At 39.1% G+C, this 57,671-nt stretch carries 54 protein-coding genes, 1 pseudogene and 1 riboswitch (2 of these 56 cut by a window edge); of the genes and pseudogenes, 40 read left to right on the forward strand and 15 right to left on the reverse strand.

Going from position 1 to position 57,671, the window contains the following annotated elements:
- Window positions 1–160, forward strand: partial view of an MFS transporter gene (locus H7992_RS24970; protein ID WP_304627126.1) — the end only. It extends 389 nt beyond the left edge of the window; 160 of the gene's 549 nt are visible here — the last part of the coding sequence; its start codon lies beyond the left edge, outside the window; its stop codon occupies window positions 158–160.
- Window positions 161–269: 109 nt separating this feature from the next.
- Window positions 270–917: pseudogene (locus H7992_RS11880) on the forward strand (ATP-binding cassette domain-containing protein); the annotation flags it as partial.
- Between the two features lie 580 nt (window positions 918–1,497).
- On the opposite strand, the gene H7992_RS11885 reads toward H7992_RS11880, so the two are convergent.
- A complete protein-coding gene (locus tag H7992_RS11885; protein WP_067208887.1) occupies window positions 1,498–2,049 on the reverse strand; it encodes a helix-turn-helix domain-containing protein in 552 nt (183 codons plus the stop codon).
- A gap of 115 nt (window positions 2,050–2,164) precedes the next feature.
- Here H7992_RS11885 and H7992_RS11890 point away from each other — a divergent pair, with 115 nt between their 5' ends.
- Window positions 2,165–2,746: a LysE family transporter gene (locus H7992_RS11890; RefSeq protein ID WP_067208889.1), complete on the forward strand. Its 582-nt coding sequence runs from the start codon at window positions 2,165–2,167 to the stop codon at window positions 2,744–2,746.
- A gap of 242 nt (window positions 2,747–2,988) precedes the next feature.
- Here the strand turns inward: H7992_RS11890 and guaC are convergent, their stop codons facing one another.
- The 3 genes from guaC to H7992_RS11905 all read right to left on the reverse strand — a co-directional run bounded on the left by guaC (window position 2,989) and on the right by H7992_RS11905 (window position 6,397).
- Complete coding sequence (guaC, locus tag H7992_RS11895; protein WP_187047692.1) at window positions 2,989–3,972, reverse strand: GMP reductase; 984 nt, start codon at window positions 3,970–3,972, stop codon at window positions 2,989–2,991.
- A gap of 356 nt (window positions 3,973–4,328) precedes the next feature.
- Window positions 4,329–5,663: a type I glutamate--ammonia ligase gene (glnA, locus tag H7992_RS11900; protein ID WP_067208894.1), complete on the reverse strand. Its 1,335-nt coding sequence runs from the start codon at window positions 5,661–5,663 to the stop codon at window positions 4,329–4,331.
- A 437-nt stretch (window positions 5,664–6,100) separates the two neighbouring features.
- Window positions 6,101–6,397: a DUF3817 domain-containing protein gene (locus tag H7992_RS11905; protein ID WP_187047693.1), complete on the reverse strand. Its 297-nt coding sequence runs from the start codon at window positions 6,395–6,397 to the stop codon at window positions 6,101–6,103.
- Between the two features lie 588 nt (window positions 6,398–6,985).
- On the opposite strand from H7992_RS11905, the gene H7992_RS11910 reads away from it, so the two are divergent.
- Both H7992_RS11910 and H7992_RS11915 read left to right on the forward strand, forming a co-directional pair.
- Window positions 6,986–7,189, forward strand: a complete 204-nt coding sequence (locus H7992_RS11910; RefSeq protein ID WP_067208898.1) for a hypothetical protein — start codon at window positions 6,986–6,988, stop codon at window positions 7,187–7,189.
- 487 nt (window positions 7,190–7,676) lie between these two features.
- Window positions 7,677–8,702, forward strand: coding sequence for a nitric oxide synthase oxygenase (locus H7992_RS11915; RefSeq protein ID WP_067213935.1), 1,026 nt, complete (start codon window positions 7,677–7,679; stop codon window positions 8,700–8,702).
- A gap of 238 nt (window positions 8,703–8,940) precedes the next feature.
- Here H7992_RS11915 and H7992_RS11920 read toward each other — a convergent pair whose 3' ends face one another.
- Window positions 8,941–9,618 (reverse strand): ABC transporter ATP-binding protein, encoded by a 678-nt coding sequence (locus tag H7992_RS11920; protein ID WP_067208901.1) that lies wholly within the window; start codon window positions 9,616–9,618, stop codon window positions 8,941–8,943.
- Window position 9,619: 1 nt separating this feature from the next.
- Window positions 9,620–10,654: an ABC transporter permease gene (locus H7992_RS11925; protein ID WP_187047694.1), complete on the reverse strand. Its 1,035-nt coding sequence runs from the start codon at window positions 10,652–10,654 to the stop codon at window positions 9,620–9,622.
- A 218-nt stretch (window positions 10,655–10,872) separates the two neighbouring features.
- On the opposite strand from H7992_RS11925, the gene H7992_RS11930 reads away from it, so the two are divergent.
- The 28 genes from H7992_RS11930 (at window position 10,873) to cyoE (ending at window position 39,715) form a co-directional block, all read left to right on the forward strand.
- A complete protein-coding gene (locus tag H7992_RS11930; protein WP_187047873.1) occupies window positions 10,873–11,289 on the forward strand; it encodes a HEAT repeat domain-containing protein in 417 nt (138 codons plus the stop codon).
- A gap of 146 nt (window positions 11,290–11,435) precedes the next feature.
- Complete coding sequence (locus H7992_RS11935) at window positions 11,436–12,083, forward strand: GGDEF domain-containing protein (RefSeq protein ID WP_187047874.1); 648 nt, start codon at window positions 11,436–11,438, stop codon at window positions 12,081–12,083.
- Between the two features lie 736 nt (window positions 12,084–12,819).
- Window positions 12,820–13,632, forward strand: coding sequence for a transporter substrate-binding domain-containing protein (locus tag H7992_RS11940; protein ID WP_187047695.1), 813 nt, complete (start codon window positions 12,820–12,822; stop codon window positions 13,630–13,632).
- 86 nt (window positions 13,633–13,718) lie between these two features.
- On the forward strand, window positions 13,719–14,873 hold the full coding sequence (locus tag H7992_RS11945) for a saccharopine dehydrogenase family protein (protein WP_187047875.1): 1,155 nt from the start codon (window positions 13,719–13,721) through the stop codon (window positions 14,871–14,873).
- A 43-nt stretch (window positions 14,874–14,916) separates the two neighbouring features.
- A complete protein-coding gene (locus H7992_RS11950) occupies window positions 14,917–15,573 on the forward strand; it encodes an amino acid ABC transporter permease (RefSeq protein ID WP_067208918.1) in 657 nt (218 codons plus the stop codon).
- A 43-nt stretch (window positions 15,574–15,616) separates the two neighbouring features.
- Window positions 15,617–16,360 (forward strand): amino acid ABC transporter ATP-binding protein, encoded by a 744-nt coding sequence (locus tag H7992_RS11955; RefSeq protein ID WP_187047876.1) that lies wholly within the window; start codon window positions 15,617–15,619, stop codon window positions 16,358–16,360.
- A 547-nt stretch (window positions 16,361–16,907) separates the two neighbouring features.
- On the forward strand, window positions 16,908–18,086 hold the full coding sequence (locus tag H7992_RS11960; RefSeq protein WP_370569988.1) for an acyl-CoA dehydrogenase family protein: 1,179 nt from the start codon (window positions 16,908–16,910) through the stop codon (window positions 18,084–18,086).
- Between the two features lie 32 nt (window positions 18,087–18,118).
- Entirely contained in the window at window positions 18,119–18,976 is an 858-nt protein-coding gene (locus tag H7992_RS11965; protein ID WP_255428658.1) for a transporter substrate-binding domain-containing protein, read from the forward strand.
- 94 nt (window positions 18,977–19,070) lie between these two features.
- Entirely contained in the window at window positions 19,071–19,778 is a 708-nt protein-coding gene (locus tag H7992_RS11970; protein ID WP_187047696.1) for an amino acid ABC transporter permease, read from the forward strand.
- Window positions 19,779–19,790: 12 nt separating this feature from the next.
- The gene (locus H7992_RS11975; RefSeq protein WP_067208928.1) at window positions 19,791–20,504 is read left to right on the forward strand and encodes an amino acid ABC transporter permease; all 714 of its coding nucleotides are present in this window, start codon (window positions 19,791–19,793) and stop codon (window positions 20,502–20,504) included.
- A 24-nt stretch (window positions 20,505–20,528) separates the two neighbouring features.
- Complete coding sequence (locus H7992_RS11980) at window positions 20,529–21,284, forward strand: amino acid ABC transporter ATP-binding protein (RefSeq protein ID WP_187047697.1); 756 nt, start codon at window positions 20,529–20,531, stop codon at window positions 21,282–21,284.
- A gap of 156 nt (window positions 21,285–21,440) precedes the next feature.
- Window positions 21,441–22,610 carry a TraB/GumN family protein gene (locus tag H7992_RS11985; RefSeq protein ID WP_067208930.1) on the forward strand — a complete coding sequence of 390 codons (1,170 nt, stop codon included), beginning with the start codon at window positions 21,441–21,443 and terminating at the stop codon, window positions 22,608–22,610.
- 59 nt (window positions 22,611–22,669) lie between these two features.
- A complete protein-coding gene (locus H7992_RS11990; protein WP_187047698.1) occupies window positions 22,670–23,578 on the forward strand; it encodes a DMT family transporter in 909 nt (302 codons plus the stop codon).
- A gap of 166 nt (window positions 23,579–23,744) precedes the next feature.
- A riboswitch (SAM riboswitch) is annotated at window positions 23,745–23,845 on the forward strand.
- Between the two features lie 223 nt (window positions 23,846–24,068).
- The gene (gene cysC, locus H7992_RS11995; RefSeq protein WP_187047699.1) at window positions 24,069–24,668 is read left to right on the forward strand and encodes an adenylyl-sulfate kinase; all 600 of its coding nucleotides are present in this window, start codon (window positions 24,069–24,071) and stop codon (window positions 24,666–24,668) included.
- Window positions 24,669–24,926: 258 nt separating this feature from the next.
- Window positions 24,927–25,655: a phosphoadenylyl-sulfate reductase gene (locus H7992_RS12000; protein WP_187047700.1), complete on the forward strand. Its 729-nt coding sequence runs from the start codon at window positions 24,927–24,929 to the stop codon at window positions 25,653–25,655.
- A complete protein-coding gene (gene sat / locus H7992_RS12005) occupies window positions 25,656–26,804 on the forward strand; it encodes a sulfate adenylyltransferase (RefSeq protein ID WP_187047701.1) in 1,149 nt (382 codons plus the stop codon).
- Window positions 26,805–26,848: 44 nt separating this feature from the next.
- A complete protein-coding gene (gene cobA, locus H7992_RS12010; protein WP_067208943.1) occupies window positions 26,849–27,631 on the forward strand; it encodes a uroporphyrinogen-III C-methyltransferase in 783 nt (260 codons plus the stop codon).
- 99 nt (window positions 27,632–27,730) lie between these two features.
- Window positions 27,731–28,486 (forward strand): sirohydrochlorin chelatase, encoded by a 756-nt coding sequence (locus H7992_RS12015; RefSeq protein ID WP_187047702.1) that lies wholly within the window; start codon window positions 27,731–27,733, stop codon window positions 28,484–28,486.
- Between the two features lie 35 nt (window positions 28,487–28,521).
- On the forward strand, window positions 28,522–28,668 hold the full coding sequence (locus H7992_RS12020; protein ID WP_082786557.1) for a YezD family protein: 147 nt from the start codon (window positions 28,522–28,524) through the stop codon (window positions 28,666–28,668).
- A gap of 144 nt (window positions 28,669–28,812) precedes the next feature.
- Window positions 28,813–30,639, forward strand: a complete 1,827-nt coding sequence (locus tag H7992_RS12025; RefSeq protein ID WP_187047703.1) for an assimilatory sulfite reductase (NADPH) flavoprotein subunit — start codon at window positions 28,813–28,815, stop codon at window positions 30,637–30,639.
- A 25-nt stretch (window positions 30,640–30,664) separates the two neighbouring features.
- Window positions 30,665–32,389, forward strand: coding sequence for an assimilatory sulfite reductase (NADPH) hemoprotein subunit (gene cysI, locus H7992_RS12030; protein WP_187047704.1), 1,725 nt, complete (start codon window positions 30,665–30,667; stop codon window positions 32,387–32,389).
- A 369-nt stretch (window positions 32,390–32,758) separates the two neighbouring features.
- Window positions 32,759–33,382 (forward strand): precorrin-2 dehydrogenase/sirohydrochlorin ferrochelatase family protein, encoded by a 624-nt coding sequence (locus H7992_RS12035; RefSeq protein WP_187047705.1) that lies wholly within the window; start codon window positions 32,759–32,761, stop codon window positions 33,380–33,382.
- Window positions 33,383–33,405: 23 nt separating this feature from the next.
- Complete coding sequence (cysK, locus tag H7992_RS12040; RefSeq protein WP_187047706.1) at window positions 33,406–34,335, forward strand: cysteine synthase A; 930 nt, start codon at window positions 33,406–33,408, stop codon at window positions 34,333–34,335.
- A 164-nt stretch (window positions 34,336–34,499) separates the two neighbouring features.
- A complete protein-coding gene (locus H7992_RS12045; RefSeq protein WP_067208968.1) occupies window positions 34,500–35,342 on the forward strand; it encodes an ABC transporter ATP-binding protein in 843 nt (280 codons plus the stop codon).
- A complete protein-coding gene (locus H7992_RS12050) occupies window positions 35,275–36,027 on the forward strand; it encodes an ABC transporter permease (protein ID WP_067208970.1) in 753 nt (250 codons plus the stop codon). Before H7992_RS12045 ends, H7992_RS12050 begins: the two co-directional genes overlap by 68 nt.
- A 200-nt stretch (window positions 36,028–36,227) precedes the next feature.
- Window positions 36,228–37,232 carry an ABC transporter substrate-binding protein gene (locus H7992_RS12055; protein WP_187047707.1) on the forward strand — a complete coding sequence of 335 codons (1,005 nt, stop codon included), beginning with the start codon at window positions 36,228–36,230 and terminating at the stop codon, window positions 37,230–37,232.
- Window positions 37,233–37,562: 330 nt separating this feature from the next.
- Window positions 37,563–38,567, forward strand: a complete 1,005-nt coding sequence (locus H7992_RS12060; protein WP_187047708.1) for an ABC transporter substrate-binding protein — start codon at window positions 37,563–37,565, stop codon at window positions 38,565–38,567.
- Window positions 38,568–38,773: 206 nt separating this feature from the next.
- Window positions 38,774–39,715 carry a heme o synthase gene (cyoE, locus tag H7992_RS12065; RefSeq protein WP_304627127.1) on the forward strand — a complete coding sequence of 314 codons (942 nt, stop codon included), beginning with the start codon at window positions 38,774–38,776 and terminating at the stop codon, window positions 39,713–39,715.
- Window positions 39,716–39,882: 167 nt separating this feature from the next.
- Here the strand turns inward: cyoE and H7992_RS12070 are convergent, their stop codons facing one another.
- The 4 genes from H7992_RS12070 to selD all read right to left on the reverse strand — a co-directional run bounded on the left by H7992_RS12070 (window position 39,883) and on the right by selD (window position 45,227).
- A complete protein-coding gene (locus tag H7992_RS12070) occupies window positions 39,883–40,908 on the reverse strand; it encodes a hypothetical protein (protein WP_187047709.1) in 1,026 nt (341 codons plus the stop codon).
- Between the two features lie 176 nt (window positions 40,909–41,084).
- Window positions 41,085–42,572: a catalase gene (locus tag H7992_RS12075; protein ID WP_187047710.1), complete on the reverse strand. Its 1,488-nt coding sequence runs from the start codon at window positions 42,570–42,572 to the stop codon at window positions 41,085–41,087.
- 507 nt (window positions 42,573–43,079) lie between these two features.
- Window positions 43,080–44,144: a tRNA 2-selenouridine(34) synthase MnmH gene (gene mnmH / locus H7992_RS12080; protein ID WP_067208983.1), complete on the reverse strand. Its 1,065-nt coding sequence runs from the start codon at window positions 44,142–44,144 to the stop codon at window positions 43,080–43,082.
- A gap of 33 nt (window positions 44,145–44,177) precedes the next feature.
- Entirely contained in the window at window positions 44,178–45,227 is a 1,050-nt protein-coding gene (selD, locus tag H7992_RS12085; RefSeq protein ID WP_187047711.1) for a selenide, water dikinase SelD, read from the reverse strand.
- Between the two features lie 138 nt (window positions 45,228–45,365).
- Between selD and dacB the strand changes: the two genes are divergently transcribed.
- Both dacB and H7992_RS12095 read left to right on the forward strand, forming a co-directional pair.
- Complete coding sequence (gene dacB / locus H7992_RS12090; protein ID WP_255428659.1) at window positions 45,366–46,853, forward strand: D-alanyl-D-alanine carboxypeptidase/D-alanyl-D-alanine endopeptidase; 1,488 nt, start codon at window positions 45,366–45,368, stop codon at window positions 46,851–46,853.
- 160 nt (window positions 46,854–47,013) lie between these two features.
- The gene (locus tag H7992_RS12095) at window positions 47,014–47,862 is read left to right on the forward strand and encodes a KPN_02809 family neutral zinc metallopeptidase (RefSeq protein WP_187047712.1); all 849 of its coding nucleotides are present in this window, start codon (window positions 47,014–47,016) and stop codon (window positions 47,860–47,862) included.
- A gap of 101 nt (window positions 47,863–47,963) precedes the next feature.
- Here the strand turns inward: H7992_RS12095 and ilvA are convergent, their stop codons facing one another.
- The 3 genes from ilvA to H7992_RS12110 form a co-directional block, all read right to left on the reverse strand.
- On the reverse strand, window positions 47,964–49,232 hold the full coding sequence (ilvA, locus tag H7992_RS12100) for a threonine ammonia-lyase IlvA (RefSeq protein ID WP_067208991.1): 1,269 nt from the start codon (window positions 49,230–49,232) through the stop codon (window positions 47,964–47,966).
- A 122-nt stretch (window positions 49,233–49,354) separates the two neighbouring features.
- Window positions 49,355–49,933: a diacylglycerol/lipid kinase family protein gene (locus tag H7992_RS24510; RefSeq protein ID WP_222618024.1), complete on the reverse strand. Its 579-nt coding sequence runs from the start codon at window positions 49,931–49,933 to the stop codon at window positions 49,355–49,357.
- Entirely contained in the window at window positions 49,918–50,253 is a 336-nt protein-coding gene (locus H7992_RS12110; protein WP_187047714.1) for a diacylglycerol/lipid kinase family protein, read from the reverse strand. Before H7992_RS12110 ends, H7992_RS24510 begins: the two co-directional genes overlap by 16 nt.
- A 141-nt stretch (window positions 50,254–50,394) precedes the next feature.
- Between H7992_RS12110 and H7992_RS12115 the strand changes: the two genes are divergently transcribed.
- Both H7992_RS12115 and H7992_RS12120 read left to right on the forward strand, forming a co-directional pair.
- Entirely contained in the window at window positions 50,395–51,201 is an 807-nt protein-coding gene (locus tag H7992_RS12115; RefSeq protein WP_187047715.1) for an SDR family NAD(P)-dependent oxidoreductase, read from the forward strand.
- A gap of 63 nt (window positions 51,202–51,264) precedes the next feature.
- Window positions 51,265–52,020: an SDR family NAD(P)-dependent oxidoreductase gene (locus H7992_RS12120; RefSeq protein ID WP_082786558.1), complete on the forward strand. Its 756-nt coding sequence runs from the start codon at window positions 51,265–51,267 to the stop codon at window positions 52,018–52,020.
- Window positions 52,021–52,074: 54 nt separating this feature from the next.
- Here the strand turns inward: H7992_RS12120 and H7992_RS12125 are convergent, their stop codons facing one another.
- Window positions 52,075–52,497, reverse strand: coding sequence for a MarR family winged helix-turn-helix transcriptional regulator (locus H7992_RS12125; RefSeq protein ID WP_067209002.1), 423 nt, complete (start codon window positions 52,495–52,497; stop codon window positions 52,075–52,077).
- A gap of 143 nt (window positions 52,498–52,640) precedes the next feature.
- On the opposite strand from H7992_RS12125, the gene H7992_RS12130 reads away from it, so the two are divergent.
- Window positions 52,641–53,411, forward strand: a complete 771-nt coding sequence (locus H7992_RS12130; protein ID WP_187047716.1) for a DUF2161 domain-containing phosphodiesterase — start codon at window positions 52,641–52,643, stop codon at window positions 53,409–53,411.
- An 84-nt stretch (window positions 53,412–53,495) separates the two neighbouring features.
- Window positions 53,496–54,323, forward strand: coding sequence for a GNAT family N-acetyltransferase (locus H7992_RS12135; protein ID WP_067209007.1), 828 nt, complete (start codon window positions 53,496–53,498; stop codon window positions 54,321–54,323).
- Between the two features lie 59 nt (window positions 54,324–54,382).
- On the opposite strand, the gene H7992_RS12140 is transcribed toward H7992_RS12135, so the two are convergent.
- Window positions 54,383–55,126, reverse strand: coding sequence for an arylamine N-acetyltransferase family protein (locus H7992_RS12140; RefSeq protein WP_187047717.1), 744 nt, complete (start codon window positions 55,124–55,126; stop codon window positions 54,383–54,385).
- 1,015 nt (window positions 55,127–56,141) lie between these two features.
- Here H7992_RS12140 and H7992_RS12145 point away from each other — a divergent pair.
- Window positions 56,142–57,671 carry the 5' portion of a methyl-accepting chemotaxis protein gene (locus tag H7992_RS12145; protein WP_187047718.1) on the forward strand. The gene runs 174 nt beyond the window's last position, so 1,530 of the gene's 1,704 nt are visible here — the first part of the coding sequence; the start codon lies at window positions 56,142–56,144; the stop codon falls past the right edge of the window.

A 57,671-nucleotide genomic window follows, 5' to 3' on the forward strand; every position in this document is an offset into this window, starting at 1 on the left:
ACGGGTATTCAGTTTTGTGACAAGTCTATCGTTATTGGCAGCACCAATTGGATTAGGTTTAGCTGGATTTTTTACGGAACTCACGAATGTAGCCGTCTTCTTTAGCGCGGCAGGTCTCCTTATTGTTCTAATTGCGGCAGTGACTATAAAAGTGAAGTAGGAGGAAGCGACATGCAATTTTTATTATTCTTTTAATACGAGCTTGAAATAGAAGCTCGTATCGATTCTAGCTATCGGTACGAAATTATAATATTTCGGAGGTAGTGAATTTGGAACAAATCTGTTTTGAAATAAAAAATGTTGAAATGACTTATTTAGATAAAGAAATATTGAAAATTGAACGGTTAACTGTCCATCAATTTGACCGGATTGGTATTGTTGGGAAAAATGGTGCTGGGAAAAGTACATTATTGAAATTGCTAGCTAATAATATTAAACCGACACGTTGAACAGTGAAACTTCATGTGGAGGGCGGTTACTTTGAGCAACTGGGCCCCACTGTTGTAGAAGCGGACGGGGCCTTACTTGGAAGATTGGCAGTTCCGCAATATTCTGAAGAGCTAAGTGGTGGTGAGCAAACAAGGTTGAAGTTGGCACAGTTGTTTACGCTTTATTACGAAGCACTATTGATTGATGAGCCGACTACGCATTTAGATCAAGAAGGTATATCTTTTTTACTCGATGAACTGCGCTATTACTACGGGGTACTAGTATTAATTAGCCATGACCGCGCTGTTTTAGACTCGCTCGTTACCACAGTATGGGAAGTGAATGACGGAGTAGTACATGTCTATTCAGGAAATTACAGTGATTACCAGACGCAAAAACAGCTCGAACGTGAACAACAAAGTCAATCGCACGAACAATTCGTAAAAGAGAAGAACCGTCTTGAAAAAGCAGTGCAAGAAAAAATGAAAATAAACAATTGAATCAAGTGTAATTTCTAGTGAAAAATAAGCCGTTGAGAATATCTCAACGGCTTATTTTTCAGTGGCCTGATGGAGAATATTCTGTTCGAAAATTGTTCACATCAGTCAAACTGATATATTGTACAGTAGGAAACCCTTTTTTTATATTAAATTTCCCTAAATTCGCTAAGAACCTGGTTTTTACAAAATTAGTAAGGATATCGATTGCTTATGCTTAGATAAACAAATCCGCAAATGATTTGCAGAAGAGGGGGTTAATTTTAGATTGAAGTAACTTTTACAAGCTATGGATTTGATTGAGGGGGATAGGTTTTGCTTGACTGTCAAGGCTATGGTTCGATTTTCCAAGAAATTATCATTGTAATATATAAATACGATTAGTGTAGAGTGCTTCTCGATTCTTGTGGATAAAACAGTTACATGTGCATGAAAAGATAGAGCAAATCCCACAGTGAGTGGAATAGAAAAGCATTAGGAAATTAAACGTAGCAGGCAAGATTAATAATTGCATTGGTACAAAGAGGCTGTCCCATCAGCCGATAATTTACAACTCATGGACAGCCCCTTTTTAATTTGGGTAGTACAATACCATACTTAAACGAGTCAATGTTTCTCCTGAATTATGATAGCTATGGGGTCTGTCGGCTTTAAATCGGATGGAATCACCGCTTTCAATGGTATACTCCTCGTAATTTACACGTACCGTTAGCTCCCCCTCAAAAATTGTTAATAGCTCTTCGGTCCCCTCCATATGTGAATCTGCACTTAGGAATCCACCTTTGTCTATCTCAACTGCATACACTTCAAAGCGTTTGTCTTCATCAAATGGAAAATGGGGGTATACTCGATATTTTCCATTATCTTCGGACAAGATTTGAATATCACTTTTCGATACTATTATTGTGTCGGGCTGAGGGTGATTGATGAGTGAAGTAAAAGAAACTTTCAAACCATTGGCTATTTTCCAGATAGTTGTAATGGTTGGAGCTGATTCGCCACGTTCAATTTGACCGATCATTGTTTTACTTACACCAGTCAATTCAGCCACTTTTTCAAGACTTAATTTTTTACTCTCCCTTATTGCTTTTAAATTCTTGGCAATGATAAGATGAATTTCCATTTTTAAAACACTCCTATTTCTCTGTACAATATAACGTCTGAACTGTACAATAAAAAGAAAACGTTATAGTGCCTGTTATGGACAGTATAACATATTCATTAGGGGGAGGTCGAATATGCCAGTACTAACATTCTTGTTGTATGTTTTTGTCATGAGTTTTACGCCAGGTCCGAATAATATTATGGCGATGTTATTTGCGAATCAGTATGGATTTAAGAAGACACTTCGATTTTGCCTAGGCGTAGGCGCAGGTTTTTTTGTCATCATGATATTATCGAGTTACTTTAATCTAATCCTACATAACTTCATTCCGAAAATTGAGTTGCCTATGATGCTTCTAGGTGCGGCCTATATGCTGTATCTGGCAATCAAAATAATTACTAGTTCGACTAGTACTAATGGTGATGAGGGCGGTAAATATAACAGTTTTTTGGCAGGGATGCTGTTACAGTTTGTCAATCCGAAAGGTGTTTTATATGGTATTACGGTAATTGCAACGTTCATTCTTCCATATTATAGTTCAACAATTGACTTACTACTATTTTCGTTGTTTCTAGGTTTCGTCGGTATAATGAGCACTTGTTGTTGGAGCCTTTTTGGTTCGATATTTCAGAAATTCCTCTCGGATTATAGAAAGCAATTTAATATTGTGATGGCATTGTTATTGATGTATAGTGCAGTTTCGATTTTTTTGTAATAAGTAATATTAAGTGCGAGGGTTACAAATGAGGCTGTTGTTAAAAGATGCGCGAAGTGGATTGAATACTCTGAAGTACGCAAAACGCATTTAGAACTTGTTTTATCATGGAAGTTAAAATGAAAATACTGAGCTGTCAGTAATAATCTTGATGTTGTTTTCATTCAATTAAGATCTCCCTAAATAGAAAATCCAATCAAGATATAAAATATCTTGATTGGATTTTTAATAGCTATAAATTTTCAGTACACTTTATCTCCATTAAAAATGGAGTTTTTTACAATGACATAATCCACTGTTCGGATGGCTTCAAGTTTGCTACCGCCAGCATAGGAGATGGACGATTGTAAATCTTGTTGCATTTCGTCTAAAGTGTCCATTAGTGGACCTTTATATTCGACGTACATTTTTTTACCTTCAACGTTTTTCTTTTCGCCCTTTTGGAATTCAGAGGCTGATCCAAAGTATTCTTTGAAACGTTGTCCATCTTTTTCAATTGTTTGACCGGGAGATTCTTCGTGTCCAGCAAATAGAGAACCGATCATGACCATTGAAGCACCGAAACGTACCGATTTAGCAATGTCACCGTGTGTACGTATGCCGCCGTCTGCGATGATAGGTTTAGTAGCTGCTTTCGCACACCAACGTAGTGCAGCTAACTGCCAACCGCCTGTACCGAAGCCTGTTTTTATTTTTGTAATACATACTTTACCAGGTCCAATACCAACTTTCGTAGCATCTGCCCCGGCATTTTCAAGTTCGCGTACGGCTTCTGGTGTGCCAACGTTACCAGCGATGACAAAGCTTTCAGGCAGATGCTTTTTAATATGTTGAATCATATTAATGACTGCATTGGAATGTCCATGAGCAATGTCGATTGTGATGAATTCAGGTGTAAGTTCGTCAGCAGCTAGTTGTACAATGAAAGTGTAGTCCTCATCTTTAACACCAACGCTAATAGAAGCGATTAAACTACGTGATTGCATGTCTTTAACAAAGTTTGCTCGTTTTTCTGGGTTAAAACGATGCATAATATAGAAGTAACCACTTTCAGCTAATTGGATAGCGATACTTTCATCAATAATTGTTTGCATATTTGCTGGTACAACTGGAATTTTAAATGTATGTCCGCCAAGTAGTATAGAAGTGTCACACTCAGAACGACTATTTACCACACACTTTGCAGGAATCAGCTGGATATCTTCGTAATCAAATACGTTTTCCATAGATAGCACCTCGAAATCCGAATAATATCATTCGTTTAGTTTTGAACGTTCGCACTTTAATAATTTACAACAATTTAGGTAGTATGTCAAAATATTTAATAGTGATTGGCAAAACGTATAAAATCTGATTCCATTTCCTTTTGAGTTTAATAACTACTTTTTGTTATACAAATAATTAAAAAATAAGCAAAAAGAGCTTTCGTGGACTCTTTTTGCTTATTCCTATGTGTCGATAGCATCTACTGTACAAACACGCAAAGAGAGGCATTGAATGGTGAGTATCCCATATTACCGAATCGGGGGTATCGAAGTTTCAATGGTTTAAAAGTCTGTTATCTTCTTACGAGACCTTTTTATCAATAGATCTTCATATAACGTTCAACTTCCCAAGGGTGTACGGTAATTCGGTAACTTTCCCATTCTAATTTTTTCTCTGCCATAAAGTTTGTGAAAATGTGATTGCCAAGAGCTTCTTGGATAATTTCATCCTTACCTAGCGCGATGAGTGCATGGTCAAGGTCAGTAGGTAGTGTCCCGATACCTAATTCTTGAAGTTCGAAAGGTTTCATTTCGTAAATATTGCGGTCGACTGGCATTGGCGGTTCGAGTTCACGTTTAATGCCATTTAAACCTGCTTTTAATATAGCCGCCATTGCAAGATATGGGTTTGCAGCCGAGTCGACGGAACGGACTTCGATGCGAGTGCTGATTCCCCGAGATGCTGGAATTCGGATAAGAGGGCTGCGGTTTTGGGCAGACCAGGCGATGTAACAGGGCGCTTCGTAGCCGGGAACAAGTCGCTTATAAGAGTTAACTGTTGGATTTGTAATTGCTGTAAATCCAGGAACATGTTCGAGAACGCCAGCCATGAACTGATATGCTGTTGTACTTAATTGTAATTCACCATTTTCGTCAACAAAGGCATTTTCACCGTCTTTGAATAGGGAAACATTACAATGCATACCTGATCCGCTGACACCGAAAAGGGGTTTTGGCATGAACGTTGCGTGCAAGCCATGTTTACGAGCAATTGTTTTGACGACGAGTTTGAATGTTTGAATGTTGTCACAAGCGGTAAGAACATCCGCATATTTAAAGTCGATTTCGTGTTGTCCTGGAGCGCACTCATGGTGCGATGCTTCAACCTCGAAGCCCATTTCCTCTAACTCCAAGACGATATCTCGTCGACAGTTTTCTCCAAGGTCCATTGGTGCAAGATCGAAATAGCCGCCGTTGTCATTCAATTCCATTGTCGGTTGCATATTTTCATCGAGCTTGAATAAGAAGAATTCTGGTTCTGGTCCCAGATTGAAATCAGTAAATCCAAGCTCCTTCATTTCTGTCAATACACGTTTTAAATTGCCACGAGGATCACCTGTAAACGGAGAACCATTGGCAAGAGAAATATCACAGATAAGACGTGCTACCCTTCCTTTTCCTGAGGGCCAAGGGAACACCATCCATGTGTTAAGATCTGGTATGAGGTACATATCGGATTCCTCGATACGCACAAATCCTTCAATTGAAGAGCCGTCGAACATCATTTTATTGTTAAGCGCCTTATCGAGCTGGCTGATGGGAATTTCCACGTTTTTGATCATACCTAAAATATCTGTGAATTGAAGTCGAACGAAATTCACATTTTCTTCTCCTACAAATTTGCGAATGTCTTCTTTTGTATAATTCCTCATCATACCACTCTCCTTAAGTATCATTAATTACGGATTACTCCATAACATTTTTCTATAATAAAGCAAAAAGTTACCATTAACAAGAATTTTATTTAAATCTAATTAATTTGTATAAAGCTAGCTTTCAATAATCTAATCATAATACTGAAAATAAACCATTTGTTGGAAAAATAAGGTAGGGGATTGCTTATTATTCTTAATCTTCATTTTTAGGGTGAACCGGAAATAATTCAACAGTAATTGAGATAAAAGAGTAAATAGGCTTGCGTAAGCAAATTAAAAAAAGCGAAGCCCCTTTTATTGAAATGGGCTTCGCTTTTTTTTGACAGAATCTATTATACTATAATATGTTGGCATAAAGAATCCTCTCAACAACGCTCGGGGATGCCTTTGCTGGAGATTATATAGAATCATTAGTTCAACATATAAATATATTTTTAGTTCGTTTTCAAGTTTTTGAGTCGTCTGTCCAAAATGAAATTGCCAAAGGGGATAAATGCTGAAAGAAGGGCACCAATCGTAAACCTAAACGGCCATTTCACCTTAATCATCGTATATACAATTGCTGCGATATAAGCTAGAAATATATAGCCATGAAGTGTTCCGACGATTGTTACTGCACTCTTCATACCGAACCAATACTTTAATGGCATTGCGATAAACAATAGGATCAGTAGTGAACTGCCTTCCAATATACCAATCAAACGAAAACGTCCTAAAGCATTTTTTAACATGATTCCACTTCCTCTACTTACTACATTTCATCAATTACTTTACAATATGAAAATTATCATGTACAGGAATGTGACTTGCTGTGAAGGAAAGGGGCAGGGAGAGTTGAAACTCAGGATTATTGACCTTCAGCCTGTAGCACCTATACTTCAAAGTAGAAATACAGTTAAAATCGTCGATACATTATTTAATTCTCTGGCTTTATTTTAATACCAACGATTGTTGTTTGAGAGAGCTTGCCAATTGTTCGGTGATTTTTTTCATCTTTCATTAATTTGTGGAGGTTACTTTTGAACACTTTTCAAGAACTTGCAAAAACAGTTATTATTAGAAAGGAAAATCGTTGCATTCCTATATAAAAAAGGACTCTTGTCATCATATAGGTCATGATTTATGTTTTAATTGTTCAAATTGAACGCATTATGGTCTAGGGACTAATCGTATGCTATTTCCGTATGTGAATTGACTGATAAAATAGAAAAACTATAGGTTTTTTAATTAATTTTAGAAAATCCCCAGTAGTCATCGAATTTCGGTTATACTAGAGAGAAGTAAAATCAATCATTATTCAATAGTAAGGAGGATTTTAAATGACTGAAAACAATGAAACAAATGAACACGAAGCGCCAAAGAAAAAGATAAGCTTAAAAGAAGTGATACAACAACAGTTAGAAGCGAAGAAGAACCAAACTGCTGATAACAACGCAAAAGGCAATCCAGCACAATCTGCTAAAAAAATGCAAAGCCAACAAGCAAAAAAAGTTAGCAGTGCCCGTAGAAAAATGGGATCATAATGAAACAGCGCAAACCGATTACCTATTGGTTTGCGTTTTTTTTGGAGAAATAAAACGTCTGTTGATTAACCATTTTATTGAATTACGTGCAGGTAATAAAGGATTGAAAAACTCCATATTCACTGGATCATTTCCGGTCCGCTTTCGATGAATTATTCAAGGCATCTCGATAATGGTATAGAAGTGGTTCAATTCAAAGCGAACCAAAAGCAACTATACACGGAGTACTTGATATTTGAGTAAGTCTTTTTGGTGAATTTTGGTTAATCAACACATGTGTAAGTCCAGGGGAGATCTAGTACTTTATGTGTTCCATTAATTAAAATACAAAGTTCGAAAAGTTGGCTATATTGAAGAAGAAACAAGCTCATTTTGAATGGTATACTGGCAATATTGGAGATGATGAACTTTGAGTTTACAGACTGAAAAACATAGATTACATCTAGAAGCCGAGCAATTCATACATAGATGTTATGCAGAACTTGGGATGACAACAGAGCAACAGATGAAGCGAATAGAGGAAGTGCGAAGTGAAATAAATGAAACTGGAACGTATAGCCATACTTCGCAAGAACTTCAACATGGAGCTAGAATGGCTTGGCGTAATAATAATCGTTGTATTGGACGTTTATTTTGGGACAGGCTTCAAGTGTTTGACGAGAGGGCATTAGAAACCGCTGAAGATGTGTACAGCGCATTATTGAACCATATTGAATATGCGACAAATGACGGAAAAATTCGTTCATCGATTACGATTTTCCCACCACGACATGGCGGAATTGATCCGATACGAATATGGAACCATCAGCTTATACGCTACGCAGGATATGAAGAGGCTGAACAGATTATTGGAGATTCCACATCAGTTGAATTTACGAGGATGTGCGAAATGTTAGGTTGGAAAGGGGAGAGGACTCCTTATGATGTTCTTCCTCTTGTCTTTCAATTGGAAGGAGAATCGCCCCGAATCATTGAAATACCAAAAAAACTAGTAAAAGAAGTGACGATTACCCATCCACAACTAGAGTGTTTTGAAGAACTGGGTATAAAATGGTATGCGGTGCCAATTATCTCGGATATGCGGTTGGAGATTGGTGGGATTAACTATCCGACCGCTCCATTTAATGGATGGTATATGGGAACCGAAATCGGTGCGAGAAATTTGGCGGATGAAGATCGTTATAATCTACTCCCAAAAGTTGCAGAGTTGATGGGACTGGATACAAGATCAAACCGTTCACTATGGAAGGATAAAGCGCTAGTAGAACTAAATATTGCGGTGTTGAATTCTTATCAAAAAGCGGGTGTTACGTTAGTCGACCATCATACTGCCGCCAAGCAATTTAAAAGTTTTGAAAAAAATGAGTGTACAGTAGGGCGAGGTATCACAGGAAATTGGACTTGGCTGATTCCACCGCTTTCGCCTGCAACGACTCATGTCTTTCACAAACCTTATAGCAATGACGTCGTTAAACCTAATTACTTTCATCAGAAAAATCCGGGTGAAAGCTAATAGGATTTTATACTTCCGCAAAAAATAAGAGTATCCATTTGCACACTTGTTTGAAAAACATAAATATATGAGATAAGAATAAAAACAGCCATGTAAGAGAATGGCTGTTTCGGGCAATCTTTATTCAGGATATAGTAAGGAAAAAAATTAACTATACTTTCATGGAAATCTATCTCGCAAAAAATATTTGAGCGGTTTTATCACTTTTAATTTCCCGGTTATACAAGGGTGCATTTTTCTAAGATAACACCAATCCATCTTTCATTGTAATGATATGATCCGCAAAAGAAAGCATTTCTTCATCATGAGTTACCATCAACGTTGTAATGTTCAATGTTTTCGTCAACTCACGGATCAATGTCATGACGTCTTTCGATCTTTTAGAATCTAGGCTTGCTGTCGGCTCATCTGCAAACAACATCTTCGGTTTGTGGATAATCGCACGGGCAATTGCCACACGCTGTTTTTCACCCCCTGATAATGAAGCAGGGTAGGCATCTTTTCGATGATTCATATCCACCAATTTGAGGATTTTTTCGACTTCCACTTTTTGTTCACGTTTTTTAAGCTTGGTTTCAGAAACGTCAAGCATCAGCAATAATTGTTCTTCTACGGTTAGAAAAGGGACTAGGTGTGAGGATTGAAAGACAAATCCGAACTCGCTCGCTCTAATTTTTCTGATCTGATCCTGATTCATGTCAGTCATGTTTTGACCTTCAAATAGCACTTTTCCGTCCGTTGCACTTTGAAGTCCCGCTGCTATTGTAAGAATCGTACTTTTACCAGAGCCTGAAGCGCCTACTAACGCTGTTATTTCACCTTCTCGAAGTGAAATATTAATCCCTTTTAATACTTGTTCGTCCACTTCACCATTCGTAAATGTTTTTGTAACTTCATCAATTGTGAAAATCGTCATATTAAACCTCTCCTTGTTGGATAGCTTGCAATGATTCTACTTTTTTAATTTGCAGACCGGACAGCGTCGCCCCTATAAAGCCAATGATAAGGAATACAACCGATAATTGAACAGTTGTTTCAAGTGTTAAACTAAATGGCATTCCTTGAGGTGCAATTAAAGAGAAGCCTTGGCTTAAAGCAACTGACAGTCCAAGTGCAATCACGGTGATGAAAATCATCTGGTACCACATCATACCGAACAATCTGCTTGTTTTAACGCCAAGTGCTTTTAAGATGCCATATAATCCAATCTTTTGAACGTTCATCATGTAGAAGAATATTGCGAACAACATTCCGCTAATGGCAACCAAAAACCAAATGATCATATTAAGTGACATCTGTTCTGCACTGTAACTTGGAATTGTATTGAGGAATTCTTTATTTGAAAATGATTGTAAACCCGTCACCACTGGTGCATGTTCTGTACCTGGTACAAAAATCAATTGCATTTCATTGACACGGTAAATTTCTTTATAGTTTTCCATGTTAATAAAAGCAACAGGCGCATGGCTGTATTTCTTTTGTTCAACAAAGCCCATTACTTTAAATTCACCACTGAACTGATTATTGGTTAATATATCGCCAACCTTAATCCCTTCATCTTCTAATGAACGATCTAGGATGACTTCTCCTTTACCGACAGATTCAAACGATTTTGAATCTGTTGAAGTAACGAAAGCTATACTATACTGCTTGTCGTCCATATCGTTGACAAAACCCATCTGAATGGAGAGTGCAGCTGCATCTTTTTGTTCATTTAAAACAGTGGTTTGTACGCTTTCATCTATTCTTGAAAGGTTGTATGTTTCGTTTGCATCAGCGTTCATGTAAAATTGACCATCTGGTAAATCTTTAATTAACGCTGCGTTATCTTGGGATAAACCGTTCGATAACCCCGAGATGATAAATGTTAAAAAGCTGACGAGAAAAATGATTGATCCTAAAATAATAAATTTTGTTTTATTCTTCTTAATTTCTTTCCATGCAATATTCATCTTTGCGCCCCCCGTATTTCTTAATAACTTAACTATAATCTGACTAGGTGAACGGAATATGAACAGATGATTACATGAAAAAAGGTATGTAGTTCAGCAGATAATGGTACAATACATATTGAAGGGTATTGTATTTAATATGTAGCGTTACCCTTAACTAAACAGGATATTGAAATAGAAGGAGATTGGATCACTTGACTAATGGAATTAAAAACGAAATGCCGCCAAATTACGATGAATTACGGAAGGCAGTTAACCGAGCATCGAATTGGAGACTACGTTTAGAAGCTATTGAAGAATTAGGACAATGGAAACATAAACGGACTATCGATGTACTTTTACACAGAATGAACAACGATGCCGTATATAAAGTGGTAGAAGCCTCTCACCGTAATCTTGTGAAATTTGGTGAAGATGTTGAATTACCACCACGAAATCGATTTGAACTGATTAAAGATGCCAACAAAGTTTTCCTTCGAATTAAGAAAAGCTTGCCAAGAGATCACTCGTTCGAAGAGTACAAAGAAAAGTTGAAAAATATGAGACTTGATTTGTATGATACCTATGAAGGTGACAAAGGCGATGAATTTGAAGCATGGCTTGAAAACGTTTGGGAGACGGCAAATAAAAAGTAAAACGTTTCAAAGTTATATACATACTGAAAAACGATTGCAAAATAGCTGCAATCGTTTTTCAGTATGTGTTGATTGTCATATTAAGTCGCGGGTAGTTCTTTAGTGGTGTATTATACCTATAGGAAATATGGAGATGAGTGAATAACATGAAATATAGTGGTAGAATAATCGCGATGTTAGTAGTTAGTTTATTCAATATTCTACGGTATTTTTATTATCATCAATATTTGGAGCTTCCATTTAAAGCGAACTTTTTTATTTTGACATTCATCTTTTTATGGGTTGCTTTGTGGTGTGGAATGCAGTTCGATCGAGTAAAATACTACTCTGAAAAAGATCCTTTAACGGATACTTACAACCGTCGAACGGTAGAAAAATATTTTCGGGAAATCACACGAACAATTAGAAACAAGGATCAAAAATTAGGTGTCATTATGATCGACCTCAACAAATTTAAAGAAATTAACGATACATATGGACATCATAAAGGTGATGAACTATTGATCCATCTTGCCTATATTATAAACAAGTCTGTTAAGAAGAGTGATAGGGTAGCACGTTGGGGTGGAGATGAATTTTTGATTCTAGTACCTACAAGTACTAATGATTTTGAGTCAGATTATATACAGGAATTTCAACGAAAATTGGAAAATGAGAACTTTGATGAATTCCCATCTGTAGGAGTATCTCTTGGCTTTTCGATTTATCCGGATGATGGGCAAGATTTTCAAGAGTTGATACAAATTGCAGATGGGGCGATGTATAAGGCAAAAGGAAAAGAAGTGGCTATATGAATATTAATGGTCACTTAATTCCCTTAAAATACGGTCATTTCTTTCTAATTGATCTGGTGTAACGTCTGTACTCCTCCTTCTGATGTGCTAAGTTTTTTGCACATTAGAAGGAGGAGTTTTTTAAAATTCATATCATATTTTTAGTGTTGGCTTTGTTTAGTACGAGGCGAGAGGAAAAAAGAATGAATTTCTCTTGTTAGGGACCTGTCCAAATTCCCGTTGTTTAGCACACGGCAATTTCCATCGGAATGGCTATAATTGGAGTTCCAAAGCGCTCAAAAGTCTATTAACTTGTTACGAATTATTGAGTAATCGATTTTAATTGGACTATATTCTTGTTCGATAATTGAAAAAAACACTGCCTACACCGCACGATGTTTAACGATTTATTGAGGATATGAATCTATACAAAATATGGTAATTTTTACTTGTTAAATTTACAGAAATTATTGAATTATTAGATATGTAGATTGACTTTCAAATACCTTTGTTCGATAATAAAGGAATAGGAAAGATGGTAGTTGCGCTACTGAGTACGGGGAAATTGGCAGGATAGATTATATTAACAGTGACTTTATCAGTATTTTAGTTGTATGATTCTTTAGTTTCTATTGCCATTCTAGTGTGTATGGAAAGCTAGTAAGCGTTTTCAATTCACATGAGACTAAACTGTTTTATCTGATGAAAAATGGAGAAAACAGATGAAAATAGTATGTAAATAGAAGGGGGAAAAGAAATGAAGAAGAATCTAATTTTGGTACTAATCACGATTTTTATGATTGGTATTATTGTGGGTTGTGGTACAGATAACGAAAAAGGGCAAGAAAAAGAAAGCAGCGGAAAAGGCGTGTTGGATCGTATTGAAAAATCGAAAGTATTGAATGTAGCTTTCGAAGGCACATATCCTCCTTTTAATTTTTTAAATGACAAAGATGAGTTTCAAGGTTTTGACGTAGATATCTCCAATGAAATAGCCAAAAAATTAGGTGTTAAAGCCAACTTTATTGCAACAAAATGGGATGGACTAATCGGCGGTCTAAAGGCCGATAAATTTGATATCATCATTGGGCAGATGACTGTAACGGAAGAACGCAAAAAAAGCGTTGATTTCACTGACCCGTATGTCATAACTGGTTCCGTATTAATAACTCGTGAAGATACCGATGACATTACAAAACTTGAGGACATTAAAGGCAAGAAAGTCGGCGTTGGTGGTGGAACAACTTTTGAAGAAGTTGCGAATAGCGTCGAAGGTGCTGACGTGAAATTATACAAAGCTGTAAGTGACTATATTCAAGACCTTACGAATAAAAGGTTGGATGTCATTATCAACGACCAGTTATTAATGGCCTACAATATTAAAGAAAATAGCCTTCCATTAAAAATTACAAGTGACATAGTAAATAAAGATGAAATAGGGATGGCAGTTAATAAGGGAAACGAAGATTTTATTACGGAAGTAAATAAAGCATTGAGTGAAATGAAAGAGGATGGAACATATAATGATATTTATAAAAAATGGTTTGGAACAGAGCCTTTAGACAAATAAAAGTAAGCATAGAGTGATCAAAGGGGAGATATTGATTGCTCTATGTTTTATTACATGTAAAAACCAAGTATTGGGGGCAGATTAATTTGCACATTGCCATATTGGGAACCGGAATGATAGGTACGACAGTAGTTAGTGAAATTGCTAAATTTACTGGTATTGATGCAATTACAGCTGTTGATGTTAGTCAAGGGAGTATTGATAAGTGTTTAGAAATCGCCAATAATCCCAAAGTGATAGGGAAAGTGGCCACGTTAGAAACTGAGGATGATATTGCAAAAGTGCTAAAAGATGTAGACGTAGCTGTGGCATGTCTACCACACTCTTTGAGCTTATTAGCCGTAAAAGCTGCAATAAAAGCAAAATGCCATCTAGTGGACCTTGTCGGATCAAACTTTAATGAAAAAATAGCATTGGATAACGAAGCACAAGAAGCAGGTGTAATCATCATCCCTGGCTGTGGTGTTGCTCCCGGAATAACAAACTTTTTAGCTGCGCAAGGTATTGAGATGTTAGATGAAGCAGAAGAGGCAATCATGACTTGCGGTGGCATTCCAAGATATCCTGTTCCACCACTATGGTATCAAGTAGTTTTCCGTCTTGAAAGCGTATTAGGTCTTTATACAAAACCTGCAATGGCCGTTAAAGATGGAAAACTTGTAAAGTTGCCTCCTCTTTCAGGGCTAGAGAAGATTATTTTTCCAGATCCGGTAGGTGTCTGTGAAGCTGTTATTACAGATGCACATAGCACAGCGTTCATTTTAAAAGATAAAGTGAAAAATTTATATGAAAAAACGGTTCGCTATCCAGGACATTGGGGGAAAATGAGTGTTTTAGGCGAATTAGGTTTTTTAGATATCGATCCCATTACAATTGATGGAATTACAACTACGCCTCGTGCATTAGCAGAAAAAATACTAGCAACAAAAATGGTTGGAGATTCGAATGAAGATATTACTGTGGTAAGGGTTGAGGTAAGCGGGGTTAAAGGTGGAAAGTCCACAAAGTATACTTGGGAAATGATTGACTACTATGATCATGGCCGGAATATCACTTCAATGGCAAAAACTACTGCTATTCCTGCTTCATTGGCAGCCAAATGGATTGCTATGAAAAAAATAACTGAGACAGGTGTTGTTCCAATAGAAAGCATAATCATCAAAGATCGGTTTCAACCATTTATTGAAGAGTTGGCCAGTTTAGGAATTGAAATTGAACGCAAAGAGGCAACCATAGTATAGTCAATGGTTTTACTGAGTAGCTTGTCTGACAGGGGGAGGATGTATGGACGCCACAATCATTATTGATTCATTACCATCTCTACTTAAGGCTACGTTGATGACCATTTTTTTGGCAGCTATATCAATAGTAATTGCACTCATTATTGGTTTTTTCACCGCAATCGTAAGGATAGTAAAAGTTAAAATCTTAAATGGGATCGCTAGTACCTACATTTCAATAATCCGTGGAACGCCGCTTCTTGTGCAAATTTTTGTTATCTACTATGGTTTACCGCAAGTAGGAATTGCTTTAGATCCGATATCATCAGGGATCTTAGCCTTGAGTCTAAATGCAGGTGCTTATCTGTCTGAATCTTTTCGAGCATCAATACTTGCTGTGGACAATGGGCAAATGGAAGCGTCAATGTCAATGGGAATGACCTATTCACAAGCATTGAGGAGAATAATACTGCCACAAAGTCTACGAATTGCTATTCCCACATTGTCAAACACATTTATCGTGCTTATTAAAGATACTTCACTTGTCTCTGTCATCACTGTAACGGAATTATTACAAATGTCGAGCTTGATAATCGCAAAAACATTTGAACCCCTCACGATTTATTTAATTGCCGCTGCAATTTATTGGGTTCTCATAACATTCTTTACAACGCTATTAAACAAACTAGAGATTAAAACATCCAACTATTTAGTTCGTTAAATAAAATATTTGAAAATACTAATGTGAGGAGAAAACCATGAGTATTATTCAAATTACCAATTTGAAAAAGAGCTTTGGATTGAATGAAGTTTTGCAGGGAATCGACCTAACTATAAATAAGAGTGAAGTGGTCGTAATAATGGGGCCAAGTGGATCTGGGAAATCAACTTTTTTACGTTGTTTAACTTTCTTGGAGGAGCCATCCGATGGAATCATTGAAATTGGTGAGTTTACAGTGCTTGCAGGTGGAAAAATAGAACGCAAACGAAAAAAAATGATAAGAGAATTAAGGAAAAAAACAGGATTTGTGTTTCAGTCGTTCAATCTATTCCCTCATAAAACCGCCATTGAAAATGTAATGGAAGGGCCAATTACTATTCATGGAACTAAGCCGGTCGAGGCGAGGCAATTAGCAGAAGCATTGCTTATTAAAGTTGGACTTGGGGACCGATGTGATCATTATCCAGCCCAACTGTCGGGTGGCCAACAGCAAAGGGTAGCAATCGCTAGGTCGCTTGCATTGAATCCGTTGGTTATGCTCTTTGATGAACCTACTTCTGCTCTCGACCCAGAACTTGTTCGTGAAGTTTTGCAAGTTATTAAAGATTTGGCTCAAGAGGGAATGACTATGATAATTGTGACACATGAAATGAACTTTGCGAAAGATGTCGCCGATAGAATCGTATTTATGGATGAAGGATTAATTGTTGAGCAAGGAACGTCAGCAGAAATATTTCAAACTCCAAAAGAGGAAAGGACAAGACGATTTTTGTCAAAAGTAGAATAATTGCAGCGCCTCCTTCTATGGCATAAAGTCTTGAAAGTAGTTTTTATGTCTATAAAAATTACAAATTAACGCTTGATGCATATATGTTGAAAATACTTTTTCGCCTTTCATTTAATCTGAACTAATATGAGCGCAATGAAGGTTATCTTCAATCAGAGGGGGGGATCCCACTTATTCATCTCGTGTCCTTGAAGACTTGAAGTGGGGGGTCTTACTGCCCGTTAGTGCGCAATAAAGAATATCATATTATAATCAATGAAAATGGCTACAATTTAATTACAGATGTCTGTATTTCTGATTAAATTGGCATCGTGTATGAGGCTGTTAGTTAAGTAATCTTTTAACCATATAATAGCTAATACCTCTTTCGATTTAGAAAGGGGTATTTTTTATCGTAAATTCATAAAAAAGCGAATTATCTTGACAGAGTAATTATTCGTAGCTTACTATTAGTTAAATTCCGATGAAACCTATCGGAATGATTAGCATAATATAAACTACTAATTAAAAGATAGCTTAGCTTCATTAGAAGACATTAGGGGGAGAAATGGTGAATAGCATATTTGTCAAAACAGAACGTCAAAAGACTTGGTTAGAGAAGTTGTATAAGAAAGAAATGAATTTCAAAAATACGTCAGCACAAACTGATGAGTTAGCCATCTTCCCTACGGAAAACATTCAAGAGTTAATCCAAATGGGTTATACGAGTAGTACAATTCCAACAGCTTACGGCGGAGAAGGGTTAAAGGTGTACGATATGGTACTCCTTCAAGAAACATTAGCGAGTTTTGATGGAAATACAGCACTTTCCATCGGATGGAATCTCGGAGTTGTAGGAGAACTTTTCGGAAAAGGGTTATGGAATGATAAAAATCTTGAATTCTTTGCCAAGGAAGTTCTGAATGGAGCTTTAGTGAACCGCTCTGTGAGTGAAGCACAAACAGGGAGTCCAACTCGGGGAGGACGTCCTGGTACAAATGCGGTAAAACAAGATGGTTCATGGGTATTATCGGGACGTAAAACATTTACAACGGCTTCTCCAGTATTAACATATTTTCTAACATCTGCGTGGATTGAAGAACAACAACAAGTAGGATTCTTCCTGCTTCACAAAGATTTAGAAGGACTAACAATTGATCATACATGGGACGTCATTTCAATGAGAGGAACTGGAAGTCACGATCTCGTTCTCGATAATGTCAAAGTCGAAGAGTCAAAACTTGTTGAACTTCCTGACAAGCCAAGTGGCGCTCCGTTTAGTGGTTGGCTTCTTCACATCCCAGCATGTTATCTAGGAATTGCACAGGCAGCACGTGATTATGCTGTGCATTTTGCAAATAATTATTCACCTAACAGCCTGAATGGACCAATTAGTCAATTGCCAAATGTTCAACAATTACTAGGAGAAATTGATTTGGAATTAATCCAGGCAAGGCATCTGATTTATAGTGTGGCGGAGGCCTATGATGATGAATCACGAAGAGGCTATCTGACAAATGAGGTCGCTGTTGTCAAGCACACCATTACGAATTCAGCCATTACGATTGTCGATAAAGCAATGAGAATTGTAGGTGCAAAAAGTCTTCAACGGACGAATCCATTACAGCGCTATTATCGGGATGTCAGGGCAGGTTTGCACAATCCTCCTATGGACGATATGACAATTAAGAAATTGGCACTGACTGCAATTGAACAAGATACAATAAAAAACGCTATCCAAATGTAAGCATATTGGATTGAAGCGAAAAAGGGGATTTCATGATGAGAAGAAGAAGCGTGTTTCAACTTGCGGCAATTGGTTTAGCATTAACTACTATTTTAGCTGGATGTAACTCAAGTAAAGCGGCCGATGGTAATGATTCAGACATACAAAAAGTAAAAATCGCCTATGATCAAGCTTCAAAACCAATGTCCTGGTTGGATGAAAAAGGAAATGCAACTGGATATGATGTTGAAGTGATGAAACTAGTTGATGAATTACTTCCACAATACGAATTTGAGTACGTTGGAACGACAAGCGATGACCTACTTGTGGGTGTCGAACAAGGGAAATACCAGGTAGGGGTTAAAAATGCATTTTGGACACAGGAAAGAACAGAAAAATTTATCTTCCCGAAAGAATTTATCGGCTTAAGCAGTGCGGGTCTTGTGCTTAAGAAAGAGAATGAACATATCAAATCCCTATCAGACTTCGCTTCTGCCGGCTTTTCGTTGGCACCTATTGCAGCTAATAATGCTCAATACACTGTAATTGATGAATATAACAAAGAAAATCCGGGTAATAAAGTGCAGTTGAAAGCTGGAGATGCTTTCACAGTTGACGTTGTTCAGTGGGTGAATGAAGGTCGCGTAGATGGTGGTGTTATCATTGAGGGTCCTTTTGAAAAGCAAGTGACTGCTGAAGATGGCCCGTATCATAATCTGGCAGACGAGGTTGTTTACAATGAATTTGCAGTCATAAAAACATGGCCTTTATTCAATAAGAAAGAACAGGAATTTGCGGATGCCTATGATCAAGCAGTTAAACAATTGAAAGAAGAAAAGAAGACAAGTGAATTAAGCACATCGTTTTACGGCAGAGATTTGTTTGAAGTGTTGGACGCTGTAGAGAGATAACGCTAAAGATATAAAGGCTGTTGGGTGTGCGATATGCTCAACAGCCTTTGTCAATCAAATGGTTACAATTTGAAAATGAAAGCGGGGTGGATACATGGAGAAGTATTTTGACGCATCATATATATGGGAGTCCATCCCACTACTAATTCCTTTTTTAAAAATGACATTTATGGTTGCAGGTCTTTCCGTCCTGTTCGGTACGTTCCTGGGCTTTATCTTAACGGCGGCGAAAATAGGGAAAAGTAAATTTGCAAGGAAGGTAGCTAATGGTTATACAACGATATTAAGGTGTACACCCTCTATCGTACTCCTTTTTTTAGTATATTATGGACTTCCTGCAATCGGTGATCGTGTCGGTCTGAATTTGAACAATATACACACAGCTGTATTTGTCATAATCACTTTTACACTTCAATTTGCGGCGGCTATGTCCGAGGTCATGCGCTCAGCTTTTCAATCAATTGACAAGGGACAATTTGAGGCCGCAGTAAGTGTTGGGCTAAGCAATTCAAAGGCTTATAGACGAATCGTATTTCCCCAAGCTTTTGTAGTCGCATTACCGAACTTTGGAAACAGCTTGCTGGCAGTACTTCAAGAAGGATCGTTAGCTTATACAATCGGGTTGATAGATGTTGTCGGAAAAGCAAATCTTATTATTGCGGGCAACTATAACGCACATGCATTAGAAATATTTCTTGCATTAGCAATTATTTACTGGATACTTTCAATAGCAATTGAACAGTTCTTCTTAAAATTAGAGAAAGTATTTAGTAAGGGGAAACAAGGATTGAAAACTGCATAAGGGGGTGAGAAAGTGTCTGAAGGATTAAATTACAAGTTTTTAGTAGATACATTTTTTATCGCATTATCAGGTGTTCCTATAGCGCTATTCATTACAATTGTAGCTTTGCTCTTTGCGTTGCCGTTAGGATTTTTACTGGCACTAACAAGAATCAATCGAATTCCCGTGTTACATCGTTTTGCACAAGTATACGTTTCTTTTGTCAGAGGAACCCCAATTATCATTCAGATTTTCATCGTCTATAGTAGTGTCCCCTTATTGCTAAGTTCACTATTTACAAAGTTTAATATTGGGATGAATGTGTATGATGTGAATCCAATTTGGTACGCATTCATTGTCTTCACTTTTAACACTACAGCGGTCCTGATTGAAGTTTTTCGCTCTGCACTAAGCACGGTGAACAAGGGGCAGTTGGAAGCTGCCCAATCAGTGGGGCTAACGAATGTGCAAGCGTACAGAAGAATTATTATTCCACAGGCATTGGTCGTTGCAATGCCGAATATCTGTACAGCGACAGTCAACTTAATCAAAGCGACATCTCTCGGGTATGCAATGTCATTACAAGAAATTACGCTGAAAGCAAAAGTGGCAGCGAACGTAGGCTACAATTATGTTGAGGCCTATATCGATATCTTTCTTGTCTATTTACTGTTATGCAGTGCAGTCGAATTCGCATTTAAACTATATGAAAAACGTTTGAGTAAATATAAACCGTCAGTCGTTTAAGTATGAAAAGGAGGGATCCGAAGCATGTTAGAAATTAGAGATATCCATAAGTCATTCGGTAAAACTGAAATCTTAAAAGGTGTTGACGTAACAATAGATAAAGGCGATGTTGTTGTTATACTGGGGCCAAGTGGATCCGGTAAGACAACATTACTGAGATGTATCAATTTTTTAGAAAAAGCGGATCAAGGCCGTGCTATTTTTGGGGATATAGACGTGAATTTAAAAACAGCATCCAAAAAACAAATCCATCAGATTAGACAGAAAATCGCTTTTGTATTTCAAAACAATAATTTGTTCAATAATAAAACAGCTTTAGAAAACGTTACAGAAGGACTTATTATCGGAAGAAAAACCCCGACAGCAGAAGCGGTTGAGATAGGGAAAAAAGCGTTGGATAAAGTGGGGCTATCGGATAAATACAATGCATATCCCAGTGAATTATCGGGAGGGCAGCAGCAAAGGGTAGGCATTGCAAGAGCAGTTGCTTTGAATCCAGACATTATTTTATTTGACGAACCAACTTCTGCATTGGATCCAGAATTAGTCGGGGAAGTTTTGACAGTTATGAAGAATATCGCGAAAGAAGGAACAACTATGTTAGTTGTCACACATGAAATGGGTTTTGCGAAGGATGTAGCTAACAAAGTAATATTTATGGATGGGGGAGTCGTAGTAGAGGAAGGAGCACCCCATGAAATCTTTGTAAATCCAAAGGAAGAACGAACACAGAAATTTTTAAAAAGGGTATTGCCCGAGGACTTTACGTATCATATTTAATAGTCATTATCCATGAGGGTGACTTTCATTATATTAATAATGAAAGATAATTGAAATTTCATTCAAACTGATTCATTATAATAACTAGACCGTCTTTTTAGTAAACCTTGGCTTAAGGTTGCTCAGAAGAAATAAGTTCATAAAGGAAGTTTGTCAATGCAAGAGACTAACATTACGAGAATAGAATTAGACGGTAGAGAACTAATACTTATTGGAACTGCCCATGTTTCCAAGCAAAGTGCAGAACAAGTAAAAGAGGTAATCGACAAGGAAAGACCCGATTCAGTATGCATTGAATTGGATGAACAAAGGTTTCAATCTATAATGGATAGTAATAAGTGGAAAGAAACGGATATTTTCAAGGTGATTAAAGAGAAGAAAGCTACATTGCTCTTAATGAATCTGGCAATATCCTCCTTTCAAAATCGTTTGGCAAAGCAATTTGATATTAAACCTGGACAGGAAATGATTCAGGGGATTGAATCAGCAAAAGAAGTCGGTGCAAATTTGGTGCTGGCTGACCGTAATATCCAAATTACTTTTTCCCGAATTTGGGGGAATATTGGACTTAAGGGGAAAAGTCAGCTTCTGATGTCGGTTTTTTATAGTATCTTCAGCAAAGAGACGATTTCTGAAGAAGAATTGGAGAAAATGAAATCAAAGGACACGCTAAATGCCGTTCTAACTGACTTTACGGAATCATTTCCAAGGTTAAAGACGCCCTTAATCGATGAGAGAGACCAGTATTTAGCACAGAAAATCAAAGATGCACCAGGTAAAAAGGTCGTTGCAGTCATTGGTGCAGCACATGTTCCAGGGATTACAAAAGAAATCTATAATGACCATGATTTAGTCGCATTAGCGCAAACACCACCAAAATCAAAAATCCCAAAAATTATCGGATGGGCAATTCCGATTCTTCTATTATCAATTATCGCCTACACCTTTATCGCAAATCCATCTGCCGGTTTCGATCAAGCGTTAAGCTGGGTCTTATGGACAGGTAGCCTGTCAGCTATTGGTGCTGCGGTGGCTCTTGGACACCCGCTGGCCATTTTAGCGGCCTTTGTATCAGCCCCTATTACTACCTTGCATCCACTGATAGCGGCCGGTTGGGTTTCAGGAATTGTTCAAGCATTTTTTCGCCGCCCAAGTGTTGGTGACTTTGAAACGCTTTCTGCAGATGTTTTTACGATTAAAGGTTTTTGGGCAAATAAGGTGACACGGGTCTTGCTGGTAATTGTTTTGACTAACTTGGGAGGAACGTTGGGGACCTTCTTAGGCGGAGCCGACGTTATCCGTGTATTCTTTGAAAACTTAAAGTGAAATCAATTGATCAGCATTTTCTTTTAAACGTTTTATAGTAATAATGGGGTGGGGACCGGATGAATCGAATCAGTTTTTGCTTGTTAGTGATTTTGACGACTGGACTAATGGGTTCTTCTTTTACAATAGGGAAGTTAGGGTTAGCCTATTCATCTCCACTCCTATTAGTCGCTCTGCGTTTTACGCTTGCAGGGATTATTATGGCAACTATCGTTAAAATCTTAAACAAGCCACATCCAGTAAAAGCAATCGACTGGGTGTGGCTTGTTCTAATTGGACTTTTCCAAACAGCTTTTGTGATGGGCTGTATATTTATGGCACTGCGTACAATCACTTCTGGAGAGACGTCTATCCTAACGTTTATGAATCCTTTACTCGTTGTCGTTTTTGGGACGCTTTTTTTAAAATCGCGTTACCATATTCAGCAATGGATAGGTGTACTGTTAGGTTTTATCGGGGTTTTTCTCACGTTAGGTTCACATCTTGACTTTAAAGTCGGTACCATATTAGGGCTTTTGTCGGCTGTTTCATGGGCGATTGCTACGCTATTGATAAAAATACATGGTTTCAAATTTGATACGTATGTAATGACAGCCTATCAAATGCTTTTTGGTGGATCAATTCTCTTTCTGGGAAGCTTACTACTGGAAGAGACTTTCTTTAAAATGACTACTCAATCTATCCTGATTTTGTTATGGCTTACCATTGCAGCATCAATTATTCAGTTTTCTATTTGGTTTTATCTTCTCCAAAGAGGTAATCAAGAACGAACTAGTGCATTCCTTTTTTTAGCGCCATTCTTCGGTGTACTCACAGGATGGTTTTTACTCCATGAAAGACTAACCTGGTCTATCCTTTTTGGTGGATTACTAATATTTGCAGGAATCTTTCTTGTTAATTGGAAAAATAATTATGAAAAGGAAATAGAGAAAACCGATGAGAACAACGAAAGGTTAAGTGAGAGTTAACTAACATGTTTCCTAGCGCACTGAAAAGTAGTTTAAAGTGCCTATTATATGTGCAAGAAGATCGCCTTTAATTCCAACTAAACTGATATGATTGAAAATAAATTCTGATAAGTCATTGACTTTGAATTTTCGATAATGTAGTATTGGTCTCAACTTAATAGTTTATATCTTATCTAGAGAGGTTGAGGGACTGGCCCGATGAAACCGCGGCAACAGACTGTTTAGTACTGTGCCAATTCCAGTAAACGAAAGTTTAGCAGATAAGAGGAGTAATATGTGTTCGATTCTATTAACCTCTTCTTGCTCTATTTAGAAGTGGTTTTTTTATTTCTTTACTGTAAAGGTTGTAAGTCATTTATCATTTTAACAATTTCATACATGCTAATTAGACAACTAAAGGCAACTTTCTAATCGATTATTTGAATCGGAAAAAGGTGTCTTTTTTGTATATAAAAATTAAACTGAAACAAATGATTTAGGGGGGCAAACAATGACAGAGTCTACAAATATCGTTTGGCATGAATCAGAGGTAACAAAAGAAAATCGTCAAGAACTAAAGGGCCATAAGAGTGCTATTCTTTGGTTCACTGGGCTATCAGGGTCAGGGAAATCAACAGTTTCAGTAGCGCTAGAAACAGAGTTACACGCGAAAGGCATTCATACTTATCGACTGGATGGAGATAATGTCCGGCACGGTTTAAATAAGAATCTAGGGTTTAGTCCAAATGATCGGACGGAAAATATTCGCAGAATCGGTGAAGTTTCAAAACTAATGGTCGACGCTGGCTTATTCACATTAACAGCATTCATATCGCCTTATCAGGAAGATCGAGATCAGGTGCGAGAAATTGTCAAATCCGATGAGTTTATCGAAATATACGTTAAGGCAAGTTTAGAAACTTGTGAAGAACGGGATCCGAAGGGGCTTTATAAGAAAGCAAGATTGGGTGAAATTAAAGGCTTTACAGGAATTGATGCTCCTTATGAAGAACCTGTTAACCCGGAAATAATCATTGATACCAATCAATTAAATATTGTAGAGTCTGTCAAAGCCATCGTTTCTTATTTAAAAGAAAATAACTATATCTAAAAAATTACAAAATGCGTAACATATTGGGGTTTTAGGAATAGAATGTATTTAAACCTACTTGACACATAGGATTAATAAAGTTAGTATAAACGCTAATCACATGCCGACTGGAAATCCAGAAGCTAATGGACAATCGTGAACATACGAACAATTCGCTGACTAAAAAATTAGAGGCGACTTTAATCAATAGTAGATTAAAGTCGCCTTTTTTAAAAAAGATAATGTAATAGAGTTATTGAGTTTAGAGGGGGGATTAGTATGGCGAAGTTGACGTACAAATCTTGGGCTGAGACTAGTGAAGTTTTTCCAATCGATGACGAGTCAAAAGGTGCGTTAAACGTCTTGCGATGGGCTTACGGAGAATACGACGATGAGCTTGTATATGCGTGTAGTTTTGGGGTTGAAGGTATCGTAATGATAGATTTAATCTCGCAAATAAAACCAACTGCTAAAGTGGTCTTTCTCGAAACCGGGTTTCATTTTCAAGAAACGCATACCTTAATCGATGAAGTAAAGAAACGTTATCCAAAGCTTGTAATTGAAATGAAGACTCCCGGCTTAACGGTTGAGGAACAAGCTGACAAGTATGGCGATCGACTATGGGAAAGACAGCCGGATCGTTGTTGTCATATGAGGAAAGTAATTCCACTCCGTGAAGCAATGAGCGGTACGACCGCTTGGTTATCCGGACTTAGGCGCGAACAATCACCATCAAGAAGTAAGACAAAATTTGTGAACAAAGATGAAACCTTTCAATCGGTTAAAATTTGCCCGCTGATTCATTGGACGTGGAATGATATTTGGGATTATGTAAAAAAACATAATTTGCCTTATAATCCACTCCATGACCAAGGCTATCCCAGTATCGGTTGTTCACACTGCACATTCAAAGGGGATACAACGACGGGGTCGAGGTCAGGGCGCTGGGCAAATCAGGCGAAGACAGAGTGTGGCTTGCATAATGCTAACGAAAATGGGGGAATTTAAATGAGTTTGAGTCAACCGCATGGTGGTACATTAATTAATCGCTGGAATCCTGGTTTTCAATACGAAGGAATAACTGAAACAGTTGAATTAGACGAAATTGCTAGTAGTGACTTGGATTTGATTGGTACGGGTGCTTATAGCCCTTTAAGTGGATTTCTTACAGAAGTAGACTACAATTCTGTTGTTACAACAATGAGATTATCTACTGGAGTACCTTGGACAATTCCGATTACATTGCCAACGACAGAGGTGAACGCACAAGGTATCGCTGTTGGAAACTTTGTGAAATTGGTGAGAGATGGAGTTGTCTATGGTGTTCTCGAAGTATCGGATATTTTCACACCAGATAAGGAAAAAGAAGCTAAACTAGTCTATCAAACGACAGACCGTGAGCACCCAGGCGTCAAGAAGTTGTTTGAGCGCCCTAATGTCTACCTGGGTGGAACCATCACACTGATTCAGCGAAGGCCGCTGAATGAGTTTTCGGAGTACCTATATGACCCGATTGAAACAAGAGGGAAATTCCAAGAGCTAGGCTGGGAAACAGTCGTCGGTTTCCAAACGAGAAACCCAGTTCATAGGGCACATGAATATATTCAAAAGACTGCATTGGAAATTGTAGATGGATTATTTTTGAATCCCCTTGTAGGTGAAACGAAATCAGATGATATTCCAGCAGATGTGCGCCTGGAAAGCTATGAAGTCTTACTAGAAAAATATTATGCGAAAGAGCATGTGTTTTTAGGTGTGTTTACAGCGGCAATGCGCTATGCCGGACCAAGAGAAGCCGTTTTTCATGCGATGGTTCGAAAGAATTTTGGTTGTACACACTTTATCGTCGGTCGTGATCATGCGGGTGTTGGTAATTATTACGGTACGTATGATGCTCAGAAAATCTTTAGCAACTTTACGCTTGGAGAACTTGGGATTACGTTATTATTTTTCGAACATAGCTTTTACTGCAATAAGTGCGGTAATATGGCAACACCAAAAACATGTCCGCATGATGCCAGTCACCATGTGATCTTGTCGGGAACAAAAGTGAGAGAAATGCTTCGTAAGGGAGAACAACTGCCATCGACATTTAGCCGACCGGAAGTGATCGAAGTATTAATTGCAGGAATGCAAAAAGAAGAGATTCATTCATAACGATGATTTTATTGTAGAACTGAGCGGTGAGAGGAGAGATGAGAATGGGAAAAGTATTTATAGTTGGAGCTGGACCTGGAGATGTTGATTTAATCACCGTTAAAGGGATGAAATGTATTCAACAAGCGGATGTCATCTTGTATGATCGTTTAATTAATAAAGAGTTGCTCTCCTATGCAAAACCGGGAGCAGACTTAATTTATTGCGGAAAACTCCCAAATTACCATGCAATGATTCAGGAGACGATTAACCACTTTTTAGTGAAATATGCGAAGCAGGGAAAAATCGTCACACGCTTAAAAGGTGGAGATCCATTCGTTTTTGGCAGAGGTGCTGAAGAGGCAGAAGTTCTTGCAGACAACGGAATCCCTTTTGAGGTGGTTCCAGGAATTACTGCTGGAATTGCGGCTCCTGCTTATGCGGGAATCCCAGTCACGCATCGTGATTTAAGTTCTAGTTTTGCGATTGTAACTGGCCATATGCGTGCTGGAAAAAGCGATTCCATTCATTGGGAAAGTCTTGCAGTTGGTATTGATACATTAGCGATTTATATGGGTGTCGGAAACTTACCTTATATTTGTGAGCAACTGACTAAGCATGGCCGACCTGAAAACACGCCAGTTGCACTTGTTCATTGGGGGACGACAGAAGCGCAGTATACGATTACAGGTACACTGTCGACCATTGTAGAGATTGCGAGAGATTCTGAAATTAAAAACCCAAGTATGATCATTGTCGGCGAAGTTGTGAAATTGCGAGAGAAGATTCAATGGTTTGAACAAACAGAGTTGAACCAAAATAGTATTAAAGAAGTATCTGCATACTAGCAGTTTAACTTCTTTCAGCAGGGGTGAGAATCCCCGCTTAATAATAAAGAAAGGTTACCTTAGTACGCCGAGGCGTACTTGATACGAGGAGGGATTAGCATGCAGGCAGTTTTATATGTGGGCCACGGTAGCCGAATTAAAGCAGGTGTCGAAGAAGCCATTCAGTTTATTAAGAGCAGTCAAGCAATGATCGATGTTCCGATTCAAGAGATTTGTTTTTTAGAACTAGCGGCACCAAGCGTGGATGAAGGGATTACGAAATGCGTGGAACGCGGAGCTACTAAAATTGCCATTGTACCTATACTTTTATTAACCGCAGCGCATGCAAATGAAGATATTCCATTTGAAATCGAAGTGGGAAAAATCATGTATCCCGATATCGAATTTACATACGGAAAAACATTTGGCATTCATCCGAAGATTGTTGATAGTTTATATGACCGAGTTGTTGAACAAAAAGTAGCGATTGCAGAAGATGCTCAAGTGTTAATCGTAGGCAGGGGGAGTAGTGATCCCGCAGTTAAGCATGATTTAAACGAAATTGCACAGCTTCTTGCTGACAAGTACGCCTTTAATAAAGTAACTGTTTGTTTTCTTTACGGAGCAGATCCTCATTTCGATGAAGCATTACTGCAACTACAGGAAGCACCTCAAAAGCAAGTTTTCATTATTCCGTACTTATTATTTACAGGTATTTTAATGAATGGCATTGAGAAAAAGATTGTGACACAGTCTCCTAATGACCAGCAGCTTATTCTTTGTGAAAATCTTGGTTATCACAAATATGTCCAGGATGTACTTGTAGAACGGGTGAATGAGTTACTTGAAAAAGAGCAAATCAGTCAGCTTATTTAAATGAAGATATTTTGTCTGAGAGGATGAAAGGGACTATGGAGAAACGGGAACAAAACCTTGAACTTACTATTGAAAATGTTAAAAAGATGCTGAGCACGATGAATTATGGCTCTATCACATTGGTTATTCAAGACAATGTTGTGGTTCAAATAGAGAGAAACGAGAAAATTAGATTAAAATAATGCTCTTTTTATAGCTGTGTATGTTGAAATAAAGAATTCTTTTGAATTCGATATGACGCTTGAGGATACCTCAGCTTAGTTTATATAAGTATTCGCGTGCTCAGCATATATATGTAAAATACTAATTTTGCGGGGTGGGAAATTTTGGCGCTTCAAGTGATAAACAGTCCTTTTAATCAGGAGCAGGTAGAACTCCTAAATCAACTTTTACCAATACTGACGGAGACACAACAAATCTGGTTGGGCGGCTATCTGAGTGCGAGTCAATTAGCTACGCAATCAAACGCTTCTGGCAGCGTGGCAGTTCTGGAAGCTCCGTCAAAACAAATAGAAGTCATCTCAAAAGAAGTGACAATTCTCTATGGATCTCAGACTGGTAACGGGCAGGCTTTAGCTGAAAAACTGACGAAGAATTTAAAAGCAGAAGAGTTCCAAGTAACGCTTGCTTCTATGAATGAATTCAAACCGAATTCGCTTAAGAAGATTGAGAACTTACTACTTATTGTAAGTACACATGGTGAAGGTGATCCACCAGATAATGCATTGCCATTCTATGAATTTCTTCATGGTAAAAGAGCGCCACAATTGGATAATCTGCACTATTCGATCCTGTCTTTGGGAGATAGTTCTTATGAGTTTTTCTGTCAGACAGGTAAACAATTTGATGAACGATTACTGGAGTTAGGTGCAAAACAGCTTAGTCCACGCGTCGATTGCGACTTGGATTATGATGAATCTGCCGCGGAATGGTTTACGAATGTTTTAGCCGCATTAAATGAGCAACGAGGAAGCAGTTCTACAACGGTCCAACAACCAGTCAACAAGGGTGTTATGGAACAGCTGGAGTATTCTAGAACAAATCCATTTAAAGCTGAAATCCTAGAGAATTTGAATTTAAATGGCCGTGGTTCAAACAAGGAAACGCGTCATCTTGAGTTATCACTTGAAGGATCGAACCTCGAGTTTGAACCGGGAGATAGTTTGGGCATTTATCCGAAAAATGATACTGGATTAGTGGATAGCTTGATTGCAGAGATGGGCTGGAATGCTAGCGAAGCAGTGAAGGTCAATAACCAGGGGGAGCTTAAGCCCTTGCGCGAGGCATTGATTTCTAGTTTTGAAATCACTGTATTGACGAAACCATTACTACAAAAAGCAGTGCAATTTACCGCTAACAATGAATTAAAGGAACTCTTGGAATCAGCAAGGGAGCAAGAATGCAGGGATTATCTCTATGGTCGTGATCTATTGGATCTAGTACGGGATTTTGCACCATGGGAAGTCTCTCTAAGTGATTTTGTCGCAATATTACGTAAAATACCCGCGCGCTTATATTCAATTGCCAGTAGTTCAAAAGCAAATCCGGATGAAGTTCATCTCACGATTGGAACTGTTCGTTATGAGGCACATGGTCGCGATCGGGTTGGTGTCTGTTCAGATGAATGTGCTGTACGTGCGCAACCAGGAGATCATTTACCGGTATATGTTCAGCGTAACTCGAACTTTAAATTACCAGAAGATCCTAACACGCCTTTGATTATGATTGGACCTGGTACTGGAATAGCTCCGTTCAGATCATTCTTGGAAGAACGCGAGGAGATTGGCGCCGAAGGGAAAACATGGTTGTTCTTTGGTGATCAACACTTCGTAACAGACTTTCTGTATCAGGTTGAATGGCAACAATGGCTCAAAGAGGGTGTATTGACGAGAATGGATGTTGCATTTTCCCGTGATACGAAAGATAAAGTCTATGTCCAACACCGAATGATTGAGAACAGCCAAGCTATTTTTAAGTGGCTAGAAGAGGGTGCTGTACTCTACGTCTGCGGTGATGAAAAGCATATGGCTGCTGACGTCCATACTACTTTGGAAAAAATCCTTGAAGAAGAGGGTGCCATGAGTTCTAAGGAAGCATCTGATTATTTAGCTGACATGCAACAGCAGAAACGTTATCAACGTGATGTCTACTGAAACAACTGTGAGAGGAGCTAGTTACATGACTAAAAAAATAATTCTTCCGCCACAACCCGGTCCACCTAGTGATGTTGAGCGGATTAAGAGTGAGAGTAACTATTTACGAGGAACGCTTGTGGAGACGCTTGAATATCCGATTAGTTCGGGGATACCTGACGACGATAATCGATTGATGAAACACCATGGGAGTTATCTGCAAGATGATCGGGATTTACGCAATGAGCGACAACGTCAAAAATTAGAGCCGGCATACCAGTTCATGGTCCGTGTTCGCGCTCCGGGCGGCGTTGCAACCTCGGCGCAATGGCTAGCAATGGACGGTGTTGCCAATAAATTTGGTAATGGAACGTTGAAATTGACTACCCGACAAGCATTTCAAATGCATGGGATTTTAAAGTGGAATATGAAGGAAAATATTCAGGAAATTAATGCGGCATTGATGGATACACTAGCGGCTTGTGGTGATGTGAACCGGAATGTCATGTGTAACCCAAACCCTTATCAATCGGATATTCATGCCGAGGTCTATGGTTGGGCTCAGAAACTAAGTGATTATCTTTCGCCACGGACCAATGCGTACCATGAAATTTGGCTTGATGGTGAAAAAGTAATCGACAGTCAAGAAACAGAGGAAGAAATCGAACCATTATATGGTGCGCTCTATTTACCACGGAAATTTAAAATTGGTGTAGCAGTTCCTCCTAATAATGATGTTGACGTCTTTTCGCAGGATCTTGGTCTAATTGCCATTTTAGAAGAAGGTAAATTAGTAGGATTCAACATTGCAGTCGGAGGCGGCATGGGGATGACACATGGAGATACAGACACCTATCCTCAGTTAGCACGGGTGATTGGATTTTGTACAACAGATCAGATTATCGAAGTAGCCGAAAAAATCATTACGATTCAACGTGATTACGGGAATCGTTCTGTTCGAAAGTATGCACGTTTTAAATACACTATTGATACACGTGGACTTGATTGGGTCGTAAAAGAACTCAATGAGCGATTAGGCTGGGAACTAGAAACCGCGCGTGATTATCATTTTGAACATAATGGAGATCGTTATGGTTGGATAGAAGGAAGCGATGGCAATTGGCATTTCACGCTCTTTATCCAAAATGGTCGAATCCAAGACTTGGATGATTATCCACTGATGACTGGCTTGCGCGAAATTGCCAAGATTCACACAGGAGATTTCCGCCTTAGCCCAAACCAAAACCTGATTATCAGCAATGTTTCGAGTCAAAATAAGAAAAAAATCGTCGAACTGATTGAACAGCATGGATTGACTGATGGACAGCATCATTCTGCATTACGTCGAAGTTCAATGGCTTGTGTTGCTTTTCCAACTTGCGGACTAGCGATGGCTGAAGCTGAACGTTATCTGCCTTCGCTGTTGGATAAGATGGAACTGATTTTGGATGAAGCGGGATTGCGTGAAAAAGAGATTATCATACGTATTTCAGGTTGTCCGAACGGTTGTTCTCGTCCTTCTTTAGGGGAAATAGCCTTTATCGGTAAATCTCCTGGAAAATATAATATGTATCTAGGGGCTGGCTTTGTTGGAGATCGATTAAACAAATTATACCGGGAAAACATTGGAGAAGAAGAGATTCTAGCACTACTTAGACCACTATTTTTCCAGTACGCGAAGGAAAGACAAGAAGGCGAGCATTTTGGAGATTTTGTTATCCGTGCAGGACATGTGAAAGCAGTCCAATCTGGATTGGACTTTCACGATTAATAAGAAAAGCGCAAGCGCCTAGGTAGACCCGAAAAGCGCTGGAGGGCCTAAAGATAAAGGCGTACTTTGCCTTTGCCTTTAACTTAAGGACTGAAGCGACTCGAGGGTCTAGGCGCTGGAGTCTAGACAATAAGGAAAGCGCAAGCGCCTAGGTAGACCCGAAAAGCGCTGGAGGGCCTAAAGATAAAGGCGTACTTTGCCTTTGCCTTTAACTTAAGGACTGAAGCGACTCGAGGGTCTAGGCGCTGGAGTCTAGACAATGCTCCAAGTGAAAAACTTATACTTTCTAATAATATAAAAAAGCTAAGTAGGACCGCTGATTTTACGGTCTTTTCCAGAATAACTTTACAGCGGCAGGTGGATAAAACAATGAAATCCTACCCGATTATGTTGAACATCGAAGGCAAAGCTGTAGTAGTAGTTGGTGGTGGTCTGATTGCCTACAGAAAAATTACCGGCTTGCTACAGGCAGGTGCTTATATAACTGTGATTAGTCCGGTGATTCATTCGAAAATAGAACAACTCTTTATTGAGAACAAGATTTCCTGGAAAAATAAATTGTTTGAACCGGTTGATCTTGATTCCGCATTGATTGTTATTGCAGCCACAAATAGTGAAATCGTGAACACATTCGTTGCATCGTCTGCTGGCAAGCATCAACTGGTCAATATCGTTGATAATCCGGAGTTAAGCACCTTTCATGTCCCTGCAAAGCTGACAAGGGGTGACCTAACGATAAGTGTTGCAACGGGCGGCGGAAGTCCGACACTTTCCAAAAGCATTCGTGATGAACTTGCCGTAATTTACGACGATACTTATGGCGATTATCTTGAATTTCTAACGCTGTCGAGAGAAAAAGTTAAGCATTCTATCTTTGATCAAACAATAAAAACGAAATTACTTAAAGCAATCACGAATGACACGTACAGGCAATCTAACAACATGCAAAATGCCTTTCTAGAATTAATAAGTGGATATCAAAACATGTCCTAAATGTAACTGGGAGGATGACAGATATGCGCGTCGTAAACAATATAGCTGAATTGATTGGAAATACTCCGCTTGTGAGATTGAATAGACTGCCAGATTCAGAAGGAGCAGCTGTCTATGTGAAACTTGAATATTTTAATCCAAGCGGGAGCGTAAAAGACCGAGCTGCTTACAATATGATTGTCGAAGCAGAAAAAAGTGGGGAATTGGTTGCGGCGGCAACGATTATTGAACCGACATCAGGCAATACAGGAATAGGATTGGCAATGAATGCCGCGGCAAGAGGTTATGGAGCGATTTTCGTCATGCCGGATAATGCAACGATTGAACGCATTAATTTAATGAAAGCATATGGTGCGGAGGTCGTTCTAACTCCAAGTGAGGAAAGAATGCCAGGTGCAATCGCCAAAGCAAATGAAATAGCTGCACAAATTGAAAACAGTTTTATCCCCATGCAATTTGAAAACTCTGCAAATCCGGATATTCACCGGACAACAACGGCTGTTGAAATTAGTGAAGCGATGAAGTCCATTGGAAGAAAGCTTAATGCTTTTGTTTGTACATCAGGAACGGGAGGGACAGTGACAGGTACCGGAGAAGCACTTAAAGAACTTGATGCTAGAATAACGGTTCATGTTGTTGAGCCCGCCGGATCACCTGTCTTATCGGGCGGAGAGCCTGGTAAGCATAAGCTTGTTGGAACAAGTCCAGGTTTTATTCCTTACGTTTTGAATACGAACGTCTATGATGAAATATTTATGATACAAGACGATGAAGCTTACGAGACAGTCCGGTCTTTAGCCGCGAATGAAGGGATTCTTATTGGCCCTTCGGGAGGCGCTGCCGTATATGCGGCTTTGACCGTTGCAAGGCGATTGACTCCGAATGATACGGTCGTCTGTATTGCACCTGATTCCGGTGAACGCTATTTATCGAGCGATTTGTTCGGATTTTAAAACCAAATCTTCAATTTACGGAGTGCGTGAATAATAAATAGAGCTACTAAATTAGTTGAACATATGAAAACCTATATAAACTAAACAAAGTAGCCTTAAAAGGAATTCTTTATTTCAACCTATATAGATTTACTTGTAGGGAATTTTAGGGAAGGGGTATTTGAATGTATTTAACAATAGACGGCATTGTGAAAAGCTTTCCGCACAAAGAAAATGGTCATGTCAAAGTGCTGGATAATATCTCGTTAGACGTGGAAAAAGGACAGTTTGTTTCAATTGTTGGTCCTTCCGGTTGCGGGAAGTCGACATTGCTCTATCTGATTGCTGGTCTTGAAAAGGCTGATCAAGGGGAAATTCGGATTGCTGGAAAAGTAGTGACAGATCCCGGACCAGATCGTGTCGTTGTATTCCAACAGGATGGATTATTTCCGTGGTTAACGGTTCTTGATAATGTCACGTATGGCTTACGTTTAAAGGGTCTGCCAAAAAAAGAGGCAGAGGACAAAGCCAGAGAAATGTTGAAAATGGTCCATCTAAGTAATTTTATCGACGCCTATCCACATCAGCTGTCCGGAGGTATGAAACAACGTGTTGCTATCGCACGCGCACTTGTTATGGAGCCCGCAATTTTACTGATGGATGAGCCATTTGCGGCACTGGATGAGCAGACCAGAATGGTGTTACATAATGAACTTCTGGAAATTTGGCAAAAAACGAAGGTGACAATCTTTTTCGTTACGCATAACATTCGGGAAGCTGTCCTTTTATCCGAAAAGATTATTGTATTTGAAACACGTCCTGGAAGAATAAAAGAGATTTATTCTTCAAAAACAATGAAAGACGGCGTTATGCCAAATGATGTAACCTTTCATTTGGAAAAACAGATATTGGCATCACTGCAAGGTGAAATTGAGAAAGTGTTAAAGGAGGAAATGGGGGATGACTACATTTTTAAGACGAACCCTCTTCATCGGGATTCTAGCGGCGATATGGGAAGTCACATCTAGATTATCAAGCTTACCCGATTTCATGTTTCCGAGTCTCAGCCAAGTATTGCATACACTTTACACAGGTATTTTGAGTGGTCAAATAATGACTGCAATCCTTACTAGCATGAGTCGTCTATTAATAGGATTTACAATTGCGACAATCCTTGGTCTTTTTTTAGGCTACCTCATATGGCGTTCTGAGTTAGTGGAAGACACACTTGGATTTCTTGTCACAGCATTGCAATCGATTCCGAGTATTGTTTGGTTCCCACTTGCAATCATTTGGTTCGGTTTGAATGATTTCTCTATTCTTTTTATTGTAACAATCGGTGCGACTTGGACAATGACAATCAATGCGACAAGTGGTTTTAAAAATGTGCCAAGGCTTTATCAACAAGTAGCTAAAACATTAGGTTCTAGCGGTTTTCACTTTTTGCGAACAGTTATTATGCCAGCATCTGTCCCGCAACTCATATCTGGATTACGAATCGCCTGGGCATTTTCCTGGCGCGCGTTAATGGCAGGGGAACTTCTTGGTGGTGGAGGAGGGCTTGGGTATCTCTTGGAAATGGGAAGATCACTCGGACAAATGGATTTGGTTATCTCGGTAATGATCATCATTGGTGTTATCGGTACAATCATGGATAATCTTGTCTTTTTACGATTGGAGCGCAGTGTGCAGAAAAAATGGGGAATTAGTTAAGGGAAAAGCGGAAACAGCATGCTACGACGTGACAGGCATAAGCAGGAATGACTTTGAAGGATGGTAGTCTAAATACGTGATATTCATGGCACAACAAGGAGGGGGAAGTTCAATCCCTCCCCACTGATGACCCGAATCGTGCAGACCAAGTGTCTGGGCGTTGAAGAATTGATAATAGATAAAAAAGGGGAGAGAACGGAATGAAACGTAATTTGTTCTTACTTGGGCTTATTTCTTTAGCTGTATTGGCAATTGTATCTGGCTGTGGAAAGACAGAAAAAGGAGCACAAGACAGTAAAGAAGTGAACATTGGTTATTTCCCTAATTTAACGCATATCGCTACAATTGTGGCGCTAGAAAAAGATTATTTCACTGAAGCATTTGGAGAAGATATTAAAATCAACACAAAAACCGTCAGTAACGGCGGCTTGTTTATGGAGGCGATGGTGACTAAATCCATTGATGTAGGAACAGTAGGACCCGGTCCATTACTGAACTTCTACGTAAAATATCCCAACTATCATATTATTTCAGGCGCTGTAAACGGGGGAGCCGTCCTCGTCGCGAGTGAACATAGTAATATAAAAGAACTTGCTGATTTAGACGGGAAGAAAGTTGCGATTCCTGTAATAGGAAGTACCCAAGATGTAATGTTACGTAAAGCACTGAAAGATGTGGGTCTGAAGCCGACGTCAAATGGTGGCACAGTCGAAATGTTTGCTGCAGCACCAGCTGATACAGCAACGCTCTTTATTCAAAAGTCTGTGGATGCTGCAGCAACCCAAGAACCATGGGGTTATATTTTGGAAACACAGGCGAACGGTCAATTGTTGTTGGATTGGGAATCATTCGCTTGGGGGAAAGAATCGACAAATACCGTGGTTGCAGCAAGTAAGAAATTTTTGGAAAATGAAACGTTAGTGAAGGCCTATTTAACAGCACATGTAAAAGCAGTAGAGTTTATTGAGCAAAATCCTGAAGAAAGTCAAGATCTAGTTATAAAGCACATCAAAGAATTAACAGGAAAAGAGATTGATAAAGCTGAGCTCGCAGCCGCATTTAAGCGCCTGAAAGTAACCACGTCTGTCAATGAAGAAGTTATTCAGGAGATGGCTGATATTAGTAAAGAGGCAGGGTATGTTACTAGTAATGATATTGACGGTTTAATTCAATTGAAACAGTTGAAGTCAATAGAAGCAAAATAATAAAATGTAAAGCGTTACTGATTTAGTAGGATTATAAACATCATAATGATGTTTATAATCCTACTGCGTTCGTTAATGGTGCAGTAGTCGTTTAGTCCAAACTGATCCGAAAGCACCTGTACATAGGATATCTAGTGTTTTATCACAAAAGTAAGCAATCATTTACTGGTTAGCTTAGGTTAATCAACACATGTAATAGGTAATGATCATTATTGGCGGCATCGATACAAACGTAGATAATCTAGTTTTTTTCGACTGGAGAGCAGTGTACAGAATAAATGGGGAATATGTTAAGAGGTTATTTATAGAAACAGATGGGGAGAGAAAAGGATGAAACGTAAATTTTTCGTACTTGCGCTTATTTCCTTAGTTATATTGAGTATTTGTGCTGCATGCGCTAAAGCAGAACAAGGAGCACCAGGCAGTAAAGTCGTGAACATTGGATATTTCCCGAACTTAACGCACATGGCTACAATCGTTGCGCTGGAGGAGGGTTATTTCACTGAAGCGTTTGGGGAAGATATTTCAATCAACACAAAGACCGTCAGTAACGGCGGACTGTTCATGGAAGCGATGGCTACCAAATCCATTGATGTGGGAACAGTAGGACCAGGTCCTGTACTGAACTTTTACGTAAGAGACCCTAACTATCATATAATTTCAGGCGCTGTAAATGGTGGTGCAGTCCTTATTGCTAGTGAAGATAGTAACGTTAATGAGCTTGCTGATTTGGATAGGAAGAGAGTTGCGATACCTGGAATTGGGGGTACTCAAGATATCATGTTGCGTAAAGCACTAAAAGATGTTGGTCTGAAGCCGACAGCAAATGGAGGAACAGTCGAAATGTTTGCGGCAGCACCAGCTGATACAGCAACGCTCTTTATTCAAAAGTCTCTAGATGCAGCTGCAATACCAGAACCCTGGGGCTATATTTTGGAAACACAGGCAAATGGTAAGCTTCTATTGGACTGGGAATCATTCGCGTGGGGGAAAGAATCACCAAATACTGTTGTCGCCGCAAGTAAGAATTTTTTGGAGGATGACAAGTTGGTGAAAGCCTACTTAACAGCTCATGTAAAAGCAGTTGAGTTTATTGAGCAAAATCCTGAAGAAAGTCAAAATCTTGTCATTAAACACATCAAAGAATTAACGGGTAAAGAGATTAACAAAGCTGAACTCGAAGTCGCTTTTAAGCGCCTAAAAGTAACTACTTCTGTCAATGACGAAGTAATTCAGGAAATGGCTGATATCAGTAAGGAAGCAGGATATATCCCTAGTAGCGATATTGAAGGTTTAATTCAATTGGATCAGTTGAAGTTTATAGAAGGAAAATAATAAAACGTAACTAATTTTAGTGAATTGGAAACATCATATTGATGTTTCCAATTCTTTTTTCTCGTAGTTTTGAAAATGTCACAAAGCTTTCCTTTGTCTTACTTGAAAACTAAGAGTAAAATGGAGTTAAGTATGCCAGCCACTGAACGAATTGGGAATCCACCAAATTGGAAAAGCACCTGGCTTTTTTGAGGAGAGACGAATTGATGACTAAAGTAATGGATCCTTCTTGGGAGAAGGTTAATGAAAAAACTGTATCGAAAGAACAAAATCTTTCCACGCTATTCGCAGATCTTAAATCTTTATTTAAGGCGATAGTCTTAATCTCTAATGTGCTACCTGTCCTTACTGGATTTTGGTTAGCACTCTATTTTACGAATGGAACTTTTTTAGCAAACTGGGATGTATTTTTGTTGACGATTTCAGGCAGTACACTTGTTATGGCTGGGGCACTTATCTTGAATAACTGGTACGACGTCGATATTGATACAGTGATGGAGCGGACCAAAAACCGTCCGACAGTTACTGGAAACTTTACACTTAAGTTTGTCTTTAGATTAGGAATCATATTATCTGTAGTAGGTTTAGTACTTCTAGCTTTTACAACAATTGAAGCGGCTGTCTACGCATTTATTGGATGGTTTACGTATGTTATTTTGTACACAATGTGGTCAAAACGTAGATATACGCTAAATACAGTCATTGGCAGTGTATCAGGTGCGGTGACACCTTTAATTGGATGGGCTGCAATTGCACCTGGTTATCATATCGTGCCAATCGTACTGACGCTTATCCTATTCATTTGGCAAATGCCGCATACGTTTGCTATTGCCATGAAGAAAGTGGAAGAATACAGTTTGGCAAAAGTGGCGATGCTTCCAGTTGTTCACGGGTTTAATTTTACAAAGCGGCAAATGGTTATCTATGTCGCATGCTTACTGCCATTACCATTCTTTTTAGGATCACTTGGTACAGTATTTGTTATTATTGCCTCGTTGATGAACATTGGGTGGTTAATTGCGACTATCGCCGGATTTTTCACGAAAAACGATATGAAGTGGGCACATCTGATGTTCATGTGTTCGGTGAATTATGTAGCTATCCTGTTTACACTAATGATTCTTGTTACATTGCCAGTATTTAATTAAACAAGAAATTTCAAGCTATCTTAGAATGGTCAAACCACGTAAGTGTCAAGGTGACAAATAACACAAGTATGCAAAAATGAAAATCCTCTCGTGTCTATAATGACATGAGAGGATTTTTAAATGACAGGAACCTATTCATCCCGAAATTATTTGAGAACTTGTACAAATTATTTACTGAAATACACAGCTATTTCTTTTGTGATTTCTTCAGGTACTTTTAAACTTAGCGGTTCTCCGTGCAAGAAATTGAATACGTTCATATCACTTGTTTGGAGTGCGCCCATAGTCAATCGGGGAACAATTCGAACGTGAACACGGTCAGATGAATTCTTACTTACAGGGATAAACAGGGCGAGGTTAAAGCTTGCGATACCGATTGATTCAAAGTAATTGAAAAAGCCCGTGAGACTTTCTGCGAGATCCTGCCAGTTGGTATGCGTTAATTCACCTAACGAAGAAGCACCTAAAACTCCAATGAAATCAATATGACTTTTAGGTGCGAAAGCATGAACCCAGTCGATGGAACCCACCGTCGCGATAAAACGTTCACCAATATCTTGCTCACTTTCTATTAATGTATCATAATAGTTTCTTCCTGTTTCTGTGTAAAATTGCTCGCTGCTTGCTAATGTTATCAATTGATAGTTGGTCGGCATCTCAGAGGCCAGCACATGAATATGTGGGTGTAAAATGCTACCGCCTGAAGGGGGTAAGTAGTTCCAGTTGATGGATGCATATGCAGTTTCCAGATCCTGGGCAATAACTTTATTCAAATAGTTATGTGCGGCAGAAAAGGAGTTGGCAATCATTGGTGTTGTGAATTCATCGAGTTTAACGTAATGCTGATCACACATTCGGACCACCGCATTATGCTTGCTGTAAGGGAAGAGGTTTGGAAAAACGACGGCTTCTCCTTGAATTATCCTGCCGTCTTCGGTTAAATTATTCGGGAATTTAGGTGTGACTGTGTGTACGTTTTCAATGCAGAATGGACATTTACTACCCGCGGTTTGTGTTGCGAGCTCAGAATAATCTATTGACGTAAAGGATGCACCTGGGTCGAAAATGATTCGGGATGTTTCTCCTGTTAGCGGATCCATTCGAATTTCAGTTTTGCGGTCAATCAATTTTCCATCTTGCATCGGATCATGAAACGTAAAAAATTCTTCTTTTGCTATAAAAGTAATAGACATCTATAGTTTCCCCCTACTGTATATTCTAAATACACTTTCTATTCTACCTGTGATTCACATAAAAGTCAGTAGTATCATAGTGAATGTCTAAAAGGGTGTAGGGATAGGGATTGCCTATAAAAAAAGAGTGTTCCTCGCATTATTATGCGAAGTACACTCCTTATTTGCTTCAATAATTAATCTTCAGAACCAACAGCTGCTTCCACCTCGTGCCAAGAAACACCAAGTGCATCTGCTACACCTTGACCATAAGCAGGGTCCGCTTTGTAACAGTGAACAATATGACGAAGCTGAATATGTTTCTCAACGCCATTCATATTACGACCCGTATTTTCGAACAAAACTTGTTGTTGTTCTATGCTCATTAAGTTGAAGAGTTTACCTGGTTGCTCAAAGTAATTATCGTCATCTTCTCTGAAATTCCATTGGTCTGCTGCACCGAAAAGATCTAGTGCTGGATCTTTATATTTTGGTTGTTCTTTCCACTCACCATAGCTGTTCGGCTCATAATGAAGTGTGCTACCCATATTGCCATCGACTCTCATCGCGCCGTCACGGTGGAAACTATGAACTGGGCATTTCGGTTGGTTGACCGGAATTTGGTGATGGTTCACGCCTAAACGGTAACGCTGTGCATCTCCATAGGAGAAGAGACGACCTTGTAGCATTTTGTCCGGAGAGAAACTGATACCTGGTACAACGTTTGCGGGTGTAAAAGCAGCTTGCTCTACTTCTGCAAAATAGTTATCAGGATTTCGGTTTAATTCCCATTCGCCAACTTCAATAAGAGGGAAGTCTTTTTTATACCATACTTTTGTCAAATCAAACGGGTTGTAAGGCATATTGTTGGCTTGTTCTTCTGTCATTACTTGGATGTACATTTTCCATTTCGGGAAGTTCCCACTTTCGATATTGTCATATAGATCGCGTTGATGGCTTTCACGGTCTTTCCCAACAACTGCCTCGGCTTCTTGGTCAGTCAAGTTTTCAATGCCTTGCTGTGAACGCATATGGAATTTCACCCAAACACGTTTGTTGTCAGCGTTGATCATACTAAAGGTATGGCTTCCGAAACCATGCATATTTCTGTACGAATTTGGAAGTCCGCGGTCACTCATAACAATTGTTACTTGGTGAAGTGCCTCAGGTAGTGATGTCCAGAAGTCCCAGTTGTTATTGGCGCTACGCATATTTGTACGTGGATCACGCTTAACAGCATGGTTCAAGTCTGGGAATTGCATTGGGTCTCTAAAGAAGAACACAGGTGTGTTATTTCCGACAAGGTCCCAGTTACCTTCTTCTGTATAATATCTCATTGAAAATCCGCGAATATCGCGTTCTGCGTCAGCACCACCACGTTCACCGGCTACTGTTGAGAAACGAACGAACATATCTGTTTTCTTACCAATTTCAGAGAAGATTTTTGCTTTTGTATATTGTGAAATATCATGTGTTACGGTAAATGAACCATACGCAGCAGATCCTTTTGCATGCATACGCCGTTCAGGAATAACCTCGCGATCAAAATGCGCGAGCTTCTCCAATAGCCAAACATCTTGTAATAGTATTGGCCCTCTAGGCCCAGCAGTCATTGAGTTTTGATTATCCACAACTGGAGCACCAGCAGCAGTTGTTAATTTTTTATTATTGTCTTTTTCTGGCATAGATTCTCACTCCCTAGATTGTTTTAATTCCTACATGATAATCATACTAAAAAAGAAACAATATATCTACTAATAACATCTACTAAAATTAATTCTTTTATAAAGGCTGCATATCCTCAAGTCGTAAGTAGCTTCGTATGCACTTTTACTGAATGAAGAGGGGGAGAATTACATATAACCATTCTCAATTAGAAGGTATATAAAAAACTTAGAAATGAGACGCAGGCAATTCGGAAAATAGGATTCTCCTTCTATATTAACTTTTATTAACGGAAAAGTCAGTAAAATTATACGGGTATGATAAAAATTAATTAAACGTTAAAGAGAATTCTGTGATTCGGCATATCTCAACAATGAAAAACTGCCTGAACAGTCAACGATAAGGTAGATTGTTCAGGCAGTTCATTTTCTCGATAAAGAGGCAATGTTAACTTGAATCAGCAGAAATCCCTACTGATTAGGAGAATTCAGACTAAAATCGCCTCGTCCTACGGAAACAAGCGCAATTCAAAATTCGGACGCAATTACACCTAGGCGCAATTGCTCTCGCTCGATTGTATGAAGAACTTTTTGAAATGCGTCTTCTATATTTTTCGCATCGATATCTACTTTCTGTATGTCAGTATTTTGATAACCAGAATGTTTATACCTTGGATCGTAATAGTGTTCAAGTAGCAACTCGACTACCCATGCAAACTCACCATTTTCCAAATGCGTTTCAATCTCCTTGGCAATGGGGGTATGTAATCGTTTTTTAATTAATTGAAAAGCCTCCTTGAAACGTTCCGGGTTGTTCCACGGTTCATAGTCTGCTAAAACAATTTTGACCCGTTCCTCAAGAGGGAGGTGAATGACAATTTGCATCCCAATTTCCTTTTTCTCATAAATAAATTGCGGTAAACTTACTTTCCCAATCCTTCTGCTCTCACCTTCTATGAAAACATACTGCTCAGTTTTAAAACGTTCTAATTCACGGACTAATAATGAGTCGAATTTTTTTTGATTGCTTGGCTCAAGTCCTATTTGTCCGAAAATAGAACCGCGATGACCAGCAATGTGTTCGAAATCGATGACTGGATAGCCATTGTTCGCTAGACGCTTCAAAATCTCTGTTTTACCAGTACCCGTATAGCCATTCAATACAATGAAGTTTGGCGGAAAGTTCTCCTTTTCCAATTCATGAACGATCCATTGGCGATACGAACGGATCCCTCCACTTAGTCGAGTGGTATGAATGCCCATTAAATCAAGGACAGTAGCCGCTGTCTTACTGCGCATGCCGCCACGCCAACAGAATACCGTCATAGGCGTTTTAATAAGTTTGAAAGCACGAATAAAATCCGGCAATTTCTCTGAAAAGACTTCAAGCCCTCTTTCCATGGCAACTTCTTGTCCATTGTGTTTATAAAGAGTTCCGATTTCCGCGCGTTCCTCATCATCAAAGACAGGAATGTTAATGCTTCCAGGAATCGTCGCCTCATTAAACTCTTTAGGAGAACGGACATCAATGAATGTATGTGGGCCTTTTTCTTGCAATGTAAATATATCTTCCAACATCAGATCTCGAAACATTCAATACACCTTCTAACCAAAATTTACATTTTATCAAATGACAGTGATCCGTCCTTTATTATCTTCTGTTACTACGCCGATTACCCGTGCGTCTACGCCTTTTTGTTGGAGTTCATCCAACAGTTGACTCGCCTGGTCTCCAGGGAGTGCTATGAGCAGTCCACCAGAAGTAACTGCATCACATAAAATCCAACGGTCTAATTGGTCCATTGTTTCCGAGTACGTGACAACATCCGCTACGTGGGCGAAATTGTTCTTTGTTCCGCCAGGTACTTTTCCAGCTTCCGCCAGTTCTTTTGTGCGGGGGAGTGTTGGTACTTGGTCTGCAAAGATTCGAATACCCACGTCGCTTGCTTTCGCTATTTCAGATGCATGTCCAAGTAGTCCGAAGCCAGTTACATCTGTGGCCGCATGGACATCGTATGTCGCCATTGTTTCTGCCGCCGTTTTATTAAGTGTGGTCATAATTTTTGTAACATAGACAATTTCATCTTCCGATAATAAACCATTTTTCAATGAAGTTGTGTAAATCCCGACACCGATTGGTTTTGTTAAAAGTAATTTATCACCTGGTTGTGCACCGGCATTTGTTCGTACTTTATCGGGATGAACGATTCCGGTTACGGCAAGACCGAATTTTGGTTCTTGATCATCTATTGAATGTCCGCCGACGAGTGTAACTCCTGCTTCTTTTAATTTATCACCGGAACCACGAAGGATCTCTGTCAGGATTTTTTTATCCAGCGTAGCGATTGGAAAAGCAACGATGTTTAGCGCTGTAATTGGAGTTCCACCCATTGCGTAGATGTCACTGATTGCATTTGTTGCAGCAATTTGACCGAAATCGTAAGGATCGTCGACAATTGGCGTGAAAAAGTCGAGCGTCTGTACCATGGCTATTTCATCAGTCAGTTTATAAACACCCGCGTCATCGCTCGTATCGAGACCAACGAGCAAATTAGGATTGGGAGTCGCAACTGGTAGGCTACGTAATACCTCCGCCAAATCTGCAGGTCCGATTTTACAGCCACAGCCTCCTTTTTTTGTAAGGGAAGTCAATTTTACTGGTTCAGTTTTCTCCATTATTTTTCCACCTTTCGATTACAATTCTATTTATAATCTTAACACAATGGGAAAATAGATTTAGTATAGCAAGTCCTCGCAATCTATTTCTTATGGTAGAATATTCATAGTTCGTGCAAATTTTAAGGGGGTACAGGTTTGATTCAAAAAAGAATAGCACTATCGTTACTATCTGTATTATTGTTCGTTGGAATGCTATTTACAACGGTTCCAGAACATTCAACCGTGTCTGCAGCTGTTTCGTATGAGGGGTTGGAAAACACCATTAATACGATTATGGCAGATAGTAGAATGCGTGCAGCTTCTAGCAGCGTAACCGTGCGCAAAGCTTCAACTGGGGAAATCATCTACCAAAAACAGGGTGATAAAGGGATTACACCCGCCTCCACGCTGAAAATACTCACAGCAGCGGCAGCACTTGAGACACTTGGTGAAAATTATCGTTTCACTACAGATGTATTAACAAATGGCAAAGTAACAAATGGAATACTAGACGGAAATCTATACCTTCGCGGGACAGGCGATCCTACGTTGTTGAAAAAAGACTTTGATGATTTTGCTTCGAAGTTGGCTATACTTGGAGTCAAACGGATTTCAGGTAATCTGGTAGGGGATGACACTTGGTTCGATACGATTCGTTTATCACCAGGTATTGATAAAAATGATGAATCTTATTACTATGCAGCTCAGATTTCAGCATTGACTGTATCTCCGAATACGGATTACGATGCTGGAACGGTCATTGTAGACGCAAAGCCAGCTGCACGCGGGAAAGTAGCAAAAGTAATGCTAACCCCGGAAACTGGCGTTGTTCGAGTGGTCAATCGTTCTAAGACAGTTCCTAAGGGGACTAAAAACACTTTGAAAATTGAACGTCAATACGGTACGAATAACATTATGATTACTGGAAAAGTCCCGATTGGTTCCGCTGGCAGGAAAGAGTGGATTACTGTGTCCAACCCAACTGCCTATGCACTTGATATTTTTAAAAAATCATTACTAGCAAAAGGGATAAATTTTGATCCCTCATCTAAAGTATTACGGGGAAAAACTCTAGAAGAATCCAAAATTCTCGTAACTAAAAATTCCATGCCATTAAAGAGCTTGATGAGACCTTTTATGAAATTAAGTAATAACTCACATGCTGAAGTATTGGCGAAGGCAATGGGGAAAATGAAGTATGGGGATGGCAGCTGGAATGCAGGTTTACGGGTGATGCGCGACTATGCTGAGTCAGTCGGTTTAGATGTGAACGAATGGTTGTTTGAAGATGCATCCGGTATGTCCCATGCGAATAAAGTGACATCTGCACAACTGACTGAGTTATTGTATCAAGTGCGAACGGCACCCTGGTACGGGTCGTTTGCGCAAGGACTACCTGTTGCTGGGGCACCGGACCGATTCATCGGAGGTACGCTTAGGAATCGCATGAAAACGGGAACTGCTAAAGGTAATGTCATTGCGAAAACGGGGAGCTTGACAAATGTCAGTGCATTGGCAGGATATGCACAAACAAAAGATGGAGAAACGCTCATTTTCAGTGTCCTAACGCAGGATCACAAATCCAGTACGATTCCTATCCTAGACCGTATTGCAACTGCTATAACTAATTCAACAATTAAATAATAATGTGAATTTGAACATCGGGATATATTTACCTCGATGTTTTTTTAGTGTCATGTATTTTTTTGTAATAATTACTTTCTGGACATTTTGGGTATAGCAAGAAATACATATGTACAATTTGAGTATTCAATGCATAAATCAGATGTCGGGAGGAAGTTATGTGGAGTATAAAGGCAGAAAAGGAAGTTCGAATGTTGAAGATCGAAGAGGCAAGGGAAAAGGGGGTATAGCATTAGCCGGGGGCGGTATTGGCGGCTTAATTCTTATACTTATTATTACTTTTCTTGGAGGCAGTCCAAGTGAAGTTTTGAATGACTTACAAGGTGCGGATTCGGGTCCCTCGGTTCCATATGAAGAAACGGCTGAAGAAAAGGAGCTTGCGGAATTTGTTTCAGTAGTTCTTGCAGATACAGAAGTTGTTTGGACAAAATTGTTCCGCGAACAAGGGTTGGAATACGAGGAACCAATCCTCGTGTTATATACAGATAGCGTTCAATCTGCGTGTGGAGCAGCAGGAGCATCCGTTGGACCATTTTATTGTCCAGGCGACCACAAACTTTATATTGATTTAAGTTTTTATCAAGAACTTCAAGACAAGTTCCAAGCTCCTGGGGATTTTGCGATGGCCTATGTTGTGGCGCATGAGGTAGGACATCATGTACAAACCCTTTTAGGCATCAATGAGCAAGTGAATGCTCTTCGCCCAAAACTGAGCACAGAAGAGTTTAATAAATATTCGGTACGCCTTGAATTACAGGCAGATTATTTTGCTGGTGTGTGGGCAAGGCATCAGAAGGACATGAATTTTCTTGAAGAAGGTGATCTTGATGAAGCAATTACAGCAGCGAGTGCTGTAGGTGATGACCGCATTCAGGAACAAGCCCAGGGGTATATTGTCCCCGACAGCTTTACTCACGGAACTTCTGAACAAAGGAAGCGCTGGTTTACTAAAGGATTTGAAAACGGCACCATTGAGAGTGGTGATACATTTAAAGCAAGTGGATTGTAAAAGAATCATGGAGGTGACAAGGGTTTCCTCCATGGCACAATGAAAAAATCTTGCTTAGGACATAATCGCCATAAGCAAGATTTTAGTTATCAAAAAGCAAGTTAGATAAGTAACTCAAATAACGTGCTATCATTGTTAACCTCTTTAAAAGAGAAACCGCAATCATGCATTCGCTGAATAAGTCCTTCGTAGTCTGACTTCCTCTTTACTTCAATGCCTACAAGTCCAGGGCCGCTTTCTTTGTTGTTTTTCTTTGTATATTCAAATGTAGTGATATCGTCGTCAGGTCCAAGTACTTCATCTAAGAATTGACGTAACGCACCAGAACGCTGAGGAAAGTTAACAATGAAATAATAAAGAAGTCCTTCATAAATCAATGATTTATCTTTAATTTCCTGCATTCGACCAATATCATTATTCCCGCCACTTATGACACATACGACAGACTTCCCCCTAATCTCATCTTTATAAAAATCCAATGCGGCGATAGATAACGCACCTGCTGGTTCTACGATAATTGCATGTTGGTTATATAATTCCAAGATAGACGTACACACTTTACCTTCTGGAACTAGTACAATGTCTTCCAGGTACTTACGGCAAATTTCAAATGTGTGTTGGCCGGCACTTTGTACGGCTGCCCCATCAACGAATTTATCGATTGTATCCAAGGTTGTCACTTCATTATTCTTTAATGCTGCTTTCATACTAGCAGCACCTTCAGGCTCTACACCAATCATACGTGTATGTGGTGACAGGTTTTTAATATAAGTACTCAAACCAGACATAAGGCCGCCGCCCCCAATACTGGCAAAGACAAAATCAACAGGTTCCTCTATATCATTCATGATTTCAACCGCGACTGTTCCTTGTCCGGCAATGACATCGTAATCGTCAAATGGGTGGATGAAAATTCTGTCTTCAGCAGTCGCACATTCGACCGCTGAAGCGGATGAATCATCAAATGTATCGCCCACTAAAATGATTTCTACATAATTCCGTCCAAACATTTTCACTTGGTTAATTTTTTGCTTCGGAGTTGTCTGTGGCATGAATATTTTTGCGTCAATACCTAGATGCGCACAAGCAAAAGCGACTCCTTGCGCATGATTACCTGCGCTGGCACAGACAACACCTTTTTCAAGCGCAGCTGCTTCTATGGTTTTGATTTTATAATAGGCACCCCGTAATTTAAAGGAACGAACATGTTGTAAATCTTCCCTTTTTACATAGACTCGACAGTCGTATTTTTCTGATAGTCGTTCATTCTTTTGTAGAGGAGTATGTGCGACTACATCTTTTAGTAATTGATTGGCAATCAGTATATCCTCGACTTGAATTCCAGTTGGTTCCGTCTTTGTTAGATTCATAGTAATCTCAGCACCCTCCATATAAATAGATCATTTTTCTATACTAACATGACAGAAGGAGAATAAACACATCAATGTTTGTAATTATGAGTTAATTTCGAAAGGGAAAATGGCAATCTGTCTTATCTAGTTAGAATAAGATTCAATGCTTTTTCATGAATTGCAACATGGAGTGGGGTGGACTTTATAACTTCTCCATCGATGATTGCGAGAATTGGCCTGTCTGTTTCAATTGTGATTTCTTTTCCCGTTCTGTATGTAACGCCTTTCCTGAGAATCGGTTGACCCCGAAGCAAAGCAAGAAATAGGCGCATTAAGATATTCATCCGCCCTACATCATGAAGCATTGTAATATTTAACATACTATCTGTTGGAGAGGCTCCGGGACAAACGACTAATCCGCCGCCATAGGAGGAAGTATTTCCACAAGCAGTGAGCCAGGTAATAGCGTATGTATAGGTCATATCATCGATTGTGACTGTACTTTTAAACGGCTTAAATGACAGTAACTCAATTATCGCAGCAATGGTATAAGTGAATGAACTTAAGCCAAGCTTATTTAATATCGGTTTGTAAAATGAGTGATTTACACGTTGACCAATCCTTGCATCAAGCCCGATTCCAGCGACAGTAATGCCAAAACGGTCATTTATGTTTAATAAATCAATGGCAACAGTCCGATGCTCTAATAGTCCTTTGATAAACGATCAGGGTGAGTAGTTAGGCGGAACATCCGAGCAGTGTCATTTCCTGAACCAGCAGGTAGAATAGCGAGTGGAATACCGGTTCCAGCAATGTCTTGTATGACAGAACTCATTGTGCCATCTCCACCGATAACTGTCACAGCATGAATGGTAGTTGACTGAAGGTAAGTTGTGATGAATTTGCGTGCTGTAACTTCTGAATCACTGACAATCACACTGTATTCTCTATTTTTTTGCTTCACTTTCTTCTCGATTTCATCCCATAATGAGCAAGCTTGGCCATTTCCCGATAATGGATTTACGATGAAAAGATACATAACATACCCCAATGCTACTATTTTCATAGTAGCACATTTGGATCTATAGGCTTACGAAGTTAAAGCTTCCTCTCAATATGATTTAATGTTAAAGTATATTGAGTGGTACTATCTAAATTGGAAATTGAGAGGGGTAAATTTATGGGAAGAGTACAGGATAAAGTTGCATTAGTAACAGGTGGGGCATCAGGTATCGGGTTGTCTACTGCTACACTTCTTGCAAAAGAAGGTGCAAAAGTGGTCGTTGCAGACTTTAATCTGGAAGGTGCGAAACAAGTTGCCCAAAATATCTTAAACGACGGTGGAGATGCCGTTGCTGTATTTTTGGATGCTGGGAGTGAACAATCAATTAAAGATGCGATTGATTTCACGGTTGAACAGTTTGGTACCATTACAATCCTCTATAACAATGTAGGGACGACAAATTTGCAAAAAGATTTGGATGTCGTGAATATTGATTTAGATGAGTGGGATCGTTTAATGAATGTGAATGCAAAAAGTGTTTTACTAGGAAGCCGATATGCAATTCCACATATGCAAAAAGCAGGCGGAGGTTCTATTATTAATACTGCATCCATGGCTGCCTTTGCGGGGGATTCTGTCCGTTCAGCTTATGGTGCATCGAAGGCTGCAGTTGTAAACTTGACGAAATATATCGCAACGCAATATGGAAAAGACAATATACGTTGTAATGGAGTTGCTCCTGGTTTGATTTTAACACCTGCTGCAAAACAAAATATGTCACAAGAAGTACTTGATATTTTTGAGAAATATAACGCATTACCATACCATGGGGAAGCTGACGATATTGGAAATACCGTCTTATTTTTAGCTTCTGATGAATCCAAGTTTATTACTGGACAAACGATTCAAGTTGAAGGTGGTCACTATTTAAGCAACCCAAGTATTGCTGACTTTCATCAGTTAATGTCACAAGCAAAATCGTAAGAATTCAATAGATAATCCATATAGAAAAGTTAACAATAGACGATTTAAGAGAGGGTTTGATTAATTATGAAACTTCAAGACAAAGTTGCAATTATTACTGGCGGAGCCGGAGGTATTGGTAAAGGGATGGCGACTGCATTCGTAAAAGAAGGTGCTAAAGTTGTCATCGTCGATTTAAATGGGGAATTAGGGGAACAGGCAATTAAGGAATTGCAAGTTTATCAACCGGAATCGATTTTTATCCAAGCGAATTTAGCCGAGCATGATAAATTGCCGGAAATAGTGAAGCAAACCGTCGAGAAATTCGGTAAGTTGGATATTTTAGTAAACAATGCACACGCATCGACAAATAAGCCATTCGAAGAGATTACGCAAGCGGATCTAGACTTATCGTTCAACACAGGATTTTATCCGACGTTCTATTTAATGCAGGCTGCATTGCCTTATTTAAAGGAGACGAAAGGTAAAATCATTAACTTCGCTTCTGGAGCAGGTATAAACGGAGACGCTAACCAAGCTACATACGCTGCGGCAAAAGAAGCAATCCGGGCGATTACGCGTGTTACTGCAAATGAATTTGGTCCATTCGGAATCAATGTGAACTTAATTGCACCACTTGCGGATTCTCCTGGGATTCAGCAATGGGCAAAAGCACAACCTGAAGCTTTCGAAACAATGGTGTCTAAGATTCCGTTAAAACGACTTGGTGACCTAGAAAATGATATCGGGAGGGCTGCTGTATTCTTGGCAGGTGCCGATTCTGATTACATTACAGGACAAACATTAATGGTCGATGGTGGAATTACTAAACTTAGGTAAACCAACTAATTGAACAGACTAAAAGAGCATCTCCGTTGAGAAGATGCTCTTTTTTCATATTAACGACTTATTTAACTTTGTGTAAATGGAAAGTAACGATTGCTGCTCTGTTTCTGTTAAATGTGAAAAGACCTTCATGCGGAGATGTTGACCGTCTTTTTGTGCTTGATTCAATAAATCTTCGCCTTTTTGCGTAATTTTCCAATAGATGATACGGCGGTCAGTATCGTCCTGCCGACGCGTGATTAGTTCTTTGTTCGATAGTTTAGTGGAAAGGTGTGTGAGAGATGCAGGTGTAAAGTTTAATAGGCGGGCAAGCTCGGAAGGTCGGCTTTCCCCATTCATCTGTAATTCGTGCAAGGCAACAATATGCGATACACCAAGATCGTAATCTACTTGCTGCCGCCACTTTACATGCATTTTATGTGTTACTTGTTCAATCGTATGTAGTAGTTCAAAGATTGTCTGAGTAGACATGATTTTCCCCATCCTTTTCTCATAATACGTCTCCAAATAACTTTTTATTTTTTCGCGCATTACTAGTGTACCATCATTAAGGGGGATTTTGGGGTGGTAGTTTCGTTCAATTATGTATACCATCATAATGAGGTGAGATTAACATGCAAGGCAAAGAAACCAAACGATATGAAGTTGATTTATATAAACCAGTAAAAGAATATTTCACACAACAAGGTTATGATGTCCATGGTGAAGTAAATGAGTGTGACGTTGCGGCTGTAAGAGATCAAGAGCTGGTCCTTATTGAATTGAAATTATCGCTATCAATTGATCTTTTAATCCAAGCGACAAAAAGACAGCGGCTGACTAATGAAGTCTATGTCGCAATTCCTAGACCTAAACTCAACTTTCGTTCGAAAAAGTGGAAAGATAGTTGTCATTTGGTGAGAAGACTAGAGTTAGGCCTCATCCTTGTCTCATTCTTGGAAAATGATGCACAGGTGGAAATAGTGTTTCATCCCGCGTCTTTTGATCGGAAGAAAAGTATGCAACGTAGTAAGAAAAAAAGAAATGCGATGTTGACTGAAATGGAAGGCAGACTTGGAGACTATAATATTGGCGGGAGTTGCCAGACTAAGATAATGACAGCCTATAAAGAAAACTGCATTCATATAGCTTGTTGCCTTTTGGAATCGGGACCTTTATCTCCAAAATCGTTACGGAAGATGGGGACTGGGGAAAAAACGTTAACAATTTTAAATAAAAACTATTATGGTTGGTTTGATAAAATTCAACGAGGAATATATATGATTAGTGACATTGGAAAAAATGAGTTGCACGAATTCCCGGATCTCTTTAGCTATTATCATGAGGTGGTAAGAGAAACTGCTAGCGCTTACTTGGATATCGATGATGTCGGGGGAAATATGTGAAGGGGAGAACTTGCAATACGTGTTACTATTGAATTAGGCATTTACATATCAAAAGCAAGAAGCTTTTGAATTGGAGGATTATATATGTTAAAAGAAAGTCAATTAATTGCGATTAAACAGCTTCAAAAAGAATGTGAAAAAACGGATGGTATTCAACTGAAGTTAAATTGGGAGATGCTCAGAGAACGAGAAGGACGTCAAATGGATTTTTTTCATGAAGAGGATGGAGAACTTGTCGCTTATTTAGCTTTATTTGGTTTTGGCTCTACCGTTGAAGTATGTGGAATGGTTAATCCGAGGAATAGAAGGAAAGGGCATTTTACCGAACTATGGCAACAAGCATTAGCACCAATCGAACAATATGGTTTTCAAACAATTTTATTGAACACCCCGTCTTTGTCCAATACCGCTAAGGGATGGTTAGCAAGTCAGCCCTATTCCTATGCGTTTTCTGAATATCAGATGCGTTGGTCAGAACAGCCGATTGAAGCGAGCGACGAGGTTCTGATTCGTGTGGCGAAAAAAAGTGATGCGAACCTTGAAGTGAAGCTCGATGTCCTTGCATTCGGAATGGATGAAGAAGATGCGCGTTCTCATCTGGAGCGCATAAAAGAAAGACAGGACGAGCAGTTTTTGATGATTGAGGCAGATAACAGAACGATTGGTAAGGTCCGGATCAATCGCATGGATGGTGAAGCATGGATTTACGGATTCGCCATTTTACCCGAGTTCCAGGGGAGAGGGTACGGTAGGAAGGTACTCCGCAATATCGTGAAAAGTGAGCACGATGCTGGCAATCAAATCTGGCTTGAAGTAGAAGCGAAAAATAATCGTGCACTTGGCCTATATGAATCAGTCGGTTTCGTGAAAATGCAAGGTCAGGATTATTATAAAAAGAATAGGGGCAACTAGAAAAAAGCTAACCGGAATCAATGCTACGAGCCATTCCGGTTAGCTTTTTTTGTCATTTTTTATAGACGAATGTCAAAAACATCTTCTAAGAAGTGTACTTTCTCTTCTATTGAAAGTATTGTTTTAGTTTTAATATTATTTTCGGTTATAGTTACTGTCTGATCTGATAATGTAATTCGACCGGTAGTAGTGGCGCGGGTGACGATATCTGAGTGTGTAAAAGATGATTCTTTTGCAACTTGATTAAATACACAGCCCTCATGAAAATCGACAAGTGCTTTTGAGGTTAAATCGAATCGATATAGCGTTTTTATCTCAGTGTCACTGATTCGTTCCAGATAAAATGATTGATCTAGCTGTTGAATAACCCTATATGTATCGCTTATATCAGTTTGTTCCTCCCCGTTTAGTGGAATCGGTAAAGAAGTGGAGTCACCAAAACCTACGTCTATAAGATAGGGTTGATCAAGTTGTACAATAATAGCTGCATGAGTATCTGCTTTTGCCCACTCTCCGCTTGGCCTTAGAACTGTAGCTGCAACTAAATGTGCATCGTACCCCAATTCGGTTAGTAGCCAACTGAAAAGCCCGTTCAACTCGTAGCAATAACCGCCACGTTTACGACGGACGATTTTATCATAAATATGTTGTAAGTTAAGATAAATTGGTACCCTGCGAATCACATCCAAATTTTCAAAAGGGATATGTTGGACATGCAATCGTTGTAACTCGGTTAAATCAAAGAGGGATATCTCTTTGTTCTGTGTTCCGCAAAACCTAGCTAAGTAGTTGAGGACTTCCATTTCAGCACCCCATTTCATTATTTCGAGAAAAATATACTAGTTAACTGCTCATTAAAAGTACGTATTAATTATTATACTCCATTGAAGTAGAATAATTAAATGAATCTATTTAAGGCGTAGCGGACTCAATGGAATTCTTTATTTCACCATATCTTTATATGTTGAACAAATGAATACGGCGTATGCGCTTAATAAAGGCTTTTAGGAGGTCACTGAAAAAGTCCCACTATTTAGAGCAAATTAGAATTCCTGCCAATACCGCTTCGATGCTTTGTGGATGCCTCCCGCGATAAGCCAGAAAGAAGACCCCTTGGGAGGGATTGAACTGCATCCCTCCTTAGTCTTATCGCTCCGGCTGCCACGAAGTCGCGCCTTCGCTGGATGGTCTATGTGAGAAAGAGCATTTCATTATTAGTGGTGAAATCTGCAACCTGGATTGCGTCTTTCTTGACTATAATTATATATGTTGAATCCGGTATATATACTGAACGAAGGCGCCTTAACAGGGGTAGCCAACCGAACAACGAAGAGTTCGGTTTGTATAATTTCTGCGTTCTTTGCAGAAATTATACAGTTAATGCCAAGAGGCATCCCCTAGCGCCGTAGCAGTTCAATGGGATTCATTTATATTATATCAACTAGTAATCACCTTACAATCTCGGCATATACATCTCAAAATCACATTTCTCTCGATAATGAACAACCTAGCGCAGGCGCGGCGAAAGGCATCCCCAAAGCACCAAGCGTTCTACAATCCACACCCCGAATTACACCTCTCTTATTATTGAGTGCCACGACAGATTCAATGGGATTCTTTAATTCAACATATCTAATTATATTATTTATCCGTAGGCAATACAGAAGATAATCCCCTCTTATCATAGAAGATAACATCAAAAATAACAGAAATTTGTCTAATTAGGCATGAAACGGACGAATAATCTATGTCTTACGGACTTTGTTTTTGTTGATTTATAGAGTATTATAGACTAGTAGAATAGTAGGGGGAAAAACAATGAGAAATACACTAACGGTACAATTGGGAACGATTATTGTCGGTATCATGGTTGCAATGTTAGCGATTACGTCCATCGCAACATATAAAACAGCTTACGATAAATTATATGATGCCGCAGGTGTTGAAGCGTATGGATGCGCGAGTATTACAACAGGTTTGATCCGGCCGGAAGACGTGGGAAAAATGCTTAAAGGTGACCGCGAAACGATGGATGAGGTTGGTCAACAGCTTAACTGGACACTCAATCATAAAGCTATTTTCGAGACTCAATACATCATTGATCTAGATGGGAAAATTCTAGCACTTGATGACCATTTAAGTGCAAAAGGATTCGAACCAGGTGATTCGGTTCCGGTTGATGAAAAAGCGCTTGCAATGCTCTTGGATATGAAGCATTCAACTTACACAGAGCTCTATGAATTTGCAGGTCTAAAACGTCTATCTGGTTATGCACCGATATTTGAAAATCACGATCCAAATGGAGAAATCATCGCAATCAGCGTTATCGATTTTGATGGTTCAATTGTTGCTGGAAGAACATGGGATGTTGTTCGGAATGGTATTTTAATCAGCCTTATTCCAATGATCATCGCATCGATCATTACAATTATGCTAATCAGACGTAAAACAAAGTCGATTTCAGCTTTAATCGCACATGCGAAAGAAATTGCGAATGGAAATCTCGGCATTGAAGATACAGTTGTAACAAGTAAAGATGAAGTTGGCGATTTAGGACGAACATTAAACATGATGACAGCGAACTTGCGCAATACGATTGGGACAGTCAAAACAACAGCTGTTCAATTAACGCAAAACTCACTTGACACAGCTGCTTCATTAAATGAAATGCAGATGGCGATTCAACAGGTCGCACACAATATGAGTGAAACCGCAGCTTCTATCTCCGACGGGACAATCAATGCAGAACATGCATCCAAAATCTTGTCTTCTCTGGCGAATGATCTTCAGGATTCAAAAGAGAAAGCTGAACTAAGTGCGGGGAACTCTGAGCGGACAATGAAAATTGCAGAAGAAGGTCAGCATAGCGTAAATGACATTAGTAATGATATGGAGAAAATCAGAGTCTCCTCAAATGAAGCAGGTGGTACGATTCAAAATCTAATTGAATCTACAACTAAAATTCAAAATATCACCAGTTCAATTGCAGGCATTGCTGCCCAAACGAATTTACTTGCGCTTAATGCATCGATAGAAGCTGCACGTGCGGGTGAACATGGCAAAGGATTTGCGGTCGTTGCGGAGGAAGTAAGAAAACTTGCAGAACAGTCCAATAAAGAAGTTCTTGAAGTAGAAAAGCTAGTGCAAGATATTACTGAAAGTATCGGTCGAGTTGTTACTTCTACATCAGAGAGCACAAAACTTATTGAATCCGGAACAGAAACGGTTCGTTTGACTGCAACTTCCTTAAGTAACATTTCAATTGCCGTCTCTGAAACTGTTAAGGAAATTAACTTAATTTCAGAATTAACGACAGCTGAAGCAGAAAGTTCAAATCGTGTAGTAGTA

Origin of the sequence: Sporosarcina sp. resist (genome assembly GCF_014302295.1) — a bacterium.
GTDB classification, from domain to species: Bacteria; Bacillota; Bacilli; order Bacillales_A; family Planococcaceae; genus Sporosarcina; species Sporosarcina psychrophila.

Excerpts from the sequence above, each read along its gene's own strand:
- H7992_RS11885 (WP_067208887.1), bottom strand. The coding sequence starts at position 2,049 with ATGGAAATTCATCTTATCATTGCCAAGAATTTAAAAGCAATAAGGGAG.
- H7992_RS11890 (WP_067208889.1), top strand. The coding sequence starts at position 2,165 with ATGCCAGTACTAACATTCTTGTTGTATGTTTTTGTCATGAGTTTTACG.
- guaC (WP_187047692.1), bottom strand. The coding sequence starts at position 3,972 with ATGGAAAACGTATTTGATTACGAAGATATCCAGCTGATTCCTGCAAAG.
- glnA (WP_067208894.1), bottom strand. The coding sequence starts at position 5,663 with ATGAGGAATTATACAAAAGAAGACATTCGCAAATTTGTAGGAGAAGAA.
- H7992_RS11905 (WP_187047693.1), bottom strand. The coding sequence starts at position 6,397 with ATGTTAAAAAATGCTTTAGGACGTTTTCGTTTGATTGGTATATTGGAA.
- H7992_RS11910 (WP_067208898.1), top strand. The coding sequence starts at position 6,986 with ATGACTGAAAACAATGAAACAAATGAACACGAAGCGCCAAAGAAAAAG.
- H7992_RS11915 (WP_067213935.1), top strand. The coding sequence starts at position 7,677 with ATGACAACAGAGCAACAGATGAAGCGAATAGAGGAAGTGCGAAGTGAA.
- H7992_RS11920 (WP_067208901.1), bottom strand. The coding sequence starts at position 9,618 with ATGACGATTTTCACAATTGATGAAGTTACAAAAACATTTACGAATGGT.
- H7992_RS11925 (WP_187047694.1), bottom strand. The coding sequence starts at position 10,654 with ATGAATATTGCATGGAAAGAAATTAAGAAGAATAAAACAAAATTTATT.
- H7992_RS11930 (WP_187047873.1), top strand. The coding sequence starts at position 10,873 with ATGCCGCCAAATTACGATGAATTACGGAAGGCAGTTAACCGAGCATCG.
- H7992_RS11935 (WP_187047874.1), top strand. The coding sequence starts at position 11,436 with ATGAAATATAGTGGTAGAATAATCGCGATGTTAGTAGTTAGTTTATTC.
- H7992_RS11940 (WP_187047695.1), top strand. The coding sequence starts at position 12,820 with ATGAAGAAGAATCTAATTTTGGTACTAATCACGATTTTTATGATTGGT.
- H7992_RS11950 (WP_067208918.1), top strand. The coding sequence starts at position 14,917 with ATGGACGCCACAATCATTATTGATTCATTACCATCTCTACTTAAGGCT.
- H7992_RS11960 (WP_370569988.1), top strand. The coding sequence starts at position 16,908 with ATGGTGAATAGCATATTTGTCAAAACAGAACGTCAAAAGACTTGGTTA.
- H7992_RS11965 (WP_255428658.1), top strand. The coding sequence starts at position 18,119 with ATGATGAGAAGAAGAAGCGTGTTTCAACTTGCGGCAATTGGTTTAGCA.
- H7992_RS11970 (WP_187047696.1), top strand. The coding sequence starts at position 19,071 with ATGGAGAAGTATTTTGACGCATCATATATATGGGAGTCCATCCCACTA.
- H7992_RS11980 (WP_187047697.1), top strand. The coding sequence starts at position 20,529 with ATGTTAGAAATTAGAGATATCCATAAGTCATTCGGTAAAACTGAAATC.
- H7992_RS11985 (WP_067208930.1), top strand. The coding sequence starts at position 21,441 with ATGCAAGAGACTAACATTACGAGAATAGAATTAGACGGTAGAGAACTA.
- H7992_RS11990 (WP_187047698.1), top strand. The coding sequence starts at position 22,670 with ATGAATCGAATCAGTTTTTGCTTGTTAGTGATTTTGACGACTGGACTA.
- cysC (WP_187047699.1), top strand. The coding sequence starts at position 24,069 with ATGACAGAGTCTACAAATATCGTTTGGCATGAATCAGAGGTAACAAAA.
- H7992_RS12000 (WP_187047700.1), top strand. The coding sequence starts at position 24,927 with ATGGCGAAGTTGACGTACAAATCTTGGGCTGAGACTAGTGAAGTTTTT.
- sat (WP_187047701.1), top strand. The coding sequence starts at position 25,656 with ATGAGTTTGAGTCAACCGCATGGTGGTACATTAATTAATCGCTGGAAT.
- cobA (WP_067208943.1), top strand. The coding sequence starts at position 26,849 with ATGGGAAAAGTATTTATAGTTGGAGCTGGACCTGGAGATGTTGATTTA.
- H7992_RS12015 (WP_187047702.1), top strand. The coding sequence starts at position 27,731 with ATGCAGGCAGTTTTATATGTGGGCCACGGTAGCCGAATTAAAGCAGGT.
- H7992_RS12020 (WP_082786557.1), top strand. The coding sequence starts at position 28,522 with ATGGAGAAACGGGAACAAAACCTTGAACTTACTATTGAAAATGTTAAA.
- cysI (WP_187047704.1), top strand. The coding sequence starts at position 30,665 with ATGACTAAAAAAATAATTCTTCCGCCACAACCCGGTCCACCTAGTGAT.
- H7992_RS12035 (WP_187047705.1), top strand. The coding sequence starts at position 32,759 with ATGAAATCCTACCCGATTATGTTGAACATCGAAGGCAAAGCTGTAGTA.
- cysK (WP_187047706.1), top strand. The coding sequence starts at position 33,406 with ATGCGCGTCGTAAACAATATAGCTGAATTGATTGGAAATACTCCGCTT.
- H7992_RS12045 (WP_067208968.1), top strand. The coding sequence starts at position 34,500 with ATGTATTTAACAATAGACGGCATTGTGAAAAGCTTTCCGCACAAAGAA.
- H7992_RS12050 (WP_067208970.1), top strand. The coding sequence starts at position 35,275 with ATGACTACATTTTTAAGACGAACCCTCTTCATCGGGATTCTAGCGGCG.
- H7992_RS12055 (WP_187047707.1), top strand. The coding sequence starts at position 36,228 with ATGAAACGTAATTTGTTCTTACTTGGGCTTATTTCTTTAGCTGTATTG.
- H7992_RS12060 (WP_187047708.1), top strand. The coding sequence starts at position 37,563 with ATGAAACGTAAATTTTTCGTACTTGCGCTTATTTCCTTAGTTATATTG.
- cyoE (WP_304627127.1), top strand. The coding sequence starts at position 38,774 with ATGACTAAAGTAATGGATCCTTCTTGGGAGAAGGTTAATGAAAAAACT.
- H7992_RS12070 (WP_187047709.1), bottom strand. The coding sequence starts at position 40,908 with ATGTCTATTACTTTTATAGCAAAAGAAGAATTTTTTACGTTTCATGAT.
- H7992_RS12075 (WP_187047710.1), bottom strand. The coding sequence starts at position 42,572 with ATGCCAGAAAAAGACAATAATAAAAAATTAACAACTGCTGCTGGTGCT.
- mnmH (WP_067208983.1), bottom strand. The coding sequence starts at position 44,144 with ATGTTTCGAGATCTGATGTTGGAAGATATATTTACATTGCAAGAAAAA.
- selD (WP_187047711.1), bottom strand. The coding sequence starts at position 45,227 with ATGGAGAAAACTGAACCAGTAAAATTGACTTCCCTTACAAAAAAAGGA.
- ilvA (WP_067208991.1), bottom strand. The coding sequence starts at position 49,232 with ATGAATCTAACAAAGACGGAACCAACTGGAATTCAAGTCGAGGATATA.
- H7992_RS12110 (WP_187047714.1), bottom strand. The coding sequence starts at position 50,253 with ATGTATCTTTTCATCGTAAATCCATTATCGGGAAATGGCCAAGCTTGC.
- H7992_RS12115 (WP_187047715.1), top strand. The coding sequence starts at position 50,395 with ATGGGAAGAGTACAGGATAAAGTTGCATTAGTAACAGGTGGGGCATCA.
- H7992_RS12125 (WP_067209002.1), bottom strand. The coding sequence starts at position 52,497 with ATGTCTACTCAGACAATCTTTGAACTACTACATACGATTGAACAAGTA.
- H7992_RS12130 (WP_187047716.1), top strand. The coding sequence starts at position 52,641 with ATGCAAGGCAAAGAAACCAAACGATATGAAGTTGATTTATATAAACCA.
- H7992_RS12135 (WP_067209007.1), top strand. The coding sequence starts at position 53,496 with ATGTTAAAAGAAAGTCAATTAATTGCGATTAAACAGCTTCAAAAAGAA.
- H7992_RS12140 (WP_187047717.1), bottom strand. The coding sequence starts at position 55,126 with ATGGAAGTCCTCAACTACTTAGCTAGGTTTTGCGGAACACAGAACAAA.